The sequence below is a fragment of the Acinetobacter sp. XS-4 genome (genome assembly GCF_023920705.1).
Classification (GTDB): domain Bacteria; phylum Pseudomonadota; class Gammaproteobacteria; order Pseudomonadales; family Moraxellaceae; genus Acinetobacter.
Genome location: NZ_CP094657.1, coordinates 864,641 through 922,311, shown reverse-complemented (window position 1 = coordinate 922,311; position 57,671 = coordinate 864,641). Strand labels below are relative to the sequence as shown.

Genomic DNA, 57,671 nt, shown 5'->3' with positions numbered 1-57,671 from the left:
TGTTAAAAGTAAATTATAGATTTCATTAATAAACCAGTTTCGATATTCAACGACCACTTGATATGCCTTTGGATGTGTTTTTGAAATCTCAAGAATGGCTTTGAAAGGCAAATGGTAGAGTCCGTCTAAATCGGTATGTAAAAAGTAAATTTTGCGGAGCTTTTCAATTAGCGTTAATTCTTTTTGAACATTGATAATCGAAATCACCCCATGTTTAAGTCCATCTTTTTGAAAAGTTAAGCTCATTTCAATAAGACGTTCTTTCGAGTGAAAATAATTATAAAAAGTCGCTTTGGACGTTTTTGACAATTCAATAATTCGGTCTACCCCGACTTTATGAAAGCCATATTTATTAAAAAGATATCGAGAGGTATGAAGCACGCTTAAAGCACGAAATGGAAGATCTGAATGTCGCATAGTTTTACCGTTATAAAATTCTTGTTGTAGATAAACGAGATACTTTTTTGGGAGAAAAAAAGGCATAGCAAAGCCCATAAAGACTGTGCGTGGCACATCTCAAGTTTTATTGTTGATCAAGTTTTTTGGTCGTGACGAATTAAAGCCTGAAAAGCCCAATGGCCATCAAACTGCTTTAAAAGTTTAAGTTGTGTCGATATAGACTTTGGCAAAGGCTGCCAAGAAATTAAGAATGTGCAAAGCCAACTCCTTTTTATTGGGAGTTCTGCCAGACATTTATAGAATTATGGTGGCAGAACGAAAGGGGGTTAGCAGACTGGCTCAAGACCCAGCACACCCGAAGGTGTCCCCCTTCCGTCCTACCGCAACAAAAGGGAGACGAACGGGTCTACATTAAAAAAAACGAGTTTTTTCAATGTACTTGAGTACGGTCTGCTAAAACCGTCTGGCAATGTAGGCCAGCAGGCAAAGAATAGTGCTCTACCCTTTTGCAGTCAAGCACACAAAATGACATTTGTTTTAAATTAGATCATTAAAAAGTAAGGATAAATAATGAGATGATTATTGTTAAATGGGGGTTTATAAAGGGATTAATTTCGGTTATTCAGAATAGATCAGTGCTTAATTAAGACACTATTAAAATGAGTAAAGCGGCTTAGTTACATAAAACCTATCCTACCAACATATAGAAATGATAATAATTTGAAGGAGGTGTTGGAATATCTAAAGTAGCAATTTCAAACTTGTCAAAGTGTAGATACTGCTCTATATAAAACAACAAAAACAACTATACAATTTATATGTCAGATCTCATCTCACATATTTAAATATATTTTTTATAAACATGATTACAGCTCATACTATCCAAACAATTCTGGATCATGAAATCGATATAATTTGCCACGTTCGTTAACATCTCGAAGTTTTTGAATGGCTTCACTATCACTCAACCCTTTCTCTACCAATACCGCATATAAGTGATAAAAATCACTAACTATATCATTAGCAAATATACCTGGATCATCAGAACCCAAAGAAATAGCAATTGTAGGATCATTTGGCTTTTGAAAGCCTTCAACTCTCATCCAACGTAATGCGTGATGATCTCTATAATGTTGGTATTGACTGATGCGAACGTTACTCGTAGGTAGCGTTTCTATTACAATACGTGCTTCTGCAAGCCTACGCAGTGTGGACTGCTGTAATAAGATTAATGTTTCTATATCCAAATAATTTGAATCAATATTAATATGTTCTTTACTCTTCATAATTACATTAGGGTCACGCCACCATTTGGCTAAAATATCTAACTTATTTTTTTTCAAAACTTTTGCAACAAGGTATGCTTCTTGTCTCCAAACATCATTAAATGTTGATGTTTGCCAACACCATTCATCTTTATCATCAATAGCATTAAATACATATTCAGGAAGTAATCCACGATATTGCATTTGCCTTAATAGTGTTTCAGGCTTGATCTCCATATCATGCTGAAATATATCACTAATAAGAATATTGATGTCTCTGGTTATCTTTTGTGTTGCTTCATAGCACTCAGGTTTTGATTTTAAAATATCCCAGATTACCAGCAAATCAAGAAGCCATTCCCCACGTTGGATGACAATTTGTGAAGGCATACTATTTATCCATATCTCAGGATCCATACCTACAGCCGTGCCATGACCTATACGATCTCCTACCTGAAAATCAAGTAAGTCCATAACATCAATAATCTGTCGAATACCACTAATTAAATGAGGAAAATCTTCACCTACATGATAACTTCTATGTAATATTCCATATTGCTTAGCCGCTCTATAGAACGGTGCAAATATTTCTGGTGGAGCATGTAATTCATTTGAAGCAGCGTCAATGCCACGAATCCATTGAGAGAGCTGAGGCCAGCGTTCTAAAGTTTTTTGTAAAATATCACATTGGTTTTTTAGCTTTAACCTTAACTTTTTATGTCGATAATCTTGTTTTCCAATTTCATATTTACATTCTTCTTTAATAAAATGTATAACTAAAGCTAATTTAAAATATTTTCTAGAACCTATAGAACATGCCAGTGTGACTTGATCGTTAAGTTTTTCAAGTATCTGTGAAAGTTCCCAGTGCTGATAGTCACTTTCAATATTTGATGAAAGATAAAAAAGATAGCCTTTTAATATGCTACTTAGTATTTTTTCATTCTTTCTTAATTCATTCTTAGGGGCAAAACGTCCTTCAAGCCAATTTATATTACTTCTCTGTGGATTTGTTCCACTCAATTGCAGGAAACGATAAAGATATTTTTTTTCAGATGCTTCCCTTAAGTCAGTAAAAGTATATTTTTGAAACTGATCAAATCCATACATATCTTCACGTTGTACAACTAATTGTAAATACTGATTTTGAATTAATAAATACAAATGAAGTAATCTATCTGTTAATTTAGAAGGTTTATCACTAAGTTGCTTAATAATTTCATATAACCATTGAACTTCTTGTTCAATCAAAGAATTTATATTTCCGAATAAAGGAGGTGAACTATCGAAAAATGGAAAATCATGATCTAACAATAGCAAACTAGATATATCATGCGGTAAAGAAATATTTTTATAAGTAGGATCTAAATTTTTTTTTATATTTTCTGAAAAGAATTTAGCACGTCCATCAGCAATTGCTATTAACCAACAACGTAACAATCTGGCTATTTTTAACCACTGATTTAAAGAGCTAGGATTTAAATCAGGATTAATTGAATGACAAAGCTCTCTCACTAAATGATTTTCTTTATATTGATCACAAAATTCATTTAATTCTTTTTTCGGATTATATAATGCTCTTAACCAACACCATTCTGCACTTGTAGTACCATTTAAATGTAAATGAGTTTCATGTAATCCTTCATCTGAAATATAAGAGTCTACTACTGGTTCATAAGGATAAATAGGTGTAAAGACCCCCTTATTGTTAGGTAATGGTACTTGCCTCATGCGATTTTTAACCGAAGGTATTGAATAGGCAGCAATACGAATTGGTAGAGCCGAAACACGACTTAATAAATTCTGCCAATCACCAAATAATGAGAGTTCAACATGTATTTTATCACCACGAAAATATATGTATTGGTCAGATAACAGCTTTAAAGAGCTATATATCCAACCTTTACCACTAGAATTTTTTTCTTGTTTTACCAAAGACCAATGTGATCTAAATACATGGTCTGGATAAGAAGCACGCCAAGGCTGATAAGCTAAATAAATTGTCTCTTCGAGATCTTTTTCATTAATTTCACTTACGAAAGGTATCCCCTCTAACTTCTTAAGTAAATGCGAATTAGCAAGTAAAAAAGGTGACAAAATTGTATTAGGTTGGGGACACTTGTGAATCATGTTAGTTCCCCTTTTCTTTTAGTTCACGAATTTGAACGTTAATTTTACGAATTTCAGATGTTAGCTCTCTAATTGTTGAATTTATACTCCCTAGTATTTCATTCTCCAGTTCAATATCTTTTTCAATAATTACTCTATTTTTCTCAAGCTCACTTAATTCATGCTCTTTATTTTCAATTTCTTCTATTATTTTATTTTTATTAAGATCTGAATTAAGATCTGAATTAAAATCTAATTGAATAAGAATATTTTTTAAATTTTTTAAATCATTATTATTTACAATTATTTTTTCTCTATTTTCCTCTAATAGATTTTTAGCCATATTCAATTTAGATTTTCTCACTTGTCTTTGATGATAAAGGCGTTCACGATTATCTAGTAAACGATTTTTATTTTCATTTAACATTTTTAATACAACCTCTTCTTCACTACCTATATCAATTCCAGAAATCATCACCTTACCAATAGTATTAGGCAACATAGAAACAAATGTAGTCTCATTAATATAAGTATCATTATTATTAGTTATTAATCCTTGAATAACAGGGCAGTTAGCAATCATTTTTGTTAATGGAAAACCATCAAAATTATTATTTTTTAATTCTTTTAACTTCTCATTAAGTGGTTTAAGAGAATTTTTAGGGTTTTGTCTATTTGTTTTTTTTGTTAAAAATTTTTCTTTATTTAAATTAAGAACCTTAAAGTGATGATCCTCTTCCTCAACCAAAAAAGCATTAATCAAACAATGAGTATATAAAGAAATAATCTTTCCTAGATCATGCCAATTTTCTTTACTATTTGCCACCCCAACTAAACTAAAATATAATCGTATCCAAACTTTACCAAGAAATATAGAAGATGGCTGTATATTAACTAAATCTTTATGAGAAATAATTAGCCATTTACATATAGCAGAAACCCATTTTTCAATATATTCTTTATCACTATCTTCAATTTCTTTATCTTCTAGTTCAGAAGACATATCATTTGAGAAATCAGACCAATTTGGTGCTGAAATACCTAAAGTAACCTCTAACTTTCTCAAACAATTATTTACATTCTCCCACAGTTCTGGTGCTATCTCTATTATATCAATATCATCATTAATTTCAGAAGGAATTTTTGAAACTTCAATAAAATTTTCACCAATTTTAAGTAATCTAAAAATTACCCCTAAGATATTAAAAATTGAAAAATATAATTGTTTATTATGCCCTACCACCTCGATTAAACCTAAATTAAAAGGCAGTGATATTTCTCTATTTCTTTTTATGAATTCATATGCTGTAAAATTTCTACTATCCTTTGTAGTCCTAAGTTTAATAATACCTGCCTTTATAGAACTAGAAGATTTTTTTGACATTAAAACTGCAGTTGCATGCCATGCCCAATTTAATGCATCTTCATGTTGGCCAATACCACAATAACGTTTAAATTGTAATAATTGTAAAGACTCATCTGAATGGTATCTTTTTAACTCATCCTTTATATAATAAAATAAACTAACGCTTCCAGAACATTGCAACATATAATTAATCGCAGATGAAGCCTTACCCTGTGTAAATTCAGCAACACTAGCGGCTAATGCTACAAATGAATTTCGTAAGTTATCTTCAATAGCCTGAGGCCTAAGATAACATCCCGTATCTTGTCGACCATCTTGGGTAACTGTATCGAATACACTTTCAATTAAAGTATTTTCATCACCATTATTTAACTTCTCTACCTCTACTTTTGCAGCATAGAGACTGCTTAAGAAAGTATCTCTAAAGCTCTGTGCAACTTGTGGAGTAAATTTAAATAAATTCTCATGATTAATTTCTTTAGAATAAATTTCTGAACTTGATTGCAATAATTGTAGAACCGAACGCAAAGGCTGTTGTAGTAAAAAATCACGATAAGTTTGAATATTAGAAGAACCCTCAACATGAAAACCAAATTGGATTAACTTATCAATAGAATCCTCTATATTTATAGTTACATTATTAACTTCTGTATTCTCAGAACTAGAAAAGCTAACTTTGTAGTCTGCCTCTTTAACAAGCTTATTTAAAGGATTAAGTGAAATTCTATTTTGTATAGGAAATATTTTTTTTAAATATTGATCTTCCATATGATCTAATAAATTACTTCGTTCTCTAGTACGATTTTGATCATATTTATATAAATTTTCACTCATATTACCCAAATATAATCCTCTCACTACATTTGAATAAAGTTTTAAATCTCCAGCCATCATTACAATAATTTGAGGAATATTTAAATAACGTCTTACCATTTCTAAGACTTGTTCGCCTTTTTTAAAATGAGTATCAGCATCATCTATTAATATAATTAAGGCCTTTTTATTAAGAATCGTACAAGCATGCTTGATCAAATCTTCAAAAGATGAATGCAACTGCATTGCATCATCTGCACGATCTAAGCCCCAATCCAAAAAAACATCATCATCAATTAAGTCATAAGGATTCTTACCACTATTGAGTAATCTTAATCCCCCAGCTATTTTTTTTAATTTTTTACGCCATAATTCATATTCAGCATCCATCTCATCAGAATGATGAATATGCATATGCCTTCTACTTTTTATTACTGTTTGGTTTAATTGAGCTATCAAAGTCAGAAAAATATGCTCATTCAACTCAATTTTACTAGGGTCAATATAAATTAACTTTTCTAATTTATATTGATTTATAGTGATCAACTCTTTAACTATATTTTTTAAAAATGTACTTTTTCCGGCTCCACGAGTACCATCAATAAATATAGAAAGATTTGAAGTATTTGTAGATGGATATTTTTCAATTTCCTTAAGATGTTCCCCAACTATTTTTTCAACTTTTTCATAAGCTTGATAGTGGATGAGATCCTTTTTACCTAACTGAATATGATCACCATTACTATTAGATAAATCTATTATAATTTCTTGATGTAAACGCTCAATCATTTCAAAATATTCCCTAACGCACTTTTAAAATTTACTGTGTTAAATAAAGTAATTTTTTGTATCTTTAAAAAAAATAAATAATGCCAATTAATTAGAATAATTTCCAGTATAAGTTTACAAATTTTTAGCTTATATTTTATTTACTAGACTTCAATTTCCACTTTTAGATATTTCATTTTCGAAGTCTTATTTCCCTCTACTGATCTTTAAATAAGAGCTCTGAGAGCTAAAAGATAATTTAAATAAAAACTGGCTAAATAAAAAAGCTAAGCCCCGATTACCGAGGCTTAGCTTTAAAATAATTTTAAATTAAAAATTCCTTATTTGATGTCAGTAAACTCAGAAACAGGTTTGTTAACTTCAACTTTTGTACCTGCAAATTTTTCGCTCACAAACTTTTGTACTTTAGGTAAGTGGTAAAGTTCACCTAACTTCGTATAAATCGGGTCATTTTTATTCGCTTCAGCCACACCCAATAAGTTCACATAAAGCTTTGTAGACTGGTCAACAGGTTCACGGAAGATAGAATCTTTCAGTACGTTTAAACCACCTTCAAGTGCCAATGTATTACCTAATACAATTGCATCAACATCGTTTTTAACACGAACTGCTGTCGTCATTTGAATTGGTTTCAATTTCAAATTTTTAGGGTTTTCAGCAATATCATTGGTTGTCCCTTTTACAGGGTCAAAGTTCGGTTTAAGTTTAATGAGTTTAGCAGACTGCAATAATGTTAATGCACGTGCTTCGTTAGCAGTATCGTTTGGAATTGCGATTGTAGCGCCTTGTGGAAACTCATCAACAGTTTTAGCTGTATTTGCATAAAGACCCATTGGTTCCAAGTAAGTTGTCGCAACAGCAGCAACTTTTGCAGTATTTGAAGCATTGTAAGCTGCTAAATAGTTAAATGACTGGAACGCATTTACGTCTTGTTCACCACTTGCTACAGATGTGTTCAACACAACGTAGTCAGTCAAGTTAGTCACTTCGAGTTTAATGCCCGCTTCTTTAGTTTCAGGAAGCGTTGCAACATATTTCCATACGTCAGTGTCTGAACCTGTTGAAACAAGTTTAATTGTACGTACTGACTCAGTTTTGTCTTTAGCTGGTGCTGAATTTTCAGTTTGTGCAGGTTGTTTATTACATGCAGTCAGTGTGAGTACAGATGCGCTGAACAGAACACTAAATAATTTTTTCATAGATACATCCTAAAATAGGAAATGCCTACTCTACAAAGAGCGAGGCATTCCCAACCATTGGGTCGAAATGCAATATTTGGCTGGAAGTAATTTCCAGATATATAAGGGTTTAGAAGCCTGAATTCAGCCTTATTTCTTCCTTGATCTTGCTCTCTGAACAATAGAATTATGTTTTGAATCAGTTTCTAAATATTGGATCATCATATATCAATAAGTGAATATTCTACAAATAACTTGTTCGATTTTGATATATAGACGTGCTCTTGGTAAGGCACTGATAATAAAAAACATATTATATAAATAAAACAGTTTTGATTAAAATATATACTTGTTTGATTTATATGAAATTTTCAGGATTTGTTAGCAATATTTAAGCTAACTATGAACATAATTTATGTCCTACGCATAAAAAAGCCCCTGTTTTCACAAAGGCTTTTAAATTAATTAGTTAAACTCAGTTTCAATTATTTATGAACCCAAGGCACAGCTGGTGAGCCAATCCACGCAGATTTAGCAGGAATATTTTCACCTTTCATAACCAATGTTAATGGCCCTAACACTGCATGGTGGCTAACATTAGCGTTATATAAAATAATACTACGTGAATTTACGACTACATCATTTCCAATATTCACTTGTCCAATTTTCATAATACGATCTTCAAACAAGTGGGTTTGTGGACCTGAGAAGCTATTAAACTCTGCACGGTCACCAATGCTTACACAGTCAAACTCAGTGATATCAGCCGTATCCATATAAACATCTTTACCAATTTGAACACCCAAAATACGCAAGAAGAATGGCAACATTGGCGTTCCTCTTAAGTAATTTAAGAAGTTTGGAATGGCAACCGATTCATATAAGCTGGTAATCCCTTCACTTAACCACACAAACATGGTCCACATTGGCGCTGAACGCGGTTGATAACGTCCAATTAAAGTCCACTTCATCAATGCAACAATAATGAAACAGCCTACACCATAGAGTAAACCAGCAAGCGTTAAAGCCAATAAACCAGTTGGGATATTGTATTTATTAATAACATCGATAACTTCAAGCACAATCATATAACCTACGCCAATTGCGAGTGCGGCTGGTAATACAACACGAAGGCCTTCAATAAAACCACGCATGAAACGGCGCTTGAAGCTTGGTTTAAATGTTAAGTGGTCAGGATATTTTTCGGCAGCTTCACGTGCAGGCAATAATAATGGCGGCGAACCAAACCAAGTTTGACCATCATACATTTCAAGGTTATCTGGTGTTTTTGACTGTACGCCAATTAAAACGTTATCTGGTAAAACAGTTCCATCAGCAATATAAGCACTGTTTCCGACAAAGCTACGGTTACCAATTTTGGTCGATTTTAAAGTCATCCAACCGCCTTTGATCTCTTCATCACCCAACATTACAGCATCGGCAATAAAGCTTTCTTCGCCCAAAGTCAGCATTTCAGGAATAACACCATTTGCGGTAGAAATTTCGGTATTTTTACCTACTTTCGCCCCTAACATTCGGAACCATGTAGGCGCATAAATCGTAGCAAACAGGCCATGCAATGTTTGTAAGCTTGTTTCTAAAATTTGAGATGCAAACCATTTACGATAATAGGTGCTGCCATGAACAGCGTAGGTTCCTGTCTCAAGACGAGGCAATACAATTTTGCGTATTGCTGAAGAAATAACAGCAGTAATCATCATCATCATTGCACTAGCTGGAATCGCTAAAGCAAAATAATAAAGTGCGATTTGCAGGTGGTTATTCGGATTAATATTAAATACGTTTACATCTAACCAATCGACCAAAAGGAAACTTGGGAAAATTGGAATAAAGAACAGACAAGCAATGATTAACGCACTAACCCCATAATATCCATATTCAGCAATTTTACGAATGAACGATAATTTAGGACGTTCTGGCATTTTAGCGTGCTCATCTACATGCCCTATTTTTTTAGCTGGCGTACCATCCCAAATTTCTCCGGCCGGTACAACTGTGTCATATTCAATTGAAGTTAAGGCATTTACATGAGCTTGTTTTTCTAACACTGTATTTTCTTCTAATACAGCATACGAACCTACATAACTATCTTCTTTAAGGTAGATTGAACCCAACACCAAATGTCCATGTTCGACTTTGGCATTTTCTAAATTCACTTGAGAGCCAATACTCACACCATCTTCAACAGTTAATAAAGATGGCATGCGAATATGAACTGAACTAATGGTGACATCATGTCCAATTTTTGCGCCCAGTGCTTTTAAATAGAGGTTAAGTAAAGTTGAACCTGACAATAAATAAACTGGTGAAATATTGCTAATACGGTCTGCTAACCACCAACGGAAATAAGTCATTCCCCAAAGTGGATAACGTCCTGCGCCAACGCCCAACATTAATAATCGTTTGACGGCAATTGAAACGACAAAACTGGTAATAATAACGCTGATATAAACCAATAGAGACAACGCGATTGCATATGGAATGCTATCTCGGGTTCCACCTGTAAAATAGTGATAGGTAAAAAATGGTGCCAACCACTGCAAAATATTAATCGAAATTAAAACAGGAATAGTCGCAAGCTGTGCAATACCACATAACCATTTATAAGTTTGATTACGCGGGTTGTCTTGCCCAATCTGGCTATCAAATAATGTTGGCTCTGGCTGTTCCAACATTAAAGCCGCAATTGCCCCCACTCTTCTCGCTTGATATAAGCTTTGAATTGTAAGATGGCTATATTCTTGATGCTCACGCAGGTTTGAAATTAAAACTGCTGCTAAAAGCGAATGCCCACCTAAATCATCAAAAAAATCTGAATCTAATTTAATAGGCATGTTAGGAAACAGACGGTTCAAAATTTCAAATAAAATTTCTTCGGCTGGATTTTGTGGCTGATCAGATTCACTGCGGTCAATCACACTGGTGAGCGGTCTTGCTTTTAACGCTTTACGGTCAATTTTTCCAGATAATAAACGCGGCACTTCTTCAATAATCTCAAAACGATTCGGCACCATATAAGGCGGTAAACGTTGAGCTAGAGTATGACGAAGTTGTTTAATTTCTATCGGTTGTTTGGCATCAAGCTCAGCTGCAATAAAAGCAATCAGCTGATCAATTCCGTCTTCTGGACGCAAAATTACCGCTGCGGTACCAATACCATCAATATCACAAAGCGCAGCTTCAATTTCCCCGAGTTCAACACGGAAACCACGAATTTTCACCTGATCATCAGCACGGCCTAAGCAGTGTACTTGACCCAGTTCATCAATTTTTGCCAAATCCCCAGTACGGTAAAGCAACTCTTCATCCGCACTCATTGCCCACGGGTTTTCAATAAACTTATCAGCCGTTAAATCAGGTCTGCCTAAATAGCCGGGTGCCACACTTGGACCAAAAATACAGAGTTCACCTGTTTCACCTTGAGCTAATAATTCTCGTTCTGCGTTAATGACCAACATACCGTAGTTTGGTAATGGTTTCCCAATCGTGACAGGTTTACCACGTTCTAATGACTCAAGGCTTGCAGTAACCGTCGTTTCAGTTGGACCATAGGTATTAAACATTTGATGATGAGGTAATGCCCAACGATCAACAAGTGAGTCTGGACACATTTCCCCACCTAAGTTGATAATTCTTAAGTTAGGTACATCTTCAGGGAATAAAGCCAGTAATGTTGGAACTGCGTGTAAAACAGTAATTTGTTCCTGCTTTAGCGTTTGGCATAAACGTTCAGGGTCACTGACAAGCGACTTAGGTGCAATCCACAAAGTTGCACCAACCAAATAAGAAAGCCAAATTTCTTCAAACGACATATCAAAAGCGACAGAAAAGCCTTGATAGACCTTATCTTGCTCTTGAATATCCAAAATATTATTTTCACTACGCAAAAAGTGACAAATATTTTTCTGGGTAATCACAATACCCTTCGGCTTTCCAGTTGAGCCTGAAGTATAGATAATATAAGCAGGTTGATCTGGTGTGGTTTTCGGTAAGCTTACCTCTTGAGTAACTGGTCGTTGTAACTCAGTATTTGTCCATTTGGTTTGCGGCACTTCCGCTAAATGTTCATACCATTCATCTGTAGTAATCATACCTACAGCTTCAGCATCTTCAAGACAAACCGCAATACGGTCAGCAGGTGTATCCATATCAAAAGGAAGCCACGCCGCCCCGCTCAAACAAATCGCCAGTTGGGCTTTTAGAAGTTCAATACCCCTCGGCAGCCATAACCCAACAATATTCCCTGCTTTCACCCCATTTAAAGTCAGTTGTTGCGCCATTACTAAAGCTTGCTGATATAACTCTCCATAACTCAGCGTTTTATTTGCTTCAATTAAAGCTGTTTTATCTGAGAGATTTTGAGCAGTTTGAATAAAAATATCGGCGAGTACTTCATCTTGCAAAAATTCGGGGTGAAATTTACCACGAATAATATTTTTCGAGCTTGTTACGAATTGGTTCATTTTTTATAACTCACTTTAATTTTTTGATTTAGCTGAAATAAAGTCATGTTTGAGTTTTTCTGACCTATTAAAGAAATCAATTGCTATGTAATAAATTAAAGAGTTGAACTTAAATGAAGATTAAAGTTTTTATTTTAAGAGTGGAGAGTGAGTTATTAAATTGGAAGAACAATCAATTTTTATTACTTATAAATCAAACTAGGACAACAATAAGGAAAAATATAAGCACATATTTTTATAAAATTTAAATACCGTTATTCAAAATTAATATAAGCAGAGAAAATAAAAAAACAGGCATAAAAAAAAAGCCCTCGTCATTAACAAGGGCTTTTTAAGAATTTGGCGGAAGCGGTGAGATTCGAACTCACGGAGGACTCACACCCTCGTCGGTTTTCAAGACCGGTGCATTAAACCGCTCTGCCACGCTTCCAACGAGCGCTATAATATAAATAAAAACTCAAGTTGGCAAACCTTTTATTTAACTTTTAATTCAAACGCTCAAAATAAATACAAATTAATTTAGTTTTCTGGGTTTTCATTCTTTTCATAGCGAATTGTATTGATATACCAAAGCTTTTTCCCAGATGGCGTATGTACTTCAATCTCATCATCAACTTCTTTGCCGAGCAGTGCACGAGCCATGGGTGATTCAATTGAGATATGCTGCGGGTGATGATCATAAATTTCATCAATCCCTACAATACGTAAAGTTTTTTGCTCGCCTTCTTCGTTTTCAATCTCTACCCAAGCTCCGAAGTAAACCTTGCCATCTTGCTCAGGTGCGTAATCAATAATTTTTAATTCTTCTAAACGTTTTCCTAAATAACGTACTCGTCGATCAATTTTTCTAAGTAGCTGCTTATTGTATTGATAATCCGCATTTTCACTGCGGTCACCTAAGCTTGCAGCCCAATTCACTTTCTTTGTGATTTCTGGTCGTTCTTCATGCCAAAGTTGTTTTAATTCAGCAACTAATTTGTCATGCCCTGACCGAGTGATTAAGTTAGATTTCATGATTAAAAACCACTGTTCAACAACATATCGCTTACAAGATGTAGCATTTTATACCCTATTTTCTCATATCAGAAGTGTATAAATTTTCTTCCTTAAGAAATTCATGTGTTTATGATGATATATCGAATATTTAATTGTACGAAATTTGACAATACTTTTTTTCAATACTATGATGCGCGCAGATTAAATGTTGAGCAATTTTTAACCTTCTAGAAAACTATGTAGATTTTCTACACAGTTTGTTTTTTTCATTTCATGTCATTTTGAATGACGTCATGACTGCCCACCCCTTATTGAATTTATCAACTTTTAGAAGTTATGGCAGCTTATTGTCTGACTTTTTGGGCATAAATTACCTGTAGCGGAGACAACATGCACAGTAATTCAAGTTCAGGGTCGAGGCTTTGCCTTAACTCTTTATTTTCTTCTCTCCCGTTAAAAGCACTTGCACTCAGTACTATGCTTTTTCCATTTAGTATTAATGCAGGAAAAACCCTACAGTACAATACTGTAGTAAATACAAACACGCTAACTGTTGTTGCGGTAGAAAGCCCGACAACCGTTTTCAAAGAAGATCAGTTTTTACATGGTTTTGGTTACGACTTAGCCCGTAACTATGCACAAACCCTTAATGTAAAGTTGGACTTTAAAATCGTGGCAGACAATGCCACTGCACTTAGGTGGGTTCAGCAAGGTAAAGCAAACTTTGCGATGACAACCGCTGGTTTAAGTACCATCGAGAACAACGGTTTGATGTCTTTTTCTGCAAGTTGTGGTGACACAGTAGATTTGCAAAAAAATGGTTTAAATCCGGAGTTAAGCTGGGTGTTTAAACAAGCTGATGACCCCCTCACCCAGACCGCTAGTGGCTTTGTATGCCAAAGTAAGCAAAATGGTGTGACTCAGCAACTTGCTTCTTTTTACAATCGTAATGTGGTGAAACCAGAAGCTTGGTCAACCATTCAACGTGACTTAACGACGCGTTTACCGATTTATAAAGCGAGCTTTAAACAAAGCGCAGCTAAATATGATCTCGACTGGCATTTACTTGCCGCAATTGGTTATCAAGAATCATATTTAAAGCCCGAATCTGTTTCTCCCACAGGTGTTCGTGGCTTAATGATGCTGACCAATAGCACTGCTCGAGCAATGGGTGTCAGCAATCGTAGTGATCCAGCTCAAAGCATTCAAGGTGGCGCGAAGTATTACGACCAGATGTTAAGTGAATATGATGATATTCCTTTCCCTGATCGAAACTGGTATGCCCTGGTGGCCTATAATATGGGTCCAGGTGCGGTAAACCAGATTCAGAAGCGCTTGCAAGCACAAGGGAAAGATCCGAACCAATGGGTTAATCTCTACGATTATTTGCAAAGTAATAAAACGCGTAATGGTCGATATAAGCAAGCAGTTCAATATGTCACTCGTATTCGTGCTTATCTTGAACATATCAAAACGGCACAAACACGAATCAATATCTAATTTTTATTGTTTCGAAGTTGATAAACTCTTTGTTTGTATAAATAAAAAGCTTACCTCTCGGGGTAAGCTTTTTATATGAATTCTTTTAGATTTAAGCTGTATGCTCTAATACTTTCTTAAATAAATCTTTTTGTTCTTGGCTTGGCTTAGCTGTTTGTAAAGCCATTAATTGAGACATATCGCCTTGAACTTTAATTTTACCAGTCATGAATGCCTGCATAGCAGCAGCCATATCAAACTCTAAGAATACTTTACGTAAAGTTTCAGCATCCATATTTAAAGTTGTTTTGGCATTTGAAGACAAACCTTTTTGGATTTTACCCCCATCTAAAGCTAATTCGGTATTTCCAGAAGCATCTGTAACTACTAAATTAATTGCCAAATTCGCAAGAGCGGGTGGCAAATTAAGATCCCCTGCTTCAGCAGTTAATTTTTCGACAGTAGCAAACCAATCTTCAGTTAAAAATGCAGGCATGATTCTTCCTCAAATTTATTTGTTCAATTTCTCTAGTTGTCTATCCAGACAACATCATGTGAAGCAATTCTGCTTGAGCGTTGTTATAGCATGTAATTTAAATTTAGGGCTATGACTTTTTGTACGGAACATTCATTTTTTAGTATTTTGATACATTAAAGGCACTTGTTTATAAAGTGCCTTTAATATTCTCTAATGCCTAGCGTTTATTCAGCAGCAAAGCTTAAGTTCACGACATCTAAACGGTTTTTAAGCTCTTCTGGATCTTTAAAATCTAACTCGCGCTGAGAATCTAAAGCTTCGAAATCGAATAATTCACGGTCCGCTAACTGAGACGGCGATACGTTTTGTAACGCACCGAAAATGCTGTGTAAACGTTTCGGATATTGCTTATCCCAATCACGTAGCATTTCATTGAGCATGGCACGCTGTAAGTTTTCCTGCGAACCACACAGGTTACATGGAATGATTGGGAACTGACGTAATTCTGCATATTTGATGATGTCTTTTTCTTCAACATATGCCAATGGGCGAATCAGAATATTCTTCTTGTCTGAAGACAAAAGCTTTGGAGGCATCGCCTTTAAACTTCCGCCATGAAACAGATTTAAGAAGAACGTTGCAAGAATGTCATCGCGGTGATGCCCTAAAGCAACTTTAGTCGCCCCAATTTCTTGTGCAAAGCCATATAAAGAACCACGGCGTAAACGTGAACATACTGCACAGTAGGTTTTACCTTCCGGTGTTAAACGTTTAGTAATGGTATAGGTGTCTTTTTCTAAAATGTAATATGGAATGTTATTTTCTTCCATATAACGAGGTAAGACATCTTCAGGAAAGCCCGGTTGCTTTTGGTCAAGGTTAACCGCAACAACATCAAAATTGATTGGTGCAATACGTTTAAACTGCAACATGATATCGAGCAAGGTATAACTGTCTTTACCACCAGACACACACACCATGACCTTATCGCCTTCTTCAATCATCTTGAAGTCACGAATAGCATGTCCAACTTGACGGCGAAGCTTCTTGAGCAAACGGTAATAGGCCGAGCTTGTTGGAAGTTCAGGCTTAAAATTAAATCCCTGATTGGACTCAACTGGCGCGTACATAGACGAGATATACCCATAAATAAAAATACCGCGCAATTTTATATGATTCGGAAGAGAATCGCATCAAAAGAATAGTTTCAATTCTTGAAGCCGTCACATTGCTCATGCATGATGCAAAATTCATGCTCTATTTTGACTGAAGCGTTCAAAATTCGTGCAAAGTGCTTACTTTTTGGACTTTTCCACAGTTTTCCACAAAACCTGTGGATAAAATTGTGGATTTCTTCGTACTTGACAAACTGTTTAGACCTTCTGTTAAGGGTTTTATTTAAATTGATCATTTTTTAACCAATGTTTTTTACCCTTGAATATCAACATGTTATTCAAGTCAATAGAATCATTTTAAAAATAATTTTTAATTTTTTTTGATGAGCATTCGAACAAAACAGCTTGATTTTTTGAAAGAGTCGAAATAAAAAAAATTACACAAAAGTTCTTTCTGTAATATTTTTTGATAAACTCTTCGACAAGTTTTGAATATCTTAAAATTGTGAATAACATAAAATGAAAAAATCGGTTCAATTACTTTTTTCTTGTTTACTGGGGATGACCACTTTTTCAGTCGGCATAACGTCGAGTTCAGCAGGCCAAATGTATGTCTACCAAGATAAAAATGGTAGTACATTGCTGACTAACCGAAAAAGTTATGATCAATCACTAAAAAAAGTAAAAGTGACTTACTACCCTGACAGTAATATCCATAGTTATACGAACTGGGGAGCATCAGAAGCTTCTGTTCTGCCAAGCTATAATAAGAATAAAAATGCTTTTGATCATATTATTAAACAAGCGGCTCTACAGCATGGTGTATCTGAAGGCTTGATTAAGGCTGTCATGCATACCGAGTCAGGGTTTAATGTCAATGCCCGCTCTCCAGTCGGAGCGCAAGGTCTTATGCAACTTATGCCTGCGACTGCACGTCGATTTAACGTCACCAATGCCTTTGATGCTCAGCAAAATATTTTTGCAGGTGCAAAATATTTAAGCTGGTTACTCAAGCGCTTTCGTGGCAATACACAAATGGCACTTGCTGCTTATAATGCTGGTGAAGGAAACGTTGATAAATACGGCGGTATCCCACCTTTTCGTGAAACACAAGATTACGTGCGCCGTGTAACGAGCCGATATCAAAACTTATATTCATCTGGTTCAGGTTTTTCATCTTTTTCCAATAGTTCTAATACTTCAGCACAAGTCACTTCTCAATCTTCTAATTTAGTGGAAAACACAACAGCTCAAATAGCAACACCAGCCCCTAAATATTCTACTTCTCGTCAAATTGTGACTTTATCAAATGGCACATTTACTGATGCGCCTACAGGTACTTATGTCACAAACAATGCCACTGCAATTGCACATATTCGAATAGAATAAGAATGTTTACTAACGGTTTATTCCGTCAATTTTTTGTCCTTTAAATTGTAATGATCTATTACCTGATCCTTACCATTTAGGCGAATTTAGCCAATTATTCTTTAAATTTAGGTACATTCTGCTAAATGAAAGAATGTATCAATTCCTTATTTTTTTCTTGAATTTTTCCCCTAAGCCCCGCATATTAGCTGCATGATTTAGAATTTGTAAATCAGATAACATTTTATTTATAAGAGGATTTTCTCAATGATGCGGATTGGTTTGTTTTTGCTTACCAACCTCGCGGTACTGGTTGTAGCTGGCATTATTTTGTCACTCTTCGGTGTCGGTAGTTACCATGGCGCGGGTGGCTTGAATCTAGGCAACCTTTTAGTGATCTGTTTTGTGTTTGGTATGGTGGGATCTTTAATCTCGTTATTCATGTCAAAATGGATGGCTAAGAAAACGACCGGTACAGAACTGATCGACCCGAATGCTCCCCGTAACCAAGCTGAAAGCTGGTTATTGCAAACAGTCGCTGAACTTTCTCAACGTTCTGGTATTAACATGCCAGAGGTTGGTATTTTTCCATCATATCAATCCAATGCCTTTGCAACAGGCTGGAATAAGAATGATGCCTTAGTTGCCGTTTCATCTGGTCTACTTGAGCGTATGAATAAAGATGAGCTACGTGCTGTGCTTGCGCATGAGATTGGTCACGTTGCGAACGGTGATATGGTTACCCTAGCACTCATCCAAGGTGTCGTGAACGCCTTTGTTATGTTCTTTGCTCGTGTAGTCGGTGATTTTATCGACCGTAATGTTTTTGGTCGTCAAGATGATCAAGCCCCTGGTATGGGTTACTTCCTCATTACCATGGTATTAGATATCGTCTTTGGTATTCTCGCTTCTGCGATTGTGATGTGGTTCTCTCGTTATCGTGAATACCGTGCTGATGAAGCAGGTGCACGTTTAGCAGGTAAACAAGCAATGATTTCTGCATTATTACGTCTACAAGCTGAGACAGAAATGCCAGATCAAATGCCAAAAGAAATGAAAGCTTTCGCGATTGCGGAAGGTAAAGAGCAAGGCTTTAGCTTAGCTGCTTTGTTCCAAACCCACCCAACAATTGAACAACGTGTGGCAGCTTTACATCAATTAGATTGCCCATAAAACGTTTAACGTGAAGAAATAAAGCCTCCAACTGGAGGCTTTATTTTTATTACATGGTTTGATAGAGACCCCAAAGATAACTTGCCCCCCACCAAACAGCGAAGCCAATTAAAAGTAGTACAAACGCGCCTAATAAATCGGGTATATGCAACCATAACCAACTCACCACAGGATTACGCCAGAAGGCTGAGTGCTGCTGCTTCTTTTCGAGCTTTTCATGCAAATATGGATGAACAACATGAATATCACTTTGAATCGCATATTCTTCACGTATGTGCGTATGAACCACATCTAATGCTTTTCTACTAGGACGTATAAAAATATCGAAAAGAGTCCCTGCCACTGGAACAAAACCTACTACAGCATCTACAACTGCCAGTTTGATAACTGGAGTTAACTTATGTTGAGGCACACCAATCTGTTTAGCCTTATAAATCGCATAACACGTCAGTACAAAACCAGCTACATCACCAGCAATTGGAATCGTGCTCAGTGCAGCATCGGCTCCAATGCCCTGCTTTGTAAAAGGAATACGCACTGCGCTGTCCATCATGGTGGCAAACTTGGCAAGGTCTCGTTCTAGTGCGATGACCTGCTGCTCTGTTAATTTTTTTTCTTGAGGCATCTAAATCAAATATATGAAGAGAAGTTAAACTTAATATACTTGATTTAATGCCTTTTTTTAAATTGTTTACTTTTAACTAGATGCTTTCGATCTAAATAGTGAACGCAATAACACATACATAACTGGAATAAAGAATAAAACCAGCACCGTACCAAACATCACTCCACCTAAAATACTAATACCGATTTCTTGACGGCTCACAGCCCCAGCACCTTGAGCAAATACAAGAGGAATCACACCTGCACCAAATGCTAAAGATGTCATTAAAATCGGTCTTAGACGCAAGCTAGCGCCCTCTAAAGCCGCCTGAATGGCATTCTTACCCTTTTCTTGAGCCAAGGCTGCAAACTCAACAATTAAAATTGCGTTTTTACATGACAAACCAATCGTGGTTAACAGTGCAATTTGGAAATACACATCATTTGGTAGTCCAAAAATATAAGAGAAAATAACACTTCCTCCAACACCTAGCGGAATAGAGGTCATCACAGCGGCTGGAATGCTCAAGCTTTCATATAAAGCTGCTAAACATAAGAAAATAAAGCCTGCCGAAATTAAATATAACCAGACAGCCTGATTTGTCGACTTCTGTTCTTCAAAAGATAAACCTGTCCAAGCTAAACCGACATCTTTTTGCTGATTTACAAGTTGTTCAACATCTTTCATTGCCTGACCTGAACTGCTGCCACTCGCAACATCTGCCTGTAACTGCAAGGCACTATAACCCATATAGCGTTTTACGATTTCAGGAGCACCGCCCCAGCTAAAGTTAGCAAATGAACTAAAAGGTACCATTTCATTTTGGTTATTACGCACAGACCAGTTATATAGATCTTCAGGTTTAGATCTGAACTCAGCATCACCTTGTATCATGACGCGCTTAATACGGCCACGGTCAATAAAGTCATTTACATATGTTCCACCCCACGCACTAGACAGTGTATTGTTAATTGCAGGGAGTTCTAAACCATTTGCTAATGCTTGTTTCTGATCAATTTTGATATTGAGATTTGCTTTACTATTGGTTGATTGCTTATCAAAGTTTTCAAAACTTGAGTAGTTTTTACTTTGAGTTTGCAACTGAAGGAAAGTGCTATCTAGAAAATCTTGTCCTTGCCCATTTAAATCTTGAATCCATAAATCCATACCATCGGTTTGACCTAAACCATTTACCGAAGGTGGCAAAGTCACATTAATTTGGGCATTATTTAATTGACTAAAATATTTCATTGCACGCTTTTGTATAGCATCCGCTGAGTTTTCTTTTCCAGTACGGACATCCCACGGTTTTAAAGCAATAAACCCTTGCGCCAAGTTCTGCCCTGTACCCGAATTGTTTCGACCATAGCGGATTAAAACTAAATCAACATTTTTATCTTCTTGATTTAAGAAATATTGACGAACTTGTTCACCAATTTTCTGACTTTGAGAAATTGGGGCACTATCAACAAGCTTAATTTGAACGCTTAAAATGCCTTGATCTTCTTTAGGAATAAATCCACTTTTTAAACCACTATAAAACAGTGCAAAAACAGCAATCAAAGCCACAAAAATCACAACAACTGACTTGCTGTAACGAATGCTTGTTTGAACGATCTTGATATATTGATTTTTAAGTTGATCAATCTTTTGGTTAAACCAAACCGCCCAACGCATAGGCTGAGGATTAGGCTTTAAAATTAAGGCACACAATGCAGGTGTTAGAACTAATGCAACAATGAGCGATAACGCCATAGCGGCAACTAAGGTAATGGAAAACTGGCGGTAAATCACACCAATTGAGCCACCTAAAAAAGACATTGGAATAAAAACAGCAGTTAATACCAAGGTAATCCCAATTAAAGCACCACTAATTTCGCCCATTGACTCAATAGCTGCTTCTTTGGGTGTTAAGTGCTGTTCATGCATGAGCCGTTCAACGTTTTCCACGACTACAATTGCATCATCCACTAACAAGCCAATGGCGAGTACCAGTGCAAATAAGGTTAAGGTGTTAATGCTAAAACCAAGCACGTATAAAACAGCAAAAGTTCCTAAAATAACAACCGGAACGGTAATACTCGGAATGAGTGTCGCGCGCCAGCTTTGCAAGAACAGAAACATTACCAGAATAACTAAAATAATCGCTTCAATAAGCGTCTTTACGACTTCCTTAATCGACTCTTGAACAAACGGCGTGTTATCACGTGGATAAACAATTTTATAACCCGCAGGTAGTTTAGTTGTAAGCTGATCTAGAGTTTGATGGATGAGTTTAGAGGTCTGAATGGCATTTGCACCCGAAGATAGTGAAATACCTAAACCTGCGGCAGGATAACCATTAATGGTGTTAAAAGACTGATAGTTTTCTGCACCCAACTCAACTCTAGCAATATCTTTTAAATAAACATAACTCGCTGTTTGATTTGATTTCACTACAATATTTTTAAAATCTTCGACTGTTTTTAGTCGAGAACCAGCTGTAACTTTAGTATTTAAATATTGCCCATCAATAACAGGTAAATCGCCAATTGCACCCGCAGCCACTTGGGTATTTTGAGCGGTGATTGCACTGGCAACATCACTTGGCATTAAATTATATTGTTTTAATTTATCAGGGTTTAACCAGATTCGCATTGCATATTGCGAACCAAAAACATCGGACTCACCCACCCCTTCAATACGATTCAGGTTATCTACCACATGTGTCGTTAAATAGTCTGATAGCTCAATATTCCCCGCTTTACCAGTCGAGTCATATAAACCTACCACCATAAAAGTATCGCCCAGAGACTTACTTACCGTCACCCCTTGGCGTTGTACTTCATCTGGTAAACGTCTTATGACGCCACTAATGCTATTTTGTACTTGCACCTGTGCCGTATCTGGATTTGTTCCATTATCAAAACTAATCGTAATCCGACTACGTCCCGACGAATCACTGGTCGAGCTAAAATAAAGTAAGTGATCGATACCTTGTATTTGCTGTTCTAAAATCTGAGTAACACTTTGCTCAACCGTTTGTGCATCTGCCCCACTATAACTTGCCGATACTGTAATTTTTGGTGGTGCAATATCGGGGTAGCGTTCTACGGGCAAATTGAGCACCGAGAAGATACCAAATGCCATAACAATAATTGCTAGTACACTGGCAAAAATAGGGCGCTGAATAAAAAATTTAGATAGCATGGCTGCTCAGAATTAAGTCGTCAATTAACAGATGGCAATGCCAAATTTGGCCTCTTGATCATCAACGAGCGACATATAAAAGACAAGTAGAATTAACACAATAAATGCAATTAGGACAAAAACAAAGCAAGAATGGCTATTTCCTACAAAGCCATAAAGAAGGCTTTAACAAGTGTCACTGAAAATTCATGAATTCTTCATGATCACGTCAAGTTCAATGAACAGACTAGAGCCGTTTCAACTAAAACAATATGAGTAGAATTATGTTTAAAAGAGCAATTTTATGCTTAAGTTTAATTAGCTTGGTTGGTTGTAATGACGATGATAAAACTGAAAACACACCAACTACACCAGAATATCAACTACCTAAAATTTTAGTGATTGGGCACCGTGGCGCTAGCGCTTTACGTCCTGAACACACTTTAGCTTCATATCAAAAAGCCATTGATGATGGTGCAGATTTTATTGAACCAGATTTAGTGTCTACACAAGACGGTGTATTGGTTACTCGTCATGAAAATGAGATTGGCGGAACAACTAACGTAAGTACTTTAACTCAATTTGCAGACCGTAAAAAAACAAAAAATATTGATGGTAAAGACTTAACAGGTTGGTTTACAGAAGACTTCACTTTAAGTGAATTACAGCAACTTAAAGCGCGTGAACGTATTCCAGAGTTCCGACCTGCAAACACAGCTTATAATGACCTTTACCCTGTTCCAACTCTAGAACAAGTGATTGAGCTGGCTGAAGCAAATTATAAAAAAACAGGAAAAATTATTGGTTTATATATTGAAACCAAACATCCGACTTACTTTAAAAATCATAATCTGGCAATGGAAGATACCCTTCTTAAAACACTAGCCAAATATGAATATACACGTGATATTGCACCTGTCTATCTACAGTCTTTTGAAGTAAGTAATTTAAAATATTTGAAAGATCAGCTCGACCTTCATAAAACCATTAAACACGCACAAATCATTCAATTATATGATGCTAAAACCTCTCAACCAGCCGACTTCATTGAATCTGGTGAAACTAAAACTTATGCAGATTTAGCCACAGCACAAAGCTTAAAAGACGTAGCTAAATATGCAAACGGTGTAGGACCAAGTAAAGGGTATATTCTAAACTTTAATGACAATGGCTCGGTTCAAACGACTTCGTTTATTTCTGATGCTCATGCAGTAGGTTTAAAAGTACATCCTTATACTTTCCGTCCAGAAAATAATTTCTTACCAACGCCTTTAAAATGTAGTCAAGATAAACCAGCTGAACGCTGCCCAACTGGTGCTTTAAAAGAGTTTGAAGCCTATTTCAAAGCAGGTGTTGATGGGGTCTTTACAGATGACCCAGCACTTGGCCGTGAAGCCGTTATTAATTATGAAAAATCCGCAAAATAATTAAAGTTTTTAATAAAAAACAGGGCAATAAATGCCCTGTTTTTTTATTTCTCTACGACATTATCAAAATAGAGAGGAATCCACTGATATTGCTCAGCGTTTACTTTATAAACATGACCAATGCCTGGGAATGGTAAATGTGGTGCCGCGACCCATTGCTGTTTATTTGAAATTTCAGCGAACATTTTCAAACGGGTATTAATCGCCTGCTCAGAATTCACATCAAAATCCACACCAGTTTTTGGAGCATCAAACTGCAAAGAATGTGAGTGAACAATGTCTCCAACAAAAATAATTTGCTGATCATTACTCTTTAAGCGAAAGCTATGATGGCCAGGTGTGTGACCGCGCGTATCGATCACTTCAAAACCTTGAATAACATCGCCATCTTTAAATGTCTTGAATGCTTTTTTTGCTTGATATGGAGCAAGAGCAGTTTTTATGTTTTTCACAGTACCTAAATAGTTTTGCTTTTTATCTGCTGGCACTGTTTTTTCAGAAGCTGGATTTAACCAATAATCAGCTTCACGTTCATGTGCATAAACGGTTGCATTTGGAAATACAGCTTTCCCATTTTGAGCAATTCCGCATACATGGTCTGGATGTAAATGTGTGAGCAATACCGTTTTTACATTAGCAAGTTGATAACCTGCCAATTCAATATTTTTTGCAATCGAACCAAGTTGTGGGCCAAAACAACTTGCTGCACCACTATCGACAAGCGTTAAACTTTTACCATCATCTACTAAAAATGCATTAACCGAAGTCTGAATCCCCTTCTCATTCACAGCAGCATATTTAGTTAATATTTTAGTTTTCTGAGTCTGATTTAAATTTTTAAACAAATTAGGATTTAGATAAATTGTGCCGTCAAGTAAAGAAGTCACACGATATTTGCCAAATTGATGCTTATAGTATCCAGGTACTTGCTGGGTAGGAGTTTGCTCGGCATACGCAGCATGCATGCTACAAAATGCAAGACCCAAAGCTACACATAATTTTTTCATCTCTTCTTCTCTATTCAGTTATAAAGTCAAAATCTTTAAAAAAGATTTAATAATTTTTTAAGGCCCAAATTATATAATGCATGAAATGTGTCAGAAATATAAGTAAATGAATAGCTATTCTCCTTATAAGGGCAAAACAGGCCTTAAGCGTATATTAAATGCAACGGGCTACTCGATTTCCGGATTTAAAGCAGCATATAAAAATGAAGCAGCTTTCCGTCAAATTGTTTTGATTAATCTTATTTTAATTCCTGTCAGTCTTTTTCTTGATGTAACCCGCAGTGAACATGTCTTACTTATTATCGTATGTTTATTTACAATGATCGTTGAACTGTTCAATTCGGCTATTGAAGCAGTCGTTGATCGAGTTTCTCTTGAAAAACATCAGCTTTCTAAAAATGCTAAAGATATGGGAAGTGCGGCTCAATTTGTTGCACTTTCTATCATTGCCATTACATGGTTGTTCATTTTATTAGGATAAAAAAAACCATGCTTATAAGTAAATAAGCATGGCTGTAACAAAGAGGAACTTCTAGCTGCTGTTCCTGTTTTTTAATATAAGTGATTGAACTTAACTATTTCTTAAAATCACGTAGAAATAAAAAAATCCCTGCATAAGCAGGGATTTTTTTAGTTTAAGCGTTGATGTGTTATTACATCATGCCGCCCATACCACCCATACCGCCCATATCTGGAACAGCTGGTTTATCTTCTGGAATGTCAGTAATCATACATTCTGTAGTTAACATTAAACCAGCTACAGAAGCAGCGTGTTCAAGTGCAGAACGAGTTACTTTAGCAGGGTCAAGAATACCCATTTCTAACATATCGCCATATTCGCCAGTTGCAGCGTTATAACCGAAGTTACCTTCACCACCTTTAACTGCATTGATAACTACAGATGGTTCATCACCAGCGTTCGCAACAATTTGACGAAGTGGAGCTTCGATCGCACGGCGTAAAATATTAATACCCGCTGTTTGATCTTCGTTAGCACCTTTTAGGTTGTCTAATACATTTACAGCACGTACTAGCGCAACACCACCACCAGCAACCACACCTTCTTCAACTGCTGCACGAGTTGCATGAAGCGCGTCGTCTACGCGGTCTTTCTTCTCTTTCATTTCAACTTCAGTTGCCGCACCAATTTTAATTACAGCAACACCGCCTGCTAATTTAGCAACACGTTCTTGTAATTTTTCACGGTCGTATTCTGAAGAAGATTCTTCAATTTGAGCACGGATTTGCTGAACACGCTCAGCAATAGCAGCTGCATCACCAGCACCATCAACAATTACAGTGTTTTCTTTAGAAACAGTGATCTTGTGTGCAGTACCTAAATCTTGAAGAGTTGCTTGTTCTAAAGACATACCAACTTCTTCAGAAATAACAGTTGCGCCAGTCAAGATTGCGATGTCTTGAAGCATTGCTTTACGACGGTCACCAAAACCAGGAGCTTTAACAGCACATACTTTGATAATACCGCGCATGTTGTTTACAACAAGTGTAGCAAGTGCTTCGCCTTCAACATCTTCAGCGATGATAAGAAGTGGTTTACCAGTTTTCGCAACAGCTTCTAAAACAGAAATCAATTCACGAATGTTACCGATTTTTTTATCAACAAGAAGGATGAACGGGTTTTCAAGCTCAGCCGTTAAAGTATCTTGCTTGTTTGCAAAGTACGGAGAGATATAACCACGGTCAAACTGCATACCTTCTACAACGTCTAATGCGTCTTCGAAGCCAGAACCTTCTTCTACAGTGATTACGCCTTCTTTTCCTACTTTTTCCATCGCTTGAGCGATAAGTTTACCAACAGTAGTATCAGAGTTAGCAGAGATAGAACCAACTTGTTCGATCGCTTTAAAATCATCAGCAGGTTTTGCATTTGAACGGATATTTTCAACTACAGTTCTTACTGCGATATCGATACCACGTTTTAAATCCATTGGGTTCATACCTGCAGTTACAGATTTGATCCCTTCATTTAAAATTGCTTGAGCAAGTACAGTTGCAGTTGTAGTACCGTCACCAGCGATATCGTTAGTTTTGCTAGAAACTTCACGAACAAGTTGAGCACCCATGTTTTCAAACTTGTCTTTTAATGAAATTTCTTTAGCAACAGTTACGCCGTCTTTAGTGATGTGCGGAGCGCCGAAAGAACGGTCAATCACTACGTTACGACCTTTAGGACCTAAAGTCACTTTAACCGCATCTGCAAGTACGTTTACGCCTGCAATCATTTTTGAGCGAGCTGAATCACCAAATTTTACGTCTTTAGCTGACATATTAAACTCCGAATCTTTTTAAATACTGAATCTGATAATGAATTGAGTTATGGATTGATTAGCCTTCCAACACAGCTAAAATATCTGACTCTTTCATGATTAAGAGTTCTTCACCACTTACTTTCACTGTTGTACCTGCATAAGTACCAAACAATACTTTGTCACCAACTTTAACATCCAAAGCACGTACGCCATTCTCAGTGATTTGACCATTACCTACTGCAATTACTTCACCTTGAGATGGTTTTTCAGCAGCAGAACCTGGAAGTAAAATACCGCCAGCAGTTTTGGTTTCTTCTTCTACGCGACGAATTACAACGCGATCATGTAATGGACGAATGTTGCTCATAATTAACTCCATCAGACTAAGTCTTTTTGATTAATCGTTATTGCTTTAATCCAGAGCAATAACAAAATATTTAGATGTCACTTTTGTGGGGATGAAAAAAAAGGCTTCAAGGGGAAAATGAAAAAAAACTTATCTTTTTTGGTCATTTTTTAACAGGTTGTGAAGAGTTTTTATTAAAATTAAAGCACAAAATAAAAGAGGCTATTTTCATAGCCTCTTTTATAAAGATAAATATCAATGTTAAACAAAGAGTTGCTGGTTATTCAACAATTCATCTAATGTTGTATTTACCTGATTTAAAGTAATCAATGAAATACTACTAAACATTGTACCTTCACCATCTCGGTCAAGACTAATAGTCGTGTTTCCAGCATCTTGCTCTACAGTAATAAATTTAGCTAATGTGCTCACATCTTTAGAATAGTCAATTAATAGTTCACTTAAATCAATTTTATCTGCTTGAGTATTGGTTCTTACATCACCCAAAGTAAAATCTAACACCGTATCATGTCCATTTCCGCCAGTTGCATCTTGGCTATTTAGCAATTGGAACAGTATGGAATCAGTACCTTCATTCGTCATATAGGTATCGTTACCTTCACGCCCATTCAAAACGTTATTACCAGAGTTACCTGTTAAAAGATTATCTAAAGCATTGCCTGTTGCATTTAGATGAGCAGAACCAACCAACTCCAAGTCTTCAACATAACGACCACTTTCTAGACCTGTCGACCAATCAGAATATCCAACCAGACTATAACTCACAGAGCTAATTATTTTATCGTGTCCACCAAAATCAACATCTCGATAGCCAGATTCAATAAGTTGACTTTCCCAGTAACCGCTTTCTACGAAAACATCTTGATAGTGGCTAGTATCTACCCAAACATCTTCATAACGACTCAGATCAACATAAACGTCTTCATAATGACTAGTATCAACCCAGCCTTCTTCTGAACGTATATAGGTCAATTCATAACCTTCTTGCCATTGTCCATTCGCAAAATCATAATATTGTTGTTCATATCGACTATAATCGCTATCTGCCATGCCATTATCAATATAAGTTATACCATTCTGATTTTGATAAACATTTTGTACAGTTGAATAACCACTTGTGACCAATTGGGAATCATAATAACCATCAACAAACCATATCTGTTCGTAATGACCTTCAGTGACCCATTCTGGATATGTATAGCTATTATCAATCCAGACATCTTTATATATTGCATACGGCTCAACAATATATTCTTTAACAAAATCAATTATATGATCAACTATATAAGTATTATCAGCAGAATCACCTTTAAACTGATCAACAGTGATCGTATGTAAATCACTAATCGCTTTGCTGATAGTTTCACTACGATTTCCAGCACGATCAATAACAGTAAGATCAAATGACGTTGCATTCTCATACATATAAACAGAGAAAGTTCCATCAACCATAACTGTCGTACTTATTACAGAAGTTACAGAAGATTCTTGATCAGCAAAATGATATATAACTTCAAGGATAGCTCTACTTTCTGCATGTCCCGTGAGCTCTCCCAATCCATTTATGGCAAGTTGTGTGGCTACATTCGGTACTGTTGTATCATTCGTAGCAACAATCGTTGAGCCCACACTTATATTTTGATTGGCATCAACTACTTTTACTGTCAATGTTTCACCATGCCAATATTGTGACCATAATTGCACCCAGAAAGTACCACTACTTCCCACAGTAGTCTGACCAACTAAATTATTATTAGCATCGAAAATATTAACAGTTGAATATGCTTCAGCCTCCCCAGAAAGTATATTTCCTTCTTCCAATACAAGTTGTGTTGCTGCATTTGGCGCAACGATGTCTATCGGTGCCTTAATTTCTGTATAAACGCTTTGATACCCATTATGTTCCACAACAACACGTAAAGTTTGTCCATTCACCTGAGGTGAGTATAACTGGATATTAAAATATCCAGTTTCATCTACAGAACCACCGCCAATATAATTACTATACACATCAAAAATATGCATCTCACTATTTGGTGTAGCAGTTCCCTCAATGAAGAAACCATTTTCAGATAAAACAACATGATCTGCTGATGGTGGTGCATTAGTATCTGCAGTAAAAGTAAAATTAAATGGCGTACTTATATTTTTAGCTAAATCCGTTGCCGTGATAAATAATTGCTCTCCACGTAATACAGGTGGATACATACCAACATTGAAATATCCAGCTTCCTCCATTTGAAATTCTGCTCGTAAATCTCCATCCGCATCTATTACTTTAATAATTACTTTTGAATCAGCATGTCCAGTTATCTCATGACCGTCGTTACTAATCGCTACCTCATTAATCACTGGAGCAATATTGTCTAATGGCGCAATAAGTTCAGTGATTGGGCTGTATTGATATGTATTCTGGTCATAAACTCGAATTAGTAACGTCTGTCCATGTAGATAATAGCTATTTAACTTAATAGCAAAACTACCATCTTCATTAACTATACTGCTCCATTCTCCATTAATGATCTGACCATCAGTAGATGTGACAACAATCGTCATTCCTGCTGTCGCCTTACCTGTAAGAATATGGCCATTTACATCCAATTTTAGCTCTGTCGCAGCAATTGGTGAATTCGAAAATATAGGTACTAATTCATGAGCAACTTCACTTCGGTTGCCAGCAATATCTTTGACAACAATACTCAAATTTTGTGTTTGATATTGGCTCAGGTTGATCAATTGATAAAAGCGTCCATCATATCCAACATTAGCTATTGTGATAATTGCACCATATTGATCAATAATTTCAACAGTTGAGTTTGGTTCAGCTTCACCAAAAAGCAATCCATCTGAGGTTAAAGTAATATTTGAAGCAACTGGCGGTGAGACATCATCAATTAAAGCATTTTGTTTAACCTCAATACTTCGGTTACCTGCTATATCTACAACGATGAAAGTTAATTCCTCTCCATGTAAATAGACTTGATTAAAATAACCTGACACATTACCCGCACCATCTACATAACCAGAACCTATCACCTCACCCGCAGCATTTTTGACTTCAATCCGAGTATTTACTTCTGCTTGCGCCGTAAAGTTTTGACCGTGTGAGTCGAGCACAATATTTTCAATTGAGTTTGGTGCGATATCATCAATCAAAGCATTCTGCTTGACCTCTGTACTACGGTTCCCCGCTCGGTCAACGACAACAAAAGTGAGCTCTTCGCCATGTAAATAGACCTGATACAAGTAACCAGAAACATTACCCATGCCATCGGTTGAACCAGATCCTACAACCTCACCAACAGCATTTTTAACTTCGATTCGACTATCTGCTTCCGCTTGCGCTGTAAAGTTTTGACCATTTTCATTTAAGACGATGTTTTCAATCGGATTTGGTGCAATATCATCAATCAAAGCATTTTGCTTAAATTCAACACTTTGATTACCTGCTTTATCTATAACGATAAAAGTGAGTTCCTCACCTTTTAAATAAACCTGATTGAAATAGCCTGTCACATTACCAGTGCTATCTACATAACCATAACCGACAAACTCACCCGCAGCATTTTTGACACCAATAAAACTATTTGCTTCTGCTTGTGCCGTAAAGCTTTGACCATTTTCATTAAAGATAATATTTTCAATTGGATCTGGCGTAATGGTATCCACCAAAGCATTTAACTTAAGTTCGACACTGCGATTACCCACTCTATCTATGACAACGAAAGTTAATTCTTCTCCATGTAAATAGACTTGATAGAAGTAACCCGTCACATTACCAGTGCTATCGGTTGAACCAGACCCGATAATCTCACCTGCAGCATTTTTAACTTCGACCTGAGTATTTGCTTCTGCCTGTGCTATAAAATTTTGACCATTCGCATCAAATACAATATTTTTAATTTGGTTTGGAGCAACATTATCAAGTGGAGCCTTTACCGAAACAGCTTCACTCACATTTCCAGCTCGGTCTTTAACAATGACTGTAAATTCTTCACCATGTAAATTGTAATTACCTAGAGAAATGTTGAATGTACCATCAGCGTTTACACTCTGATTCCAGGTATTCACTTGCTGACCATTTTGGTCAAAAATCTGGATAATGGTATTTAACTCAGCTACACCAGAAAGGGAGGAACCATCTTCACTGAACGCGAGATTACTTGCAGCCATGGGAGCAATATCATCGAGCGGTGCTTTTACAGTAACCCCACCACTCATATTACCTGCTCGATCTGCTACAACCACTTTAAACTCTTCGCCATGCAAGTAGTTACTATCTAAAGAAATGTTAAATGTTCCATCCCAATTAACATTATTATTCCACTGATTTACCAATTGACCATTCTGATCAAATATTTGAATCGTAGCATTTGGCTCAGCCATACCAGTTAGATATGAACCATCTTCACTAAATATTAAATTAGTCGCATTTTCCGGTGCAGTATTATCAAGAAAGGCTGTTTGTTTTACTTCAACACTGCGATTGCCGGCTTGATCAATCACAACAAAAGTAAGTTCCTCACCTTTTAAATAAACTTGATTCAAGTAACCCGAGACGTTACCAGCACTATCTACATAACCAGTACCTACAACCTCACCTACAGCATTTTTAACTTCAACTTTGCTATTTGCTTCTGCTTGCGCTGTAAAGTTTTGACCATTTTCATTGAAAATGATGTTTTCAATCGGATTTGGTGCGATATCATCAATCAAGGCATTCTGCTTGACCTCTGTACTATGGTTCCCCGCTTTGTCAACTACAACAAAAGTGAGTTCTTCTCCATGTAAATGAACCTGATATAAGTAACCAGAAGCATTACCCATGCTATCGGTTGAACCAGATCCTATGACTTCACCAGCAGCATTTTTGACTTCAATTTGAGTGTTTGCTTCTGCCTGAGCTGTAAAGTTCTGTCCGTTCTCATCAAGTACAATATTTTCAATCGGATTTGGTGCAATATCATCAGTTAAAGCATTTTGCTTGATCTCTGTACTACGGTTACCAGCTCGGTCAACGACAACAAAAGTGAGTTCCTCACCATGTAAATAGACTTGATATAAATAACCTGACACATTACCAGCACCATCTACATAACCAGAACCTACGACCTCACCCACAGCATTTTTGACTTCAATTTGAGTGTTTGCTTCTGCTTGCGCCGTAAAGTTTTGACCGTTTGAGTCGAATACAATATTTTCAATCAGATTTGGTGCAATATCATCAGTTAAAGCATTCTGCTTAACTTCTGTACTACGGTTACCCGCTCGGTCAACGACAACAAAAGTAAGCTCTTCGCCATGTAAATAGACCTGATACAAGTGACCAAAAACATTGCCTGTACTATCTGCTGACCCATAACCTATGACATCACCATTGGCATTTTTAATTTCAATTTGGCTATTTGCTTCTGCCTGAGCGGTAAAGTTCTGACCATTAATATCTAATACAATATTTTCAATCGGATTTGGTGCGACATCGTCATTCAAAACACTCTGCTTGATCTCTGCACTACGGTTACCCGCTCGATCTATCACGATAAAAGTAAGTTCCTCACCATGTAAGTAAACTTGCGGGAAATAACCAAATACATTACCTAAGCTATCGGTATAACTAGTAGTAATCTTATTTCCATCCTGATCTAAGACATCAATAGAGCTTCCCGCTTCTGCCTGAGCTGTAAAGCTTTGGCCATCTTCGTTGAAGATGATATTTTCAATCGGGTTTGGTGCAATGGTATCAATTAAAGCATTTTGCTTAAATTCGACACTGCGGTTACCTGCTCGATCTATAACCACAAAAGTGAGTTCCTCACCATGTAAATAGATTTGATTGAAAAAGCCTGAGACATTACCAGCACTATCTGTAGAGCCCCAACCTGTCTGATTACCCAATGAATCAAAAACTTCGATCTGACTATTTGCTTCTGCTTGTGCTGTAAAGTTTTGACCGTTTGCATCAAGTAAAATATTTTTAATTGGATTTGGCGCAATATCATCAAATGGAGCTTTAATTGAAACAGCTTCACTCACATTTCCGGCTTGGTCTTTAACAGTGACCGTGAATGCCTCTCCATGTAAATTATTACTACCTAAGAAAATAGTAAATGTACCGTCAGAATTTATGCTGTTATTCCATATATTCACCAGCTGACCATTATGATCAAAAACCTGAATCGTAGTATTCAGTTCTGCTACACCCGTAAGATATGAACCATCTTCTGAGAAAACTAAATTGCTGGCTAGTGTAGGAGCAACAGTATCAGCGGTAATTACTGTATCAGTGCTTACTTGTCCACGAGCATCCTTAATTGATAAGAACAACTGCTCACCATCAACAAGAGGGCGATCAAGTTGGAGTTTAAAATAACTTGATCCATTCCAGCCATTATCTTCACCGACTTTAATTTCAGCTACGACTTCACCTTTGACATCTTTAACAATGAGAGTACTATTATTTTCAGCTTGTCCACTTATCACTCCATCTGAAGTAAAGCTATCTACATATGGGGCAAAAGCATAGTTAGGTGCCTGTATCTGAGCAGCTAAACTTACATTCCCATTTACATCTGTAGCCGTGACATACACTGTCTCAGCATTGGTTAAAAACATACCTAATTCTATCGAGAAGCTTCCACTCTCGTCGGTCCAGTTATTCCAAAACCATTTATTAAGAATGTTTCCTTGTCCATCTTTAACCAAAATTTCAGAGAAAGGTTCTGCATGACCATAAACTAAATCACCAGCATCATTGAAATTTAAATCTGTTGGAACAGGTGGAGGAGTCAGATCTACAATAATCTTCTGTTCAGGGCTCATTAGACCTTTATTATCAATAATTTGAACAGAAATTTGCTCTCCATCAATTAAAGGACGGTTTACACTCAAGCTAAAATGACTAAAGTCACTCCCACTATTGTCATCACCTAATGTAACTTTTCCTAATTCATTGCCCTCAGCATCACGCACAATTACCGTACTATTATCTTCAGCAACCCCAGAAATTAAGCCTTCTTGTGTAATACGTTCAACATGTGGAATATAAGCAAAGTTTGGAACTTCAATTAGTGTTTCACTCGTATTTTGATTTTTATCCACTACTTGTACGGTAACCGATTCGCCTTCTTTTAAAAACTGGAACACATGTAAACTTGCAATACCTTGCTCATCTGTAACACCGTTAGCAATTAAATTGCCCTCTCCAGAAAATGCACGAATAAAGCTGTTCGGCTCATTAATATGTACTGATAAAGTTTCACCACTGATATCAAATTGTGGAGTTTCTAAAAATACTGCGGGCGTATAGTCTGCGGTAATATATTGTGGATGGCCTGAAATATTATCTTTATCTGTAGAAATAATAATTTGAGTGCCTTCCTCCAAAGGTTGGTCGAGAGACAAAGTAAATGGTCTGACTTCACCTAATGCCATTACACTAAAAGGCGTAATACCTGAGCCCTCAAATGCAATGGAGTTAAACTCTTGTAGAATATTTCCATTCTGATCTTTTACAATAAAATGACTACCTTCAGTCGCATAACCAGTGATCACACCTTCTGGACTAATTCGTAAAATACTAAGAGCTGGAACTTCAGTAACTAGTCCAATTGATGAGTTTTCGCTGCTGTATCCATTATAAGTAGCGACAGCATAAACTTCTTGATTAGTACTAATAGAAAGGTCTTGTAAAGTAAATTTACCCTCTTCATTGACTATTGTAGTTGCAAGCCAATCACCATTTTTATTGTAGATATCGACCTTGCTTCCTTTATATGCACTACCTGAAATGATAGCTCCATCTATATTGTTGAAAGTTAGTGAATCTAGGATTGGTGAATTTGGAGTATGATCTACATTATAATTTTGGGTCTGTTTAATAATTGCTGTATTACCAGCTTGATCAGTAAGACTAATATCAATTGATATATTGGTTTGTGACTCTTCTGACCACAGAAACTCTGCTGGAATTTCAGCAACCCATTCTTGGGTCACTTCATCAAATTGAAAATTATAAACAGCATTGTTTAATGTCGTATTTACTAAAGTCAGTGAACTATTTAAATCTGTTGGTAGATTATCTACTTCAAGTCTTATTGAAATAACTTGATTTTTTTCAACTAGACTTATTGTATTGTCTTCGGTAATCGGCTTTACAGTTACTGCAATTGCTTCAACATTTAAAGAATTATCCACAACTACCTTTTGTATAGCAGTTTCTGATGTGTTACCTGCAAGGTCTGTCACTACAGCTTTGTATTGATAAACACCATCAGCTAAATCTTTTTGATTTACTGTTGTTTCTTGCCAAGTCTTTCCTTCATCTTTCGATATCCAGTAAGTGATGTGGCTATTCTCTTCTTGTCCACTAATCTTTAAATCAAACGTTTTATCTTGCGTAATCTGATCAGTTGCTGAGACGCCTGTATCGCTCAAATCAGATAAAGTCAGTTCACCTGCTTTTGGTGCTGTAGTATCCACAACGACTTTTTGTATAGCAGTTTCTGAGGTATTACCTGCAACGTCTGTTAATACAACTTTGTAAAGATAACTTCCATCCGCTAAATCTTTTTGAGTTACTGTTGTTTCCTGCCACGTCTTACCATCATCTTTCGATATCCAGTAAGTGATGTGGCTATTCTCTTCTTGTCCACTAATCTTTAAATCAAACGTTTTATCTTGCGTAATCTGATCAGTCGCTGAAACACCTGTATCACTCAAATCAGATAAAGTGAGTTCACCTGCTTTTGGTGCTGTGGTATCCACAACGACTTTTTGTATAGCAGTTTCCGAAGCGTTTCCAGCTCGGTCTGTTACTACAGCTTTATATTGATAAACACCATCAGCTAAATCTTTTTGAGCTACTGTTGTTTCTTGCCATGTCTTACCATCATCAGTAGAAACTAAATACGTTACTCGGCTGCCACTTTCCTGACCTTCAACCTTTAAATTAAAGTTTTTATCTTGAGTGATCTGGTCTGTTGTTGATGCCCCAGAATCTAAAAGATTTTTGAGAATCAAATTACCTGGCTCAGGAGGTGTCGTATCTTTAGGATCTTTCCGTGACAATAAAGCAATTGTTCCTGCACCAGCTAAAGCACTGACTATTCCAGACCAGAGAGGTACAGAAGATGAAGAGTCTATAAACTTTGATGCATCTTTTACTTCTAAATAATTAACAGTAGTCTGTCCGGTAGCATCTTCACCTAAACTGGCAGTCCAATAACTTTGCCCTTCATTTAAAAGAATTTGCGGATTTTCGCTAATAAAATAGTTTTCTAAAATAATTTCAGTTCCATCTTTTAGATGAATAATTGCATTATTTCCCTCTCTTGTTATTGAGGCAATTTTTTCTGGACTTATATCAAGCTTTGCGATTTCTTTAGGATCTACTATAATATTTTTTTTCTGGCCTACATCAATATCAACTATATTATTTTTTGAAGCATTATTTGCCATTAATGATACTTGTACCATTTTTCCACCATGAAATTTTAAATAATTATTAAGTTTTTCTAAAATATTAAGTAAATAGATACTCATTTTATAAAATATTATTAAATTTCATAAAATACTAAAACCCTTATTATAGCTAGTTAAAAACACGGCTTTTTATATAGTTAAAATTTTTATGTATTCATTCATATTATTTTTAAAACGATAAAACATTTAAAATGTTTTCCTATTCCCCATATATAGAATTTAAAGCTTAGGCATTGTAATGGATAAAATTTTATCAATCTACTCTTAAGTTAAATGTCTTATATAATTTTTATAAATTAAATTAATTGAAAAATCTTCAAATCGTAATTAAACCAATAATGATCAATTTTCCCTTCATTTGAAATGACATTAAAACTATTTGGAACATGATAATGCAAACGGCTAGATGTCGCTGTTCCTGCATGAATATCATAAATAGGATGATCTATTTCTAATTGATAAATCTGCGTCAAATCATATATAGCCGTTTTATGTAGATGCCCATGTAACATACCAAATAGCCCTGTTCTACTCCATTTCTCAAGAGCCATTTTCCCCAATACAGGACAATCTTTAATACCATGTTCGTCATCAGGTGGAGTATAAAAAGGCTGATGAAAAACCACTAATTTGATTTTATTCTCTGGCCCTTGTTTTAAGCGCTCATATGTCGTTTGAATTTGCTCAATAGAAATATGTCCACGAGTATGATAACGGCGGCGTATACTATTTACGCCAACGATATAAAAATGTTCAGTTTCTAAAGTCGGTTCAAGCTGACCAAAGAAATATTGATAGCGGGTAAATGGAGAAAAAAAACGGTTCCAGACATGATACAAAGGAATATCGTGATTACCTGGCACAATAAGATAAGGAATATTAAGACTATCTAAAAATTGACGACAATTATAAAACTGTTTATATCTGGCTCGCTGAGTAATATCCCCACTCACTACAATAACTTCAGGTCTTTGTTCGGTACAAAAAAGCCGAATCGCATCTAAACAGGCTTCGATTTCTGTTCCAAAATGCAAATCAGACAGATGTAATAACATTTGGCACCATAATATTTAAAGCATTTTTTTCTACAGTGAAATTTAATGGTGTTTTTATCTCTAATATTTCACCATCTAAAGCTACTGTAAGTTTCGATTTTTTTGCACAATCAACGATGACATGATCAGCACAAAAACTATAAACATCTTTTGTCTCTTCAACTTTGCCCTGAATCCATTGCCAAAGCATATGTAATAAACTAAGCCTATCACTTTTTGTAATGACCACTCCAGCAACTCTCCCCTGTGCAGCACATTCAGCAATTCTTAATTTCATATCACATAGTTGCAGTTGATTATTACCAAAGAAAATTAGAGGTGTTTTGACTGGATATTTTTTTCCATCAACCGTGACTGAAAGCTTCATTGATTTATTTTCTCTTAATAAAACATCCAAAGCCGAGGTATAGGCATGTAAAGGTAAACGTCCTAAATATTTATTGTAGAGCTCACGTTTTTTTATAAATAATGGATAAAGGCCTAGGCTCGCATTATTCAAATAAATATGATCGTTAATAGTCGCAATATGTACAGAACGTGGTGTACCTGTAGCGATGACTTCAGCCGCCTCTAACAAATCTAAAGGAATATCTAAAACTTTAGCGACGTAATTAAAAGTCCCCAAAGGTAAAATTCCCATAGGAATATTGGTATGTCGAAGTTTTGACGCTACCGCATTTAGCGTTCCATCCCCACCCGCTGCCACAACAACGCCTAAATTTGCGTTTTGACTATGCCGATGAATCACTTGATTCATTAAATCATCAAATGAAACATCTTCCGCTAATTCAAAAACTTGTATTTCAAAACCAAATTCGGTGAGTACAGTCATTAATTGTTCATACATATCTTCATGTTTCGAAGCATGAAAACCCGATTTCTGGTTATAGATGATGGAGAGAGGTTTTAAAGTCCGCATTTTTATTATCTTAAAGAGGATTCACCTTGTATTTTGTATAGAAAATCGCCTAATAAAAGTCTCTTTATGTAAATTTCGAATGATGATCATTTGTTTAATCAATAATAATTCTCAAGAAAAATTTAAACATCAAGTTATTGATTTTAAAAAAAATAAATAATATAAATAACACACATACAACATAAAAATGTAAAGAATAAAATACATCAAAAAACAATAAACATATGATTTAAATTAAAAAAAATAAAAAATCAAAATATCTATTTCTTATTCTTTAGTCTTATTTTTTTTATGAATTTGTGCTTTAATACAGCCACTTTTTTATTTGATCTTTCATTGTACCTCAATGAATGACTTGTACGTTGTACATATTTTGAATAGGCCTCACCATGACCACAGTGAACGCACCAGAATTCGTTCGTCATCCTAAGCTTATCGCATGGGTTGAAGAAATTGCAAACTTAACCAAACCAGCAAAAATCGAATGGTGTGACGGAAGCGAAGAAGAGTATCAACGTCTAATCGACTTGATGATCGCTAACGGCACCATGCAGAAATTAAACCAAGAAAAACATCCTGGTTCTTATCTTGCAAATTCTGATCCATCTGATGTTGCGCGTGTTGAAGATCGTACTTACATTTGCTCTCAAAAGAAAGAAGATGCTGGTGCGACAAACAACTGGGAAGAACCAGCTGTTATGCGTGAAAAGTTAAATGGTTTGTTCGAGGGATCAATGGAAGGTCGTACAATGTACGTTGTACCTTTCTCTATGGGTCCACTTGGAAGCCATATTGCTCATATCGGTATTGAGTTAACTGACTCTCCTTACGTTGCTGTTAGCATGCGCAAAATGGCGCGTATGGGTAAAGCAGTTTATGACGTGTTAGGTACAGACGGCGAATTTATTCCTTGTATTCATACCGTAGGTGCTCCACTTGCTGAAGGGCAAAAAGACGTTGCATGGCCTTGTAACCCTGAAAAATACATCGTTCATTACCCAGAAACTCGTGAAATCTGGTCTTACGGTTCTGGTTATGGCGGTAACGCATTACTTGGTAAAAAATGTTTAGCACTTCGTATCGCTTCTGTTATGGGTCGCGAACAAGGTTGGTTAGCTGAACATATGCTTATTCTTGGTGTGACTAACCCACAAGGTGAAAAACACTATATCGCTGCAGCATTCCCGTCTGCATGTGGTAAAACAAACTTCGCAATGTTAATTCCACCAGCAGGCTATGAAGGCTGGAAAATTGAGACTGTAGGTGACGATATTGCTTGGATCAAACCAGGTGAAGATGGTCGTCTATACGCAATCAATCCAGAAGCTGGCTTCTTTGGTGTTGCGCCTGGTACAAATACCAAAACTAACCCTAACTGTATGGCAACTCTTCACAAAGATGTTATCTATACAAACGTTGCGGTAACTAACGACGGTCAAGTATGGTGGGAAGGTCTTTCTAAAGAAATTCCGACTAACTTAACTAACTGGAAAGGTCAACCTCACGTAAATGGTGAAAAAGCTGCTCATCCAAATGCGCGCTTCACTGTTGCTGCTGGTCAATGCCCTTCTATCGATGCTGACTGGGAAAATCCAGCAGGTGTTCCAATTTCTGCATTTATCTTCGGTGGTCGCCGTGCAGATACGGTTCCTTTAGTTTCTGAAGCTTTTGATTGGGTTGATGGCGTTTACAAAGCTGCAACTATGGGTTCTGAAACTACTGCTGCTGCTGTTGGTCAACAAGGTATCGTTCGTCGTGACCCATTCGCGATGCTTCCATTTGCTGGCTACAACATGGCTGACTACTTCGACCACTGGTTAAGCCTTGGTCAAGAAGTAAGTACAAAAGCTGAAGCTGCTGGTAATAAATTACCAAAAATCTTCAACGTAAACTGGTTCCGTCGTGATGCTGAAGGCAACTTCGTATGGCCTGGTTTCGGTCAAAACATGCGTGTTCTTGAGTGGATTATTGACCGTTGTGAAAGTCGTGCAAATGCTGTTGAAACACCAATTGGTCTAGTTCCAACTTACGATGACTTGAACTGGGAAGGTACTGATTTCTCTAGAGAAGAATTTGACCTTATCACAGCTCAAAATAAAGATCAGTGGGTTACTGAAATTGAAAGCCACACTGAGTTATTCAATAAACTTGGTGAACGCTTACCAAAAGCATTAAAAGAACGTCAAACAGCTTTACTCGAAGCTGTAAAAACTGGCTTCTAATTGCTAAATATAAAAAAGGTCGCCATGTGCGGCCTTTTTTATTATGCAGCATCATCTTTTTGTCGGCGTCCAGCCAAATAGCTTTCCAAATTTTTTACTTGTTTTTCATCAAATGCCAAACCTAACTTAGTTCTACGCCACAATATATCTTCTGCCGTACTTGCCCATTCATTCTCACATAAATACTGAACTTCAGATTCAAATAAACCATGACCAAAATCTTGTCCTAACGGCTCAAGAGCTTTTCGTTCATGCAAAATATTCCAAATTCTAGAGCCATAGGCATTTGCCCAGCGCGTAGCAAGTTGCTCGGTTACTCCTTCCACTTGGTTTTGAATCTTTAGAACTAAATCTTCAAGTGTGGTCCAATTCTCAGCTCCAGGTAATACTTCATTTGCAGTCCACTCCTCTCCCATATCTGTAAAAAACGGACTAAGTTCCTCTAGGGCAGATTCCGCTAATTTCCGATAGGTTGTAATTTTTCCACCAAATACGGACAGCAAGGGAGTTGTTTTGTCTTCCACTTGCAGTGCCACAGTATAGTCACGTGTAACTGCCGAAGGATTATCTGACTCATCATCACATAACGCTCGGACTCCAGAAAACTGACTGACGATATCTGCACGAGTAAGCTGCTTTTTAAAATGTGAATTTGTCACTGTTAAAAGGTAATCAATTTCTACATCGGTAATCTCTACCTTTTGTGGGTCATCTAAATATTCCTGATCTGTCGTACCAATTAATGTGTATTTTTCTAAATAAGGAATGGCAAACACGATCCGTCGGTCTTCATTTTGCATGATAAAAGCTTTATGGCAATCATAGAGTTTAGGCACAACAATATGACTTCCTTGAATCAGGCGAATTTGATATGGCGATTTTAATTGTAGGTTTTCACTAATAATTTCTTCAACCCAAGGGCCTGCTGCATTCACTAAGGCTTTTGCACGTATTTGATAAAACTCAGCCCCGCTTTGTAGTTCCAAATGCCATAGTTCTTGTTGTCTATAAGCCTTAATACATCTTGTCCGTGTTACAACTTGGGCACCATTCTCTTTGGCTTGTAGTGCATTTAACACAACAAGACGTGCATCATCTACAGTACAGTCAGAATATTCAAAGCCACGCGTTATAGCAGGTTTTAGGGGGCTATCTTCTTTGAAATAAATAAGATTTGACCCTAATAATTTTTCTCGTTTTCCTAAATGATCATAAAAAAATAGGCCTGCCCGAATTAACCATGCAGGACGCAAATGTGGTCGATGAGGCATAATAAAACGCATTGGCTTAATAATATGTGGAGCTTTAGCCAACAAGACTTCACGCTCTGCCAAAGCTTCTCTAACCAATCGAAATTCTTTATGTTCTAAATAGCGCAAACCACCGTGAATTAATTTACTGCTCGCAGATGAGGTATGGCTAGCTAAATCGTCTTTTTCACATAAAAATACCGATAAGCCACGGCCTGCTGCATCATTAGCAATACCGACGCCATTAATACCACCACCAATCACGGCAATGTCATATATTTTTGAATAATCATTCGCTTGTACTGTCATTTCTCATTTTCTTTTTATTGTTTATCTTATTAAAAATTAAAACATCAAATGGATGAAACAACAATCAAAAAAGCAGAATAATCAATTTTAAATACCTACTAGGCAAGCTCCTCATTGATTACTCTACAATTTAATTAATTTAAGAACAAATCAATCCTCTGCCCAATTTTGACTACGCTGAACTGCCTTCAACCAGCCTTTATACATAATGTCAGTTTCTTCAAGGCTGGTACGTGGTTCAAAAACTTTCTCTATGGCTGACTTATTCCTTAATTCATTCAAATCTTGCCAGAAACCTGTTGCCAATCCAGCAAGGAAAGCAGCGCCTAGGGCTGTTGTTTCTTTCATGGTTGGTCTTTCAACTGGAGTGGCTAAAATATCAGCCTGAAATTGCATTAAGAAATTATTTTCTGTTACTCCACCATCGACTCGAAGTGTGCGAAGCTCTTCTTCTGCGTCTTGCTGCATGGCATCAAGTACGTCTCTTGTCTGGTAAGCAATTGACTCTAAAGTCGCACGAATAATATGTTCTATACTGGCTCCACGAGTAAGCCCAAAGATTGCCCCACGTGCTGTCGGATCCCAATATGGAGCGCCTAGACCTGTAAAGGCAGGTACAACATATACACCATTGCTGTCTTTTACACGTGTTGCATAAAGCTCAGAGTCTTTAGCATTCTTAATCACCTTTAATTCATCACGTAACCACTGTACGCAAGAGCCGCCATTAAATACCGCGCCCTCTAAAGCATAGTTCACTTCACCATTTGCGCCACACGCAATAGTAGTCAGTAAACCATGCTCTGAACGAACAATCTTTTTACCCGTGTTCATGAGTAGAAAGCAGCCTGTGCCATAGGTATTTTTTGCTTGTCCGGGCTCTACACACATTTGTCCGAAAAGTGCAGCCTGTTGATCCCCTGCTATACCGGCAATCGGAATCCCCACTTCTTGCCCACTAATGGTATGTGTGTATCCATAAACCTCAGATGAACTACGGACTTCAGGTAACATTGCTCTAGGAATATCTAAAGCTTGTAAAAGTTTTTCATCCCACTCAAGCTTTTCAATATCAAACAGCATCGTTCGCGAAGCATTGGTGAAATCTGTGACATGGACTGCACCATTGGTTAATTTCCAGATAAGCCAAGTATCGACCGTACCAAATAACAACTCCCCTTGCTCAGCACGTTCACGGCTTCCTTCCACATGGTCTAAAATCCATTTTATTTTGGTAGCAGAAAAATAAGGATCAATGACTAAACCAGTTGTTTTACGAATATATTCTTGCCAACCCGCCTTTTGTAATTGATTGCATATTTCTGTGGTTTGACGGCTTTGCCAAACAATTGCATTGTAAATAGGTTTTCCGGTTTTCTTATCCCATACAATTGTGGTTTCCCGCTGGTTTGTAATGCCAATTGCTGCAACTTGTTCACTCTTAATACCAGCTTGAGCTAGAGCTTCTACCCAAACAGCACTTTGTGTGGCCCAAATTTCCATAGGATCATGCTCAACCCAACCTGGCTGCGGATAAATCTGAGTAAATTCTTTTTGAGCAATACTTACAACGTTAGCATCATGATCTAAAACAATTGCTCTTGAGCTTGTTGTTCCCTGATCAAAAGCAACAATATATTTTTTCGGGCAATTTGACATCTGAATGTCCCTTTCATTATCCACACACATCTAGTCCACAATGCCAAGACATCATGCCTAACTGTATTTATTTAAAATTTTCTTTGGAATATATCATTATTTTTAAGAGATATAGGTTTTCTTGGCTTAAACATTACGCATTCGTTATCACTTTTTACTACTTGGAAAAAAATAGTATGTCAAAGATTGAAGCAAGACTATAAAAATGAGCTGATCGGCTAATTTGAAATCACATGAATATTCAACTTATTCCTTTGCTTAAATAGTAAACATTGTTTTACAGACATAAAAAAAATAAAGTGAAATACTCCTCAGGATAATATGTAAAAACGGAATAAAACTTCTTTTTTTTAGCATTCAACCCAAGCGAAACATGGAGCGACTCATGGTTGATCAACCTTCTACCGCAACAACTCCGCACTCTAATTTAGATACAAAAACCCGGCTAAAATCAATTTTGGGCGGTTCCGCGGGTAACCTTGTCGAATGGTACGACTGGTACGTATATGCCGCATTTACGCTCTATTTTGCTCATGCATTTTTTCCAAAAGGAAGTCAAACAGCTCAACTGCTTCAAGCGGCTGCAATTTTTGCTGTAGGTTTTTTAATGCGCCCAATCGGTGCATGGATTATGGGAATCTATTCAGACCGCAAAGGACGTAAAGCTGGCCTTACACTTTCCGTTACTTTGATGTGTGTAGGTTCACTTCTTATTGCTGTGACACCAAGTTATGAAAGTATTGGTGTATTTGCCCCTCTTTTATTAGTTGTCGCTCGTTTAATTCAAGGCTTGAGTGTAGGCGGTGAATATGGTGCCAGCGCCACTTATTTAAGTGAAATGGCTGAAAAAAATCGACGTGGTTTTTTCTCAAGCTTTCAATATGTAACTTTAATTGCAGGACAACTGACAGCCCTATGTGTTCTTTTAATATTACAAATGGTATTAACCGAACAACAGTTGCATGATTGGGGATGGCGCATTCCATTCTTTATTGGCGCTTTACTTGCCATTGTTGTGTTTCGTATTCGTCGTGGCTTATTAGAAACACAATCTTTTAAAAATGCTCAAGCTGAAAAAGACCAACCAGAATCAGGCATGTTTGCTTTATTCAAGCACTATCCTAAAGAAGCTTTTACAGTATTATTTTTAACAGCTGGCGGAACTTTAGCTTTCTATACCTATACCACTTACCTACAAAAATATTTAGTGAACACTTCCGGATTTACAAAACCCGAAGCCACTCAAATTACTACTTTAGCGCTATTTATTTTTATGTGCTTACAACCTGTAGCCGGTGCTTTATCAGACCGAATTGGACGTAAACCACTTATGATTGCCTTTGGTGTAACTGGGGTTTTATTTACTTACATTTTATTTAATGCGCTTGCAACCACACATAACTATTGGACTGCTTTCTGGTTGTGCTTGGCAGGTCTAGTGATGGTAACCGGTTATACATCAATTAATGCTGTGGTTAAAGCAGAGCTCTTTCCTGCGCATATTCGGGCTTTAGGGGTAGCTTTACCCTACGCGATTGCCAATACATTGTTTGGTGGTACAGCAGAGTTTTTTGCTTTAAGTTTTAAAGAAGCTGGACATGAATCTTGGTACTTTATTTATGTGAGTATTATGATCTTCATTTCACTTATTATTTATATTTTTATGAAAGATACTAAGCATCATTCAAAAATTAAAGAACATTAATATTTTACTAACAAGAGCTAATATCGCTAGCCGATGTTAGCTTAAATCGTGCGATTAAGCCCCAACAATCGCTGTGTTTTATGAGATACTAGAGATAAGAATATAAGGATGATACTGATGAATAGAAGTATTTTATGTTTGGCATTAAGCAGCATGTTTATTTTAACCGCTTGTCAGACTACCCCTCGACAATACAATGGTTCAACTGGCTATCAGATTGAAAACCAAACAAAAACTTCGGCAACTTTAGCTTACACATTGGCTAGCCGCACCAATCAGCAGTTAGATGAACGTAAATTGCAACGTGCCTGTCAAAATGTATTGGGTGCTCAAAAAGTTTATAAATTATCAGTTCTAAGCATTAATGAGATTTCAAACCCAGCTCAACAAGAACATTATGGTGTTCAATTGGGTGAAACTCGTGCCTCATTTGGCTTATCGAATACGCCAAGCTTAAATAATGGCGAAGACTATGCAACTCGCCAAGCGCTTGAAGCACGCCCTAGTACGCTAAAAGTAGTTCGTTATACTTGCTCATAATATAAATAAGACGCTGTTCTTTTACAGCGTCTTATAAAAACTTACATTTCTAAATTCTTTAGCTTCATCAAGATCTGGCCATGTTGATGCACTTCTCTCATCAATTTTTTGATATTTGGGATGGCTAAAGTTTTTAACACGGCTATCTGCGACCCAAACCTCTGGCGCAAATTTCAAGAATTCATCTAAAAAGAAACGATTGCACTGGTCATACAACACATCAGCAGCCAATAAAACATCAACTTGCTCTGCTTTATATAAATCGTCCAGATATTCCAGCTCAACATCATTCAACAAAGCATTTTCACGGCAGGCCGCAAGACTAACTTGATCAATATCACAACAAATTACTCTTTTAGCACCAGCCATTTTAGCTGCAATTGCGACTACGCCCGAACCTGCGCCAAAATCAAGAACAACTTTATCTTTAACATGATGTGGCTCTGCAAGTAACCACTGCGCCATTGCTAAACCAGATGCCCAGCAAAAAATCCAATATGGCGTGTCATTCCAGATTCTGCGAATAACTTCATCGTCTAAGCGATCAGTTGGGAAAACTGGTGGAATCAACCATAAAGAAATAAGCGTTTCTGGTAACTGTTGTACCATCAACTCACAATGAGGAATGACTTCATGCAAGGCTTGAAGTAAATGTTCAGGGGCTTTGGTAAGTTGAAAGGTGCAGCTCATAAATAAGCTCAACAATTTATAATTACTATTTGATACGCGCTAACGTCATCCGCAATTGTTCGAGGCAGCACTACATTAGACTAAAATGTTTCTGCGACCCATCTATAGCTATCCAGTAGCTGACGAGTTTTGCGAATGACAAATGGTTTTGGTTACTTTTCCCGAAAGAAAAGTAACATACGAACTCCTAACATTTGCGTTAAACGGTAGGACGCCGTTGTGAATAAATTAAATTAACCTAAAGCTTTTTCAGCAGCTTCTACAGTTTGACGAATCAAAGTTGTAATTGTCATTGGACCTACACCGCCCGGTACTGGCGTGTAAGCAGAAGCAATTTCTTCAATACCTTGTAGCTGGATGTCGCCTACACCACCGCCATCACGTGGATGGAAACCAGCATCAACAACTACTGCACCTTGTTTAATCCAGTCTTTTTGGATGAGTTCAGCTTTACCTACAGCACCAACAATAATATCGGCTTGTTTCACAAGCTCAGGTAAGTTTTGTGTGCGTGAATGGCAAATCGTAACTGTTGCATTCGCTTGCAATAGCATCATTGCCATTGGTTTACCTAAAATTGCTGAACGACCAACCACAACCGCATGTTTGCCAGCAATTTCGATATTGTTTTCTTTTAAAATGGTCATAATGCCCGCAGGAGTTGCTGAACCATATGCAGCTTCGCCCATAGCCATACGGCCAAAACCAAGACAAGTTACACCATCAACATCTTTAGCTAATGAGATTGCATCGAAACATGCACGCTCATCAATTTGTGCAGGAACTGGATGTTGTAAAAGAATACCGTGAACATCTGGATTAGCATTTAGCTTTTCGATTTCAGCTAATAATTGTTCTGTTGTCGTTTCTTGTGATAACTCAATTTTTAAAGAATCCATGCCTACTCGACGGCAAGCATTTCCTTTCATGCGTACATAAGTTGCAGATGCGCCATCATCCCCAACCAAAATAGTCGCTAAAATTGGGGTACGACCTGTTTTAGCTTTTAAAGCTTCAACACGTACTGACAAATTTTCTTCAATTTGCTTTGCTAATGCACGACCGTCTAAAACCAATGCCACAGCACATCTCCAAGGTAGACATGAATTTAATGTGCCAATAATACATGATTATTTAGGCAAATTTATTCTAGATGTTGCTTTTATGTTCATCTTCACTAAAAACAGTATTGTTTTTTTTCTAAAGGTTGCTAATATGTGCATCACCAAATGTAGGCGGGGTGGCAGAGTGGTCATGCAGCGGACTGCAACTCCGTGGACGCCGGTTCGATTCCGACCTCCGCCTCCAAATTTGGTAAAGCCCGGGTGGTGAAATAGGTAGACACAGGGGATTTAAAATCCCCCGCCCACAAAGCGTGCCGGTTCGAGTCCGGCCCCGGGCACCATTTTCTAGTACAGAAAATGGTGCAATAAAAAATCCAGCGTAAGCTGGTTTTTTTATACCTATAAAAAAGGATGCTTATTAGCACCCCTCTCCACTCGATCTATTTAAGCAGTTTTTTGCTTATCTTTTTCAGGTGTTAAATTCTTATCCAACACCAATTGAAAGCTTCGACTTGAATCTATTTCATATTCAGTATTTTTAATTGAATCTACAAAAATCCAATCCGATTGCACTTGGGTATCACCGAGTGTAACCACCAGATAACCCCGCTGATTTAAATTACAATACGTCAACTCATCGATAAGCGTAGTAAAGGCAAATTCAAACTGTTGCAACTGAGCCAAAGGAATACTTAAGTATTTTTCAAGACCCGGTGAAGAAACTGAACTTGTCGCCAATTCAACACCGACATATCCCCCTTTTTGGCTATGTAAGTAAGATGTCCATGCATTATGGGTATCACCAGCCAAAACAATAATTTTCTTATTAAACTCTGTCAATTTATCATACACAAACTCTCGCTCAGCATCGTAACCATCCCAAGCATCGAGGTTATATGGCACCAAGGTTGTGACTCGCGCTTTGTCTTGAATAGTTAAAGTTGGATCACCCTGCTCTAAACGCAGCTTTAAAGCGACTAATTCTTTAATTTGCACATTCATTTTAGCTAGCGTGTCAGCAGAAGCACCACCCGAAGTAATTTGCCCCAAAGCTAACAACAACTCAGCAGGAATCCACATCTTACTCATTAGGACTTGCTGACCAATTACATTCCATGTTGCTGTAGATTGCTTTAATTTATCAACCAACCAATCTCTTTGCGTGTGTCCCATTAAAGTACGCTTTGAATCCATTAAATCAGCCCGAAATTTTTGCGCATCTAAACCAGAAGCTGTCATATAGTCTTTATATTCAAGCTGCTTATCTCGCGCAATAATGCGGGTATCTAGCATTGTTAGATGCACAAGCGAGCCAAAATTAAACTGACGATAAATATTTAGATGATCTGTGCTAGAAATAGGGCGAATTGGCATCCATTCAAAATAAGCTTGTAGTGCTGCTAACTTACGATCAGAAAAAGATCCTTCATTATCTTGATGGTTTTCTGCCCCATCACGCCAAGTATCATTTGCTAACTCATGGTCATCCCAAATCACAATAAAAGAATGGCGCTGATGAGCTGCCTGTAAGTCTTTATCTTGACGATACAGCGCATAACGCTTGCGATAATCATCTAATTTAATAATCTCTTTGTTATTATCAGCATCTAAAGCACGCACTGTATCTTCTTTTGTAGGATAAACACCATCCCCATATTCATAAATGTAATCTCCCAAATGAATGACTACATCCACATTCTGTTTTGCTATTTCACGATAAACGTAAAAATAACCCGCAGGATAGTTAGAACAAGAACATACTGCAAAGCTGACCTTTTTGGTACTCACAGGTAAAGTTTTAGTTTGACCAACAGATGAAGTTTTATTACCAAAATGGAAACGATAATAATAAATGGTATCCGCCTGTAAACCTGTTGCATCTACTTTCACGGTGAAATCATCTGTCTTAGTCGTTTGAACCACGCCAGTCTTTAAATTCTGTTTAAACTGATCATCAGTAGCAATTTCCCAAGTCACCTTAAGGCGCGCACTAATATCTACTGGTGTTAAACGCGTCCATAAAATTACCTTATCCTGCAAAGGGTCACCACTCGCAACCCCATGTAAAAAATCTACTTGTGCTTCCGTACTTTCATCATCTGAGCCATCATTACAACCAGTAAAAGCTACTGGCAAAGACAGCGCCCCAAAACCGAATAGACTTTTTTGAATTAATTCTCGGCGTGAAATTTTCTCTGACATACAACTACCTAAGTTTCAAGCAATGAGTGTTTTAAACTTAAGTACACAAGATGAACAACTGATATCAATTTAATGAAGAAATTATGACTTAAATAGACCTTATCTTTAAATAGATGTACGAACTGATTGAAAATAAAGCAAACTATCTGATTTTCTCTTGCCAATCTGCTTCTTGTCATCTATTATTGCGCACATGCCCGGGTGGTGAAATAGGTAGACACAGGGGATTTAAAATCCCCCGCCCACAAAGCGTGCCGGTTCGAGTCCGGCCCCGGGCACCATTTTCAAATATTGAATTTGGTGTTACAAAGAATCCAGCGTAAGCTGGTTTTTTTATGCCTAATTAAAAATGAATTTTATGATAAGAATATTATTACTTCTGTGTAGCATCCTTTCTATATCCAAGGTTTACGCTACAGATCTTTTTTCTGGCACTATTTCTTTTAAAGATAGCAACTGGCACTTTTCGCGCTGCTCTATCACCAAAGATGATTATTTAATTAATGCACCTAAACACATAATAGATAAATTCAAGGCATTAGAACAAAAACGAGAAACTTATTGGATCAGTTTATTAGCAGATGCGGAATATAAAGAGAATGGTGTTTTAGTGTTAAAAATTAAAGGAATAGATGAAATTCATTTAAAGGCATCTTGTCATTTATTAGATGCATTTGAAAATATTGAGAATCGAGAGTAATCACCACTCTCGATTCATCACCAACTCTTCCATCTCAAGATCTAAATATCCCGCACCTTGCGCTACCATCATCATTGCCTCAGCAATATAATCAGCCGCACTATCATCTAGTGAAGAATCCAGATCTTCAAATTGTGGTTTCATTTCATTAATTTCAATAACAGTTTGATGAGCATATCGATAGATATCCTGATCAGCCAAAGCAGACTTTTGAACTTTTTTTGCAAATTGTTCAATTAACTGCTTGAGTTCAGCGACTAAAATATCTGGATAATACTCATCATCAAACATTGGGAGAAGTAAGTCTTCGAACATACAAAAGTTTACACAGCAGCAGAAACCTGCCGCTTATAACATATTTTCAAAAAAATAACGACAATTTTCCCTAACTCAATCATCTAAGCCATAAAATTAATCAATCATGGCCTGACTATAAAAGCCTATTTTTTAAGCTTGTCTCATCGCTTTCCAAACAAGAATTGCCTCATGCATAGCTTTTACATCATGTGCACGAACAATGGATGCTCCTTGCTGAATACTTAGCAAATGACCAGTAACACTTCCCACCGTACGCTGATCTGCAGCTACGCCCATTAAAGCTTCTCCAATAAAACGCTTACGAGAAAGACCCGATAAAATTGGATAACCCATTTCATGAAGCTTCCAAAACTCATTTAAAAGTTTCAAATTTTGCTGTGCATTTTTTGCAAAACCAAACCCCGGATCAATAATAATATTCTGTTTTTTTACACCGGCTGTTAAAGCCTCTTCCACGCGCTGCTGAAGCTCTTGTATTACATTCAACGTTACATCCGCATATTGATCTAGCTGATTCATTGTAGTGGGCTCACCACGCATATGCATGATCACTACAGGTATATCTAACTCTACTGCAGTTTTTAAAGCATTTGGTCGAGTAAGAGCACGTACATCATTCCAAATATGGGCACCCACTTCTTTCGCTGCACGGATAACATCTGGCTGACTCGTATCAATCGATAGAATCACACCATGTTTAGCTAAAGCTTCAACTACAGGTACAACTCTTCGAATTTCTTCTTCTACGCTTACTTCAGATGCGCCCGGCCGAGTGGACTCCCCTCCGATATCTATAATTGTGGCGCCTTGTTCGATCATATTAAATGCATACGCCACAGCTTGATCTAACTGATTATGCCTCCCACCATCACTAAAAGAGTCCGGCGTGACATTTAAAATACCCATAACGTGAGGCTGTGATAAATCCAACTGAAGCTGTCCACATTGTAGAATTTGCTGAGGTAAAGGCATTAGCTGCATGACAAGCTCCAATTTAATATTCGGCAATATTTTAACAAGTCTCTGCTCGATATACTGCTGATTTCTTTTCGGCTTTGTCTGAAATACATGCATAAAAAAAGAGCCACATGACTGTGGCTCTTTTGCTTAAATAATTTAGTTCATTGCTGGTAATGGTGGTGGTGTAGATGGACCATCTTTTGGTGGTTCAAATGCAGCCACTGGATTTTCAGCAACATAGACCTTAGGTGGTTGTGGTTCACGACCTTCCATAATGTCACGAATTTGATCACGATCAACGGTTTCCCATTCCATCAAAGCCTTTACCATTGCGTGTGCAATATCTTTATTACCTTCTAAGATATTACGCGCAACTTTATATTGCTCATCAAGAATACGGCGTACTTCTTCATCAACCATTTGTTGAGTTGCTTCAGAAATCGTACGACTACCTACATTTCCAAAGAAACCATTTTGGTTTTCGTCTTCGTAAACCATTACACCCATTTTGTCAGACATACCGTACTTAGTAACCATTGCACGCGCCATTTTAGTAGCTCGCTCAAAGTCATTTGAAGCACCAGTAGATTGCTGTTGAATAAATACTTCCTCAGCAATACGACCACCAAACAAAATCGCAATTTCATTTAGCATCTTGTCTTTATAATGGCTAATCTGGTCTTGCTCAGGTAACTGCCAAGTTACACCTAAAGCCCAACCACGTGGCATGATCGTTACTTTATGAACAGGATCTGTACCCGGCAAAATCTCTGCAACAATGGCATGACCAGCTTCATGATAAGCAGTTGCACGACGCTCTTCTTCACGTAGAACCATCGACTTACGTTCTGGCCCCATGTAGATTTTGTCTTTTGCATCTTCAAAGTCATGCATATCGACAGTATTCTTATTACGACGTGCGGCAAATAATGCAGCTTCGTTAACAAGGTTTGCCAACTGCGCGCCAGAGAAACCTGGTGTACCACGTGCTAACACTTTCATGTCCACACCTGTAACTGAAGGTAATTTTTTCAAATGTACATTCAGAATTTGTTCACGACCACGAATATCCGGTAAACCAACCATTACTTGACGGTCAAAACGACCTGGACGCAATAATGCTTTATCAAGCACATCAGAACGGTTAGTTGCAGCAATAACGATTACGCCTTCATTGCCTTCAAAACCATCCATTTCCACAAGCATCTGGTTTAAGGTTTGTTCACGCTCATCATGACCACCACCTGTACCTGAACCACGGTGACGACCAACTGCATCAATCTCATCAATAAAGATGATACATGGCGCATGACGCTTCGCTTGCTCAAACATATCACGGACACGGGACGCACCCACACCCACGAACATTTCTACAAAGTCAGAACCTGAAATGCTGAAGAAAGGAACCTTCGCTTCACCAGCAATTGCTTTAGCTAATAACGTTTTACCAGTACCCGGTGGACCAACCATAAGTACGCCACGAGGAATAGTAGCGCCCAAACGTTTGAATTTTGCAGGGTCTTTTAAGAAATCTACAATTTCAACAACTTCTTGTTTTGCTTCATCACAGCCGGCGACGTCAGAAAAATTGACTTTGATTTGGTCTTCAGAAAGCATTTTTGCCTTCGATTTACCAAAACTCATCGGTCCATTCTTTCCGCCTGCACCACCACCCATGTTACGCATAAAGAACATGAATAACAAAATGATTAACAGTACAGGGAAACTAGCAATGAGAAGTTGCATCAAAATGCCTTGACGTTGTGGAGCAGTTCCCTCAACAACAACATTTTGTTTATTTAAGCTTGGCATAAGCTCAGTGTCTTCAACTTGCGGACGAACAGTTTCAAACTGTGATCCGTTAGTTTTTTCACCATTAATATTTAAACCGTCAATTGTGACTTGCTTAATTTGGCCACTATTCACCGCTGCAACGAAATCTGAATATTTCATCGCAGTAGGCTTGTTGCGGTCACTGATATTACTGAAAATTAAAATCAGAACACCAAGTATTATTAGCCACAATACGGCATTCTTGAAGTAATCGCTCAAAGCTTTATTCCCATATCGATCTAATTTGATCATGCCCAAACTTGGCCGATCGTCATAAAAGCAGCAACTGTATTGCTTGCGGATAACCTAAAAGTACAAAATGCACAATTTTTAGGAGCTTGGCAAGTAAACTTTATCGCAATGCTTTCTTACGCCCTTGTCCAACCAAAAAAACTTCTTTAGATCGTGCCCGAGAAGCTGCTGGTTTTGCTGTTTTTAACACATCAAAACTATCAACTACTTGTTTACGAAACTCATCGAATCCTGTGCCTTGGAACACTTTAACCACAAGCTGTCCATTCGGACCAAGAACCTTTTGAGCAAAATCTAAAGCCAGTTCACATAAGTAAATCTGTCTAGGTTGATCAACAGCCCTATTACCAGATGTATTGGGGGCCATATCAGAAATTACAATGTCTACTTGTCGCCCATTTAAAATATTTAACAAATTTTCAAATACATCTTCTTCTCTAAAGTCTCCTTGTAAGAAAGTGACATCAGGCAAAGCATCCATAGGTAAAATATCGGAAGCAATTACTAAACCTTTGCTACCAACAAGTTTCCCGGCGATTTGAGACCAACTACCAGGAGCCGCGCCTAAATCTACTACAGTCATGCCTGGCTTAATCAACTTATATTTTTCTTGAATTTCAAGAAGTTTATAGGCTGCTCGAGCGCGATATCCTTCCTTTTGTGCTTTTTTTACAAAAGGATCGTCCAGATGTTCCCTCATCCATACACGACTACTTTTCGACAATTTCTGGTTTGTAATGCGTGTTGCCATAACTCACTAAATATCAAAAAAACTTCTGATCGTTCATTGTACGTGAAAATTACTCTCATTACAGTACGGATGTAGCGTAATCTCACTAAGTTTTACAGTTTTTTTCCAATAATGTTGATCGATTATTTATACAGTTTTTCGTACATCTGGATTTAAGTTTTTTGCTATACTAAGCCGTTTTTAAAATCAGGTATTTTTAATGGCCGCTTTATCTATCCATGAACGTAAACGTTTACGTCAAATTGGTCATGTGCTTAATCCGGTTGTCATGATTGGTGGACAAGGCTTAACAGACGCGGTAATCGAAGAAACACTTCGTGCTTTAAATGACCATGAGCTTATTAAAGTTAAGATTGCTGGTGAAGACCGTGAAGCGCGTACTGCAACAATTGATGCAATTGTAGAAGCAACAGGTGCTCAAGCTGTGCAAAAAATTGGTAAAATTGTTTTGCTTTACAAAAAGGCAGCTAAACAAAACCAACATTTGTCTAACCTTGTTCGTCACGCTCATCTAGCAAACTAATTTAATTTGACAAACTATGGCAAGTTACGAACTTTCAGCTTTTGATCGTTTTCATGCTGTTTCTGTTGTTGGCGCAATTGAACAGCAAGCACCCTCTACCTTAAATATCGGTTTTTGGATTCGTGATCCAAATCAACTTATTATCTGGCCTCAAGAAGTCGCGGCTCACCCACGTCAAGATTTTTTGTGGGAAGAAACTTGTTTCGAGATTTTTGTTGGCGTGCATGATGAAGATTATTATCGGGAAATTAATCTTTCCCCTTCTCAAGCATGGCAGGCATATCAGTTTGAAGAATATCGCTATCCAGAAAGTATACCTCCCCTTGCTGCTTACGATATTGAACTGAATCATCTCAAGCGTACTCACTATGGCTTAAATGTTAGTCTCGATTTAGGGCAATTTATGCAACAGCATCGCTTGAAATGGGCAAACCTTTATTTAGGTTTAACTACAGTTTTAAAGACTAAAGATGGAATGCAGTACTATGCAATGCAGCATAGTGGGAAAAGTGCAGATTTCCATAATAAACGTGACTGGTTACATCAGTTTTAAAAATAAAAAAGCGAGAAATTAATTCTCGCTTTTTTATAGCTGGACCAAAGCAAAGATCATTAATTGTCTCGTGCTTTATTCCAAGCTTCGACTGCATTATTTTTAGTACGTTTAATACTTTCACTTAAAGAATCTTTGTGCTTCAAAGAAATCTGGCTAATATCACCCTTGAGCTCTTTGCTCACTTTTGTTAAATCTTCAATAAGTGCATTAATTTCTGCTTTTAAAGCATTTTTAAGGTCAGACAATCCTTCTTGTGAAGTACTAAACTGAGCTTTAATTACATCAAGACGTTGTAAAATATCTTGTTTAATTTGAACAATTTGATTTTGAATATTCTTATTTAATTCGTGAGTTTCAGCTTCAATTTTCTCTTGAGTCTCACTTAAAACTTCTTTGACTTGCTCTTGAGTTTCAGTAATTGCCTCTTTTACCTGTGCTTTTGCTTCAGTAGCAACTTCTTTAACTTGCTCAGTTTTTTCAGCAACAGTTTCTTTTACCTGTGCAGTTTTAGCGGTTACTGTTCTTTTAGCTTTAGTTGTAGTCGCAGCTATCGTTTCTTTCACTTCATTAACCTCAGCTTTTACCGACTCAACTACTGCTTGAGTTTTTTCACTCACATCTTTTGAAACTTCATTATTACTCATACTATTTCCTCATATTGTTTATTTTTTAACTAGCAATACAATAAATCCAGTTCAAAAAATTCCCCTTGCAAATTGTTAGACAATTTATCAAAAGTATCTGATTCAGATGAGTGGATAATTTTTTTGTAAAAAGCAAGCAATGAATTATATTTTTTAGCAGAAAAGAAATAGACTTTAGAGGGTT

The 57,671-nt window shown here is 37.0% G+C and carries 38 protein-coding genes and 4 tRNA genes (2 of these 42 running past the window's edge); 14 read left to right on the top strand and 28 right to left on the bottom strand.

Annotated features, from left to right (window positions below; translation table 11 throughout):
* The 7 genes from MMY79_RS04280 to greB all read right to left on the bottom strand — a co-directional run.
* Window positions 1–417 carry the 5' portion of a TetR/AcrR family transcriptional regulator gene (locus MMY79_RS04280; protein ID WP_252613433.1) on the bottom strand. Its footprint begins 138 nt before the window's first position, so 417 of the gene's 555 nt are visible here — the first part of the coding sequence; it begins with the start codon at window positions 415–417; the stop codon falls past the left edge of the window.
* 860 nt (window positions 418–1,277) lie between these two features.
* On the bottom strand, window positions 1,278–3,794 hold the full coding sequence (locus tag MMY79_RS04275) for a hypothetical protein (RefSeq protein ID WP_252612241.1): 2,517 nt from the start codon (window positions 3,792–3,794) through the stop codon (window positions 1,278–1,280).
* A gap of 1 nt (window position 3,795) precedes the next feature.
* Window positions 3,796–6,741 (bottom strand): P-loop NTPase fold protein, encoded by a 2,946-nt coding sequence (locus MMY79_RS04270; RefSeq protein ID WP_252612239.1) that lies wholly within the window; start codon window positions 6,739–6,741, stop codon window positions 3,796–3,798.
* Window positions 6,742–7,061: 320 nt separating this feature from the next.
* Entirely contained in the window at window positions 7,062–7,940 is an 879-nt protein-coding gene (locus MMY79_RS04265) for a MetQ/NlpA family ABC transporter substrate-binding protein (protein WP_252612237.1), read from the bottom strand.
* A 464-nt stretch (window positions 7,941–8,404) separates the two neighbouring features.
* Window positions 8,405–12,403 carry a delta-poly-L-ornithine synthetase PosA gene (gene posA / locus MMY79_RS04260; protein WP_252612235.1) on the bottom strand — a complete coding sequence of 1,333 codons (3,999 nt, stop codon included), beginning with the start codon at window positions 12,401–12,403 and terminating at the stop codon, window positions 8,405–8,407.
* A gap of 340 nt (window positions 12,404–12,743) precedes the next feature.
* A tRNA-Ser gene (locus MMY79_RS04255) sits at window positions 12,744–12,833 on the bottom strand.
* Between the two features lie 89 nt (window positions 12,834–12,922).
* Entirely contained in the window at window positions 12,923–13,417 is a 495-nt protein-coding gene (gene greB, locus MMY79_RS04250; protein ID WP_004790517.1) for a transcription elongation factor GreB, read from the bottom strand.
* Between the two features lie 372 nt (window positions 13,418–13,789).
* On the opposite strand from greB, the gene MMY79_RS04245 reads away from it, so the two are divergent.
* Window positions 13,790–14,899 carry a transglycosylase SLT domain-containing protein gene (locus MMY79_RS04245; RefSeq protein WP_252612233.1) on the top strand — a complete coding sequence of 370 codons (1,110 nt, stop codon included), beginning with the start codon at window positions 13,790–13,792 and terminating at the stop codon, window positions 14,897–14,899.
* 91 nt (window positions 14,900–14,990) lie between these two features.
* Here the strand turns inward: MMY79_RS04245 and MMY79_RS04240 are convergent, their stop codons facing one another.
* Window positions 14,991–15,374, bottom strand: a complete 384-nt coding sequence (locus MMY79_RS04240; RefSeq protein ID WP_002118641.1) for an SCP2 sterol-binding domain-containing protein — start codon at window positions 15,372–15,374, stop codon at window positions 14,991–14,993.
* 206 nt (window positions 15,375–15,580) lie between these two features.
* Window positions 15,581–16,486 (bottom strand): tRNA 2-thiocytidine(32) synthetase TtcA, encoded by a 906-nt coding sequence (ttcA, locus tag MMY79_RS04235; RefSeq protein ID WP_252612231.1) that lies wholly within the window; start codon window positions 16,484–16,486, stop codon window positions 15,581–15,583.
* A gap of 504 nt (window positions 16,487–16,990) precedes the next feature.
* Between ttcA and MMY79_RS04230 the strand changes: the two genes are divergently transcribed.
* On the top strand, window positions 16,991–17,860 hold the full coding sequence (locus MMY79_RS04230; RefSeq protein WP_252612229.1) for a lytic transglycosylase domain-containing protein: 870 nt from the start codon (window positions 16,991–16,993) through the stop codon (window positions 17,858–17,860).
* Window positions 17,861–18,106: 246 nt separating this feature from the next.
* Complete coding sequence (htpX, locus tag MMY79_RS04225) at window positions 18,107–19,012, top strand: protease HtpX (RefSeq protein ID WP_250375253.1); 906 nt, start codon at window positions 18,107–18,109, stop codon at window positions 19,010–19,012.
* 49 nt (window positions 19,013–19,061) lie between these two features.
* Here the strand turns inward: htpX and MMY79_RS04220 are convergent, their stop codons facing one another.
* Window positions 19,062–19,637: a DUF4112 domain-containing protein gene (locus MMY79_RS04220; protein ID WP_252612227.1), complete on the bottom strand. Its 576-nt coding sequence runs from the start codon at window positions 19,635–19,637 to the stop codon at window positions 19,062–19,064.
* Between the two features lie 72 nt (window positions 19,638–19,709).
* Window positions 19,710–22,805 carry a multidrug efflux RND transporter permease subunit gene (locus MMY79_RS04215; protein WP_252612225.1) on the bottom strand — a complete coding sequence of 1,032 codons (3,096 nt, stop codon included), beginning with the start codon at window positions 22,803–22,805 and terminating at the stop codon, window positions 19,710–19,712.
* Between the two features lie 263 nt (window positions 22,806–23,068).
* Here MMY79_RS04215 and MMY79_RS04210 point away from each other — a divergent pair, with 263 nt between their 5' ends.
* Window positions 23,069–24,211 carry a glycerophosphodiester phosphodiesterase gene (locus tag MMY79_RS04210; RefSeq protein ID WP_252612223.1) on the top strand — a complete coding sequence of 381 codons (1,143 nt, stop codon included), beginning with the start codon at window positions 23,069–23,071 and terminating at the stop codon, window positions 24,209–24,211.
* Window positions 24,212–24,255: 44 nt separating this feature from the next.
* Here MMY79_RS04210 and MMY79_RS04205 read toward each other — a convergent pair whose 3' ends face one another.
* Window positions 24,256–25,218, bottom strand: a complete 963-nt coding sequence (locus MMY79_RS04205; RefSeq protein WP_191899764.1) for an MBL fold metallo-hydrolase — start codon at window positions 25,216–25,218, stop codon at window positions 24,256–24,258.
* Window positions 25,219–25,324: 106 nt separating this feature from the next.
* On the opposite strand from MMY79_RS04205, the gene MMY79_RS04200 reads away from it, so the two are divergent.
* Entirely contained in the window at window positions 25,325–25,699 is a 375-nt protein-coding gene (locus tag MMY79_RS04200) for a diacylglycerol kinase (RefSeq protein ID WP_252612221.1), read from the top strand.
* A gap of 172 nt (window positions 25,700–25,871) precedes the next feature.
* Here the strand turns inward: MMY79_RS04200 and groL are convergent, their stop codons facing one another.
* From groL to MMY79_RS04175, 5 genes are all read right to left on the bottom strand, one after another.
* The gene (gene groL / locus MMY79_RS04195) at window positions 25,872–27,506 is read right to left on the bottom strand and encodes a chaperonin GroEL (RefSeq protein WP_192833999.1); all 1,635 of its coding nucleotides are present in this window, start codon (window positions 27,504–27,506) and stop codon (window positions 25,872–25,874) included.
* Between the two features lie 58 nt (window positions 27,507–27,564).
* Window positions 27,565–27,855, bottom strand: coding sequence for a co-chaperone GroES (locus MMY79_RS04190; protein ID WP_002120604.1), 291 nt, complete (start codon window positions 27,853–27,855; stop codon window positions 27,565–27,567).
* A 240-nt stretch (window positions 27,856–28,095) separates the two neighbouring features.
* Window positions 28,096–37,329: an Ig-like domain-containing protein gene (locus MMY79_RS04185; RefSeq protein ID WP_252612220.1), complete on the bottom strand. Its 9,234-nt coding sequence runs from the start codon at window positions 37,327–37,329 to the stop codon at window positions 28,096–28,098.
* A gap of 302 nt (window positions 37,330–37,631) precedes the next feature.
* On the bottom strand, window positions 37,632–38,390 hold the full coding sequence (locus tag MMY79_RS04180) for a metallophosphoesterase family protein (RefSeq protein WP_252612219.1): 759 nt from the start codon (window positions 38,388–38,390) through the stop codon (window positions 37,632–37,634).
* Entirely contained in the window at window positions 38,371–39,309 is a 939-nt protein-coding gene (locus MMY79_RS04175) for a diacylglycerol kinase family protein (protein ID WP_252612218.1), read from the bottom strand. The genes MMY79_RS04180 and MMY79_RS04175 overlap by 20 nt, the downstream gene beginning before the upstream one ends.
* A 389-nt stretch (window positions 39,310–39,698) precedes the next feature.
* Here MMY79_RS04175 and MMY79_RS04170 point away from each other — a divergent pair, with 389 nt between their 5' ends.
* Window positions 39,699–41,531: a phosphoenolpyruvate carboxykinase (GTP) gene (locus MMY79_RS04170; RefSeq protein WP_252612217.1), complete on the top strand. Its 1,833-nt coding sequence runs from the start codon at window positions 39,699–39,701 to the stop codon at window positions 41,529–41,531.
* 41 nt (window positions 41,532–41,572) lie between these two features.
* On the opposite strand, the gene glpD is transcribed toward MMY79_RS04170, so the two are convergent.
* Window positions 41,573–43,090 (bottom strand): glycerol-3-phosphate dehydrogenase, encoded by a 1,518-nt coding sequence (gene glpD, locus MMY79_RS04165; protein WP_252612216.1) that lies wholly within the window; start codon window positions 43,088–43,090, stop codon window positions 41,573–41,575.
* Window positions 43,091–43,240: 150 nt separating this feature from the next.
* The gene (gene glpK, locus MMY79_RS04160; protein WP_252612215.1) at window positions 43,241–44,749 is read right to left on the bottom strand and encodes a glycerol kinase GlpK; all 1,509 of its coding nucleotides are present in this window, start codon (window positions 44,747–44,749) and stop codon (window positions 43,241–43,243) included.
* A gap of 373 nt (window positions 44,750–45,122) precedes the next feature.
* Between glpK and MMY79_RS04155 the strand changes: the two genes are divergently transcribed.
* Together MMY79_RS04155 and MMY79_RS04150 are read left to right on the top strand one after the other, a co-directional pair.
* The gene (locus tag MMY79_RS04155) at window positions 45,123–46,454 is read left to right on the top strand and encodes an MFS transporter (RefSeq protein ID WP_252612214.1); all 1,332 of its coding nucleotides are present in this window, start codon (window positions 45,123–45,125) and stop codon (window positions 46,452–46,454) included.
* Window positions 46,455–46,571: 117 nt separating this feature from the next.
* Window positions 46,572–46,994 (top strand): hypothetical protein, encoded by a 423-nt coding sequence (locus tag MMY79_RS04150; RefSeq protein ID WP_003650088.1) that lies wholly within the window; start codon window positions 46,572–46,574, stop codon window positions 46,992–46,994.
* A gap of 21 nt (window positions 46,995–47,015) precedes the next feature.
* Here MMY79_RS04150 and MMY79_RS04145 read toward each other — a convergent pair whose 3' ends face one another.
* The gene (locus tag MMY79_RS04145; protein ID WP_252612213.1) at window positions 47,016–47,684 is read right to left on the bottom strand and encodes a 50S ribosomal protein L11 methyltransferase; all 669 of its coding nucleotides are present in this window, start codon (window positions 47,682–47,684) and stop codon (window positions 47,016–47,018) included.
* Window positions 47,685–47,917: 233 nt separating this feature from the next.
* Window positions 47,918–48,766 carry a bifunctional methylenetetrahydrofolate dehydrogenase/methenyltetrahydrofolate cyclohydrolase FolD gene (folD, locus tag MMY79_RS04140; protein WP_003650084.1) on the bottom strand — a complete coding sequence of 283 codons (849 nt, stop codon included), beginning with the start codon at window positions 48,764–48,766 and terminating at the stop codon, window positions 47,918–47,920.
* A 152-nt stretch (window positions 48,767–48,918) separates the two neighbouring features.
* Between folD and MMY79_RS04135 the strand changes: the two genes are divergently transcribed.
* Both MMY79_RS04135 and MMY79_RS04130 read left to right on the top strand, forming a co-directional pair.
* Window positions 48,919–48,992: transfer RNA gene (locus tag MMY79_RS04135), tRNA-Cys, on the top strand.
* An 11-nt stretch (window positions 48,993–49,003) separates the two neighbouring features.
* Window positions 49,004–49,089 (top strand) — tRNA-Leu (locus MMY79_RS04130).
* A 103-nt stretch (window positions 49,090–49,192) separates the two neighbouring features.
* On the opposite strand, the gene MMY79_RS04125 is transcribed toward MMY79_RS04130, so the two are convergent.
* The gene (locus MMY79_RS04125; RefSeq protein WP_252612211.1) at window positions 49,193–50,950 is read right to left on the bottom strand and encodes an alkaline phosphatase D family protein; all 1,758 of its coding nucleotides are present in this window, start codon (window positions 50,948–50,950) and stop codon (window positions 49,193–49,195) included.
* A 195-nt stretch (window positions 50,951–51,145) separates the two neighbouring features.
* Between MMY79_RS04125 and MMY79_RS04120 the strand changes: the two genes are divergently transcribed.
* Both MMY79_RS04120 and MMY79_RS04115 read left to right on the top strand, forming a co-directional pair.
* A tRNA-Leu gene (locus tag MMY79_RS04120) sits at window positions 51,146–51,231 on the top strand.
* Window positions 51,232–51,308: 77 nt separating this feature from the next.
* Entirely contained in the window at window positions 51,309–51,650 is a 342-nt protein-coding gene (locus MMY79_RS04115; RefSeq protein ID WP_252612209.1) for a hypothetical protein, read from the top strand.
* On the opposite strand, the gene MMY79_RS04110 is transcribed toward MMY79_RS04115, so the two are convergent.
* The 4 genes from MMY79_RS04110 to rlmE all read right to left on the bottom strand — a co-directional run bounded on the left by MMY79_RS04110 (window position 51,651) and on the right by rlmE (window position 55,764).
* Complete coding sequence (locus MMY79_RS04110; protein ID WP_005038721.1) at window positions 51,651–51,965, bottom strand: DUF5713 family protein; 315 nt, start codon at window positions 51,963–51,965, stop codon at window positions 51,651–51,653.
* A gap of 132 nt (window positions 51,966–52,097) precedes the next feature.
* Window positions 52,098–52,949, bottom strand: coding sequence for a dihydropteroate synthase (gene folP, locus MMY79_RS04105; protein WP_252612207.1), 852 nt, complete (start codon window positions 52,947–52,949; stop codon window positions 52,098–52,100).
* A gap of 135 nt (window positions 52,950–53,084) precedes the next feature.
* On the bottom strand, window positions 53,085–54,980 hold the full coding sequence (gene ftsH / locus MMY79_RS04100; protein WP_252613431.1) for an ATP-dependent zinc metalloprotease FtsH: 1,896 nt from the start codon (window positions 54,978–54,980) through the stop codon (window positions 53,085–53,087).
* 133 nt (window positions 54,981–55,113) lie between these two features.
* A complete protein-coding gene (rlmE, locus tag MMY79_RS04095; protein WP_252612205.1) occupies window positions 55,114–55,764 on the bottom strand; it encodes a 23S rRNA (uridine(2552)-2'-O)-methyltransferase RlmE in 651 nt (216 codons plus the stop codon).
* Window positions 55,765–55,963: 199 nt separating this feature from the next.
* On the opposite strand from rlmE, the gene yhbY reads away from it, so the two are divergent.
* Both yhbY and MMY79_RS04085 read left to right on the top strand, forming a co-directional pair.
* Window positions 55,964–56,287 carry a ribosome assembly RNA-binding protein YhbY gene (gene yhbY, locus MMY79_RS04090; protein ID WP_003650075.1) on the top strand — a complete coding sequence of 108 codons (324 nt, stop codon included), beginning with the start codon at window positions 55,964–55,966 and terminating at the stop codon, window positions 56,285–56,287.
* Window positions 56,288–56,303: 16 nt separating this feature from the next.
* Window positions 56,304–56,840: a DOMON-like domain-containing protein gene (locus tag MMY79_RS04085; RefSeq protein WP_252612203.1), complete on the top strand. Its 537-nt coding sequence runs from the start codon at window positions 56,304–56,306 to the stop codon at window positions 56,838–56,840.
* A 59-nt stretch (window positions 56,841–56,899) separates the two neighbouring features.
* Here the strand turns inward: MMY79_RS04085 and MMY79_RS04080 are convergent, their stop codons facing one another.
* Window positions 56,900–57,487 carry a hypothetical protein gene (locus MMY79_RS04080; protein ID WP_252612201.1) on the bottom strand — a complete coding sequence of 196 codons (588 nt, stop codon included), beginning with the start codon at window positions 57,485–57,487 and terminating at the stop codon, window positions 56,900–56,902.
* Window positions 57,488–57,516: 29 nt separating this feature from the next.
* Window positions 57,517–57,671: the 3' portion of a hypothetical protein gene (locus MMY79_RS04075; protein ID WP_252612198.1), read on the bottom strand. It continues 4 nt past the right edge of the window; the window shows 155 of its 159 coding nt (coding positions 5–159); its start codon lies off the right edge, out of view; it ends in the stop codon at window positions 57,517–57,519.

Coding starts and splice junctions, on each gene's coding strand:
- greB (WP_004790517.1), bottom strand. CDS start 13,417: ATGAAATCTAACTTAATCACTCGGTCAGGGCATGACAAATTAGTTGCT.
- htpX (WP_250375253.1), top strand. CDS start 18,107: ATGATGCGGATTGGTTTGTTTTTGCTTACCAACCTCGCGGTACTGGTT.
- MMY79_RS04080 (WP_252612201.1), bottom strand. CDS start 57,487: ATGAGTAATAATGAAGTTTCAAAAGATGTGAGTGAAAAAACTCAAGCA.
- MMY79_RS04240 (WP_002118641.1), bottom strand. CDS start 15,374: ATGCCTGCATTTTTAACTGAAGATTGGTTTGCTACTGTCGAAAAATTA.
- MMY79_RS04210 (WP_252612223.1), top strand. CDS start 23,069: ATGTTTAAAAGAGCAATTTTATGCTTAAGTTTAATTAGCTTGGTTGGT.
- yhbY (WP_003650075.1), top strand. CDS start 55,964: ATGGCCGCTTTATCTATCCATGAACGTAAACGTTTACGTCAAATTGGT.
- MMY79_RS04230 (WP_252612229.1), top strand. CDS start 16,991: ATGAAAAAATCGGTTCAATTACTTTTTTCTTGTTTACTGGGGATGACC.
- MMY79_RS04265 (WP_252612237.1), bottom strand. CDS start 7,940: ATGAAAAAATTATTTAGTGTTCTGTTCAGCGCATCTGTACTCACACTG.
- MMY79_RS04175 (WP_252612218.1), bottom strand. CDS start 39,309: ATGCGGACTTTAAAACCTCTCTCCATCATCTATAACCAGAAATCGGGT.
- MMY79_RS04200 (WP_252612221.1), top strand. CDS start 25,325: ATGAATAGCTATTCTCCTTATAAGGGCAAAACAGGCCTTAAGCGTATA.
- MMY79_RS04270 (WP_252612239.1), bottom strand. CDS start 6,741: ATGATTGAGCGTTTACATCAAGAAATTATAATAGATTTATCTAATAGT.
- rlmE (WP_252612205.1), bottom strand. CDS start 55,764: ATGGCAACACGCATTACAAACCAGAAATTGTCGAAAAGTAGTCGTGTA.
- MMY79_RS04115 (WP_252612209.1), top strand. CDS start 51,309: ATGATAAGAATATTATTACTTCTGTGTAGCATCCTTTCTATATCCAAG.
- posA (WP_252612235.1), bottom strand. CDS start 12,403: ATGAACCAATTCGTAACAAGCTCGAAAAATATTATTCGTGGTAAATTT.
- glpD (WP_252612216.1), bottom strand. CDS start 43,090: ATGACAGTACAAGCGAATGATTATTCAAAAATATATGACATTGCCGTG.
- MMY79_RS04085 (WP_252612203.1), top strand. CDS start 56,304: ATGGCAAGTTACGAACTTTCAGCTTTTGATCGTTTTCATGCTGTTTCT.
- glpK (WP_252612215.1), bottom strand. CDS start 44,749: ATGTCAAATTGCCCGAAAAAATATATTGTTGCTTTTGATCAGGGAACA.
- MMY79_RS04180 (WP_252612219.1), bottom strand. CDS start 38,390: ATGTTATTACATCTGTCTGATTTGCATTTTGGAACAGAAATCGAAGCC.
- MMY79_RS04205 (WP_191899764.1), bottom strand. CDS start 25,218: ATGAAAAAATTATGTGTAGCTTTGGGTCTTGCATTTTGTAGCATGCAT.
- ttcA (WP_252612231.1), bottom strand. CDS start 16,486: ATGTACGCGCCAGTTGAGTCCAATCAGGGATTTAATTTTAAGCCTGAA.
- MMY79_RS04125 (WP_252612211.1), bottom strand. CDS start 50,950: ATGTCAGAGAAAATTTCACGCCGAGAATTAATTCAAAAAAGTCTATTC.
- MMY79_RS04170 (WP_252612217.1), top strand. CDS start 39,699: ATGACCACAGTGAACGCACCAGAATTCGTTCGTCATCCTAAGCTTATC.
- MMY79_RS04145 (WP_252612213.1), bottom strand. CDS start 47,684: ATGAGCTGCACCTTTCAACTTACCAAAGCCCCTGAACATTTACTTCAA.
- MMY79_RS04110 (WP_005038721.1), bottom strand. CDS start 51,965: ATGTTCGAAGACTTACTTCTCCCAATGTTTGATGATGAGTATTATCCA.
- MMY79_RS04245 (WP_252612233.1), top strand. CDS start 13,790: ATGCACAGTAATTCAAGTTCAGGGTCGAGGCTTTGCCTTAACTCTTTA.
- MMY79_RS04185 (WP_252612220.1), bottom strand. CDS start 37,329: ATGGTACAAGTATCATTAATGGCAAATAATGCTTCAAAAAATAATATA.
- MMY79_RS04190 (WP_002120604.1), bottom strand. CDS start 27,855: ATGAGCAACATTCGTCCATTACATGATCGCGTTGTAATTCGTCGCGTA.
- MMY79_RS04275 (WP_252612241.1), bottom strand. CDS start 3,794: ATGATTCACAAGTGTCCCCAACCTAATACAATTTTGTCACCTTTTTTA.
- MMY79_RS04220 (WP_252612227.1), bottom strand. CDS start 19,637: ATGCCTCAAGAAAAAAAATTAACAGAGCAGCAGGTCATCGCACTAGAA.
- MMY79_RS04215 (WP_252612225.1), bottom strand. CDS start 22,805: ATGCTATCTAAATTTTTTATTCAGCGCCCTATTTTTGCCAGTGTACTA.
- MMY79_RS04155 (WP_252612214.1), top strand. CDS start 45,123: ATGGAGCGACTCATGGTTGATCAACCTTCTACCGCAACAACTCCGCAC.
- groL (WP_192833999.1), bottom strand. CDS start 27,506: ATGTCAGCTAAAGACGTAAAATTTGGTGATTCAGCTCGCTCAAAAATG.
- folP (WP_252612207.1), bottom strand. CDS start 52,949: ATGCAGCTAATGCCTTTACCTCAGCAAATTCTACAATGTGGACAGCTT.
- MMY79_RS04150 (WP_003650088.1), top strand. CDS start 46,572: ATGAATAGAAGTATTTTATGTTTGGCATTAAGCAGCATGTTTATTTTA.